Below are 54,081 nucleotides of genomic sequence, written 5' to 3' on the forward strand. Positions count from 1 at the left end.
AGGGCCGGATTGCGTTCCGTGACAACTTCGCGCCCTGCAAGACCGGGTGCGCGAATGATCACATCATTGCCTTGGCGTCGCAAAAGCTCGACTTTTGCCTGCTCCAACCGATCCTCCTCGCCCAGCACAAGCACCTCGTTCTGCGCATTCAGGGCTGACGCGGACAGGCGGATACTGTTTGGCAAGGCGGGCTCGGTGGCTTCGACGGTCACAAAATCGCCGGGCCGCAGACCGGGGGCCGGGGCCAGTGTGGCAAAGATCAGCCGCCCGGTTTGCCCGTCCCCGACATCGGCGCTTTCACGCGCGATCTGTCCCTTTGTGGTCAGGTTCACCCCGGTGGCATCCAGCCGCACAGTGACCGAGGTTGTGGCCAGCGCGCCGTCATCCCCAAGCAGGCGCGCATATTGCGCCGCCGACACGCGAAAGCTGACCTCTAGGTTGGTTGGATCGATCAGTCGTGCCAGTTTTTCATTCGCGGTCACAACGCCGCCACGCAGAACGCTGACATCAGCCAGCGTCCCGGCAAACTCTGCGCGAATCTCGGTTTCGGCCAACCGACGTTCGGCTTCGTTCAATGCGATCTCGCGGCGCGAAAGCGTGGCCTCGGCGGTTGATACGCGCGCTTCGGCTGTGATCACGGCTTGTCGCTTGGACAACACCACCTGCTGCGCTGCCGATGCAGCAAGGGCGGCTGTTTCCACGGCTGCCTCTGTGCCGACGCGACGCTGGACCAGATCTTTCTGACGGGTCAGCGCGGCTTCGCGCAGGTCGGCCTGCCGCCGCGCATTGGCCAGATCGTCGCGCGCCAGTTCAAGCGCCGCGGTGGCGTCGCGCAGCTCGGCTTCGGCCTGCGTCAGGTCGGTTTTGGCCAGATCAAGGGCGGCCTGAAAATCTGTCGGATCAATGCGCAACAACAGCTGTCCGGCCTGCACCCGTCCGCCATTTTCAAACCCCTCGGACAAGTCGACCACAGTGCCGCCTGCACGCGCGCGCAGATCGAGCGCCCTTCGCGATGCAAGCTCGCCATGGGCTGACATGATCGGGGTAAGTGTTTCGGGTGTGATCGTGACCAGGTTGGCGGAAAACACGCGCTCGCGGGCCGAAGGTTCGGCGCTGTCACGTTCGGCACGGGCTTTAAAGGCCGAGTTGACCATGCTGACGGCGATGGCCAGAAGGCCGATGGTGGCGGCCAAAAGGAAAAGCCCTGTTAGGCTTCGGCCCAGAAATCGCATGCTGTCACTCCGTCTTGCACTTCGCGCATCCTGACCGCCCCGTGAAACCGGGGCAAGAGGCGCATGGTCACAGGTTTGGCATGTCCCGACCTGCAAGTTTGTTACGCTTCATACGCGTTGGTGGATCATTTCCGTCGCTTGTGTTCGTCCAAACGGGGAAAAATTTCGACGAAGTTGCATGGCATGTGGCGGTAGTCCAACTGGTGAACCAAAATGTCGTCCCATGCGTCCTTGCACGCACCGGGGCTGCCGGGCAGGGCAAACAGATAGGTGCCATTGGCCACGCCGCCAGTGGCGCGGCTTTGCACCGCAGAGGTTCCGATCTTGTTCATCGAAATGATGGTGAACACCGTCGAAAATGCCTCGATTTCCTTTTCATAGACATCGCGATGCGCTTCGACCGAGACATCGCGCCCCGTCAGCCCCGTGCCGCCGGTGGAGATGACCACGTCAATGTCGGGGTCCAGCGACCAGGCGCGCAGTTGATCCGCGATGTCGCCGCGTTCATCGCGGACAATCATTCGGTCGGCAAGAATGTGGCCCGCGTCCTCTAGCCGGGCGACCAAAGTGTCGCCGGATCGGTCCTCGTCCAACCTGCGCGAGTCAGAGACCGTCAGCACGGCGATACGCACCGGAATGAAGTCACGGGTGGCGGCGGCGTCGGGCGTGATGTGGGACATGTGTTGATCCTAACTAAGTGAAATCCAGTTGGGCGTGGGGCCGAGGTTCCAAACCTGCGTCGTGCCGATGTGGCCGCGTGCACCCCAAGCGTCGTGGATATGACCGCACAGAAGCCACTTCGGTGACAAACGCTTCGCCGCATCCAGCACCGCATATGATCCCAAAGCCCCAAATTCAGAGTGCTGATCAGCCACGCCGTTTGGTGGCGAGTGAGAGATCAGGATATCGGCGTGCTCAATCGGGGATAGCATCGCATGCGCCTCGTTTTCGGTCAGGTCAAATGACTGCCACGGAATCGAAGGGGGTGGCGGAATGGCGCCGCCGATGCCTGCGATGGTCACGTCGTCAATCGTGATCGTTTCACCGTGCAAGATGGTCACGTCGCTGCCCGCAAAGGCGGCGCGCAGTTCGGTATCGGTTTCGTTGTTGCCGGGCACAAATACGGCCCGCGCGCCCCAATTGGCGAATGGGGCGACAAATTCAGCCAGCCCTTTGCGCTGATGGGCGTAATCACCCAAGCCAAGGATCAAGTCCGCGTCTTCAGCCGCCTTGAGCAAGTTTTTGGCCGCCAGCGTGCTAAGATGTAGGTCAGAAAAGGCGAGGATCTTCATTCCAAGTCTCGCAGCTTGGCCCGAATGGACAGAAGATCCGCCCAAGCCTCGCGTTTGGCGACAGGGTTGCGCAGAAGATAGGCCGGGTGCGTCATCGGCATGACGGGCTTGCCCCAACCCTGATCCCAGTTGCCACGCATCCGCAGGATGCCCTTGCGCCCCAACACCGTCTGACACGGCGTGTTGCCCATCAGGACCAGCAGGTCCGGCGCAACCAGTTGCACGTGGCGTTCCAGAAAGGGTGTCATCATCGCGATTTCGTCAGCGCTGGGGTCGCGGTTGTTGGGTGGGCGCCACGGCATGACGTTGGTGATATAGATCGCATCTTTCGACAGGGGGGCGTCGCGCCCCATGCCGATCGCGGCAAACATCTTGTCCAGAAGCTGCCCGGCGCGCCCGACGAAAGGCTTGCCCGCGATATCCTCGTCCCGGCCGGGTGCTTCGCCGATGATCATCACGCGGGCGGCGGGGTTGCCATCAGCGATCACCGTATTGCGCGCCCCGCGCTTCAACTCGCAGCCTTCGAAGGCCTCGATAGCGCTGCGCAATGCCTCCAGATCACCGGCCGCCGCCGCCGCCTGTTTTGCCAATGCGACATGGTCCGCTTGGGGTGCAGCAGTTTGTTTCGTCGGGGTCGCAGAAGCGGGGCTATCTGGCGACACTTTCACGGGTTTTGGCGGGGTTGGTTCCAGTGCATAGCGGTCGACTGGCTCATCCCCGATCGCGTCTACCGCGCCCAGTTCGATATACCACTCCAGAAGCGCCTTCGCGCTATGCCAGTCTTGTGCCGATTCCATGGGGTATAGCCTAAGTGCGCGCGCAAGGAAGGTAAACGATCTGTTGTGCCAATCAGACGCAGAAGGGATGGACGCGCCCGCCCCCCGATCCTATAAGCACCTAACCACAGGACGGAGGCCCAAATGACATTCCGCCAACGCCATCTTTTGGGGATCGAACAGCTTCACCCCGAAGAGATTAAAACCGTTCTTGATCTGGCCGACAGCTATGTGGATCTGAACCGCTCTGCGCAGAAACGATCTGACGCTCTGGCCGGGCTGACGCAGATCAACATGTTCTTCGAAAACTCCACCCGCACGCAGGCCTCCTTCGAGATTGCTGGCAAGCGTCTGGGTGCGGACGTGATGAACATGGCAATGCAGGCGTCGTCGATCAAAAAAGGCGAGACGCTGATTGATACGGCACTGACACTGAACGCGATGCACCCGGATTTGCTGGTGGTGCGTCACCCCCATTCGGGCGCGGTAAACCTGTTGGCCGAAAAGGTGAACTGCGCGGTTCTGAACGCAGGTGACGGCAAGCACGAACATCCCACGCAGGCGCTGTTGGATGCATTGACAATCCGGCGCGAGAAGGGGCGGCTGCATCGCCTGACCGTGGCCATATGCGGCGACATCGCCCACAGCCGAGTGGCGCGCTCCAACCTGATCCTGCTGGGCAAAATGGAAAACCGCGTGCGCCTTATCGGCCCACCAACGCTGATGCCGTCCCAAATCGACCAGTTCGGGGTCGAGGTCTATGACGACATGGAAGAGGGTCTGAAAGATGCCGATGTCGTGATGATGCTGCGTCTTCAGCGTGAACGGATGGACGGCGGCTTTATCCCGTCCGAACGTGAATACTATCACCGCTTCGGATTGGACGCTGAAAAGCTGGCCCATGCCAAGCCCGACGCTATCGTCATGCACCCCGGTCCGATGAACCGTGGGGTCGAGATTGACGGCACCATTGCAGACGACATCAACCGGTCGGTCATTCAGGAGCAAGTCGAAATGGGCGTCGCCGTGCGCATGGCCGCAATGGACCTTCTGGCCCGCAACCTGCGCGCCGACCGTGCCGCCAAGCCCGAGGGTGTCTATGTCTGAGCATGACTTCGAACTGGAACCCCGTTTGGAAAGCCAGACCGGCCCTGCGCTTGAGTCGGGCGAGCGGCTGATCGAAAGCTTCTCCGGCAACCTGACCACCTATGTGAAAGAGCACGTCTTGCTGGCTGCGCTGGGGTCCGTTCTGATGTCTGGCATCCTGATCTATATGGGCAATCCCCATGCCTGGACCGGTGTGGTCGGGGCCGTCGCCGCCATCGCCGTGCGCGGGGTCTATGTGGCGCGCGAACAGGTGGGGTTCACATGGTATCTGACAAACCGGCGGCTGATTGGACCGGGCAATCGAACCATCCTGCTGGGCAATATCGCCAAGGTGAACACCATATTCTCGGCCGCTCAGGTGGTGACGACGATGGGCGACAAATACATGATGAAATACCAGGCCGACACCAAGGCCACCCAAGCCGCGATTGACCGCGCGCGGGGCGTGATGGGGGACACTGTATGACAACGACTTTCACCAATGCGCGCCTGATTGATCCTGAGATGGACACGGACGCGCTGGGCAGTCTGACCATCGAAGACGGTGTGATCTCGGGTGTAAATGCGGGCGAGGATGGCACCGTGATCGACTGCGGCGGCAAATGCCTTGCGCCCGGTATCGTCGATATCGGCGTGAAAATCGGCGAACCCGGCGAACGTCACAAGGAAAGTTTCCGCAGTGCGGGGCTGGCGGCGGCAGCGGGGGGCGTCACGACGATGGTGATCCGGCCCGACACGACGCCAGCCGTCGACACGCCCGAAACGCTGGCCTTTGTCGCGCGTCGGGCAAGCCAGGTGGCGCCAGTGAACGTGCATTCCATGGCCGCACTGACCAAGGGCCGCGCAGGCCGCGAAATGGTCGAGATGGGGTTCATGCTGGACGCAGGCGCGGTGGCCTTCACCGATTGCGACCATGTCGTCACCGACAACAAGGTGTATTCCCGCGCGATGACCTATGCGCGCAGCCTGGGCGCGTTGATCATCGGCCACCCGCAAGACCCGAACATGTCGAAGGGGGCCGCCGTGACCTCGGGCAAGTTCGCCAGCTTGCGCGGCTTGCCAGCGGTCAGCCCGATGGCCGAACGGATGGGGCTGGAACGCGATTTGGCGCTGGTCGAGATGACCGGCGTCGCCTACCACGTCGACAACCTGTCCACAGCGCATGCGTTGCCAGCTTTGGAACGGGCCAAGGCGGCGGGGCTGGATGTGACCGCCGGGGTCAACATTCACCACCTGACGCTGAACGAGCTGGACGTGGGCGACTATCGCACCTTCTTCAAGGTCAAACCCCCGCTGCGGTCGGAAGATGACCGGCTGGCGATGGCCGATGCCGTGGCGACAGGTTTGATCGAGATTATCTCGTCCATGCACACCCCGCAGGACGAAGAAAGCAAACGCTTGCCGTTTGAAGAGGCCGCGTCGGGCGCAGTCGCGTTGGAAACCCTACTGCCCGCTGCTATGCGTCTGGTCCATGCCGGGTTGATTGACCTGCCGACGCTCTGGCGGGCCGTTTCGTTGAACCCCGCGCGCCGCTTTGGTCTGCCGGGCGGAGAACTGACACAAGGCGCGCCCGCAGATCTGGTTCTGTTCGACCCCGACGCCCCTTTCGTGCTGGACCGGTTCAAACTGAACTCGAAATCCAAGAACACGCCGTTTGACGGCACGCGGATGGAGGGGCGCGTGCTGGGCACATGGGTCGGTGGCGAACGCGTGTTCGGAGGTGACGATGCCTGAGCTGATCACCTCGCTGCCCGTGCTCGCGGTGGTCGCGGCCTTGGGTTACCTTCTCGGCTCGGTGCCCTTTGGCATCGTCATGGCGCGCCTGTTCGGGCTGGGCGATTTGCGCCAGATCGGGTCAGGCAACATCGGAGCGACGAACGTGCTGCGCACCGGGAACAAGCCTGCCGCCTTGCTGACGCTACTGGGGGATGCAGGCAAGGGGGCGGCAGCGGTGTTGATTGCGCGGGCGTTGTTTGCGGATGATGCGGCACAGATCGCAGGTTTCGCGGCTTTTCTGGGCCATTGCTTCCCCATCTTTCTGGGCTTCAAGGGCGGTAAAGGGGTCGCCACTTGGCTGGGCACGATGCTGGCGCTGGCATGGCCCGTCGGGCTGGCTGCCTGTGCCACATGGCTTGTGGTCGCCCTGCTGTTTCGCATTTCGTCGCTGGCGGCACTGGCTGCTGCAGCACTGTCTCCGATCTGGGCGATATTGCTGGGCCTTACGAGCTACGCAGTTCTGTCAATCGCACTTGCATTGTTGATTTTCATCCGCCATCGCGCGAACATCGAACGACTGATTGCCGGGGATGAACCCCGCATCGGGGGAAAAAAATAGCCCGGACAGGGGGACAGATATGAGCTTCATGGAGTCAATTCGGACGTGTTTTTCAAAATACGTCACGTTCCAAGGCCGCGCCCAGCGGTCGGAATTCTGGTGGTTCGTGCTGTTCGTGTTTGCGGGGCAGTTGCTGCTGGGCATGGTTGACAGCGTTCTGTTTGGCACGGTGACAACTTATGACGGCGGGTTCGAAGCCCAAACAAACACGCCGGTCCTGTCCGGTCTGTTCGGCCTAGCCACCTTCTTGCCGTCGATCTCGGTCGCTGTTCGTAGGTTGCATGACACCGATCGCAGTGGCTGGTGGTATTGGCTGTTCCTGATCCCCTTGGTCGGCTTCATCATCCTGGTCGTCTGGTTCGCCGGCAAAGGCACGCATGGCCCCAACCGGTTTGGCAATGACCCCCTTGGTGGGGAGGGCTACGGTGGTGACGGTGGTGGCGACGCAGATGGCGACTTTGCAGCCTCCTCAATTCCGCGCGTTCGCGACGAGGCTTAATCGATCCGAAAAACCTTGTCTCGCGATATCGCGCCCTGTGTCAAAACGAGGCGCGGTTTTGCGATGCCAAGGGCGTTTGCCAGCAGTTTTATCACGGCTTTCGTGGCCTTGCCGTCCTCGGGCACGGCCGTGACAGAGACGTAAAGCTGATCCCCGCGTGCATCGACCTGATTGCGCGCGGCTTTGGGTGTGACGCGGACCGCCAAAAGCGCGCCGGGATTTGCCAAATGGGACAGGTCACCTTTCTTCATGGCGCCATCCTGTCGGGCAGGGCTGGACGATGCAAGCGTGCTGGGTCACTCTGCCTGCAAAACAGGAGTGCGCGTGATGAACAAGACCGGCTTTTTCTGGGACGAAAAATGCTTTTGGCATTCGGGTGGGAATTATGCGGGCAAACTGCCGGTGGGTGGTTTGGTGCAGCCGCTGGCTGCCGGAGGGCTGCCTGAAAACCCGGAAACCAAGCGCCGGCTGAAAAACCTGATGGACGTGACCGGCTTGTTGGGCGCGCTGCGCACGCAATCGGCGGCCGAGGCTGATCGCGAGATGCTGGCGCGGGTGCATCCGGCGTCCTTTCTTGACGCCTTCAAGCGCGCCTCTGACACGGGTGGCGGCGAACTGGGTTTGCGCACCCCGTTTGGGCAGGGCGGATACGAGATTGCGACCCTATCGGTGGGGTTGTCCGTAGCCGCGCTAGAGGCCGTTCTAAAGGGCGATCTGGACAATGCCTATGCCTTGTCGCGCCCGCCCGGCCATCACTGCCTTCCCGAGTTTCCCAATGGGTTCTGCCTGCTTGCAAACCTCGCGATTGCGATCCGCAACGCGCAGGCGAAGGGGTTGGCCAAGCGGTTCGTGGTGTTGGATTGGGATGTGCATCATGGCAATGGCACTGAGGCGATCTTTATCGAAGACCCTGACGTTCTGACCATCTCGATCCATCAGGAACGGAACTATCCAACCGACACGGGGGATGTGGATGTCCGAGGGGAGGGCGCTGGGGCGGGCGCGAATATGAACATTCCACTGCCACCGGGGGCCGGGAATGCCACGTATCTTGAGGTGATGGAGCGTATCGTCGACCCTGCAATTCGCGCCCATGAACCCGATGTGATCGTGATTGCCTGCGGCTATGACGCGGCGGTGAACGATCCGCTGTCTTGTATGCTTGCGACCGCCGATACGTTTCGGCAGATGACACGCATGGTGATGGAACTGGCTGGCGATCTTTGCGACGGGCGTTTGATGATGGCCCATGAAGGCGGTTATTCCGAATCCTATGTGCCATTTTGCGGCCATGCTGTGTTGGAGGAGATGTCAGAGGCCGGCATTCATGCTGCCGACCCATTGGCCGAGAATTTCGCCGCGAGCCAGCCAAATGACAGAATGGTGCGCGTCTACTCGGACCTGATAACCGAGATGCGAGATTTTTTTAATGTTAAGTGACGTAACATCTTGACGCGCCACTCTCGACACCCGACATGTTCCCCACGCCTGCATTTTGCCAGATCAAGGACAAAACCATGCCCGACCGCAACCAAGCTGCGCTGGAATTCCTGCTGACGCGCCGCTCGCGACCTGCGAAAACGCTGACCGGACCCGCGCCTGACCGAGAGGCGCTTGAACCTATCCTGACCGCGGCTGCGCGCAGCCCGGATCACGGCAAACTCGAGCCGTGGCGGTTCATCGTGCTTGAACGCGGCGCGATGGGGCGGCTGGTGGAACTTGTCGGCGTCCGGGGTGAGGCATTGCATGAACCAGCTGAGCAGATCGCGAAAGCGCAGTCAGCCTTTGCCGACAGCCCTTTGGCGGTTGTGGTCGTATCCGCGCCCGTCGCAACCCCCAAGGTGCCACAGATCGAACAGGTCCTGTCCGCTGGCGCGGTTTGCTTGTCGCTTCTGAACGCCGCTCTGGCGTCGGGATGGGGTGCGAACTGGCTGTCGGGTTGGATCAGTCACGACCGGGTTTTTCTGAGCGAAGGGTTGGGGCTGCAAGACGACGAAACCGTTGCCGGCATCATCCACATCGGCACCGAAACAAGCCCACCGCCAGAGCGCCCGCGACCGGATCTGGCCACCATCACCGAATGGGTATCGACATGATCCTTGACGATTTCTTCCGCTCGGTCGGTCAAATGACTGACCCGCGGTTTCGTAATGTGCTGATGAAGGGGCTCGCCCTGACAGTTGGCTTGCTGGTTGGCGTCACGCTCGTGATGACATGGTTGGTGGGGTTCTTGGTGCCCGACACGCTTAGCTTGCCGTTCATTGGCGACGTGTCATGGGTGGACGGCTTGGCGTTGTGGGCGTCCGTTCTTGTGATGATCGTTCTGTCAGTGGTGCTGATGGTACCTGTAGCTGGTGCCTTCACAGGCATTTTTCTGGACGAGGTCGCAGACGCCGTCGAAGCCCGCCACTATCCCCAATTGCCACCTGCACCGGACGTTCCGATGCTGGAAACCGTTCGCGACAGTCTGGGGTTCTTTGGGGTGATCGTCGGTGTGAACTTGATCGCATTGATCCTGTTCTTCTTCGTCGGCCCCTTTGCACCGGTCCTTTTCTGGGTCGTGAACGGGTATTTGCTAGGTCGCGAATACTTTCAGATGGCCGCCATGCGCCGTGTTGGTCGCACCGAGGCCAACCGTTTGCGCGCGCGCCACAATCTACAGGTTTGGTTGGCAGGCACGCTGATGGCCATTCCGCTGTCGATCCCGCTGGTGAACCTGCTGATCCCTATTTTGGGGGCGGCGACCTTCACACATATGTTCCACCGCGTTTCAACGCGCGCAAACGGCGCGGGTGAGATCTGACCGCGAAAGGCTTTTCAACGGGTTTTCATCGGGCGCAAAAAAGAGCGCGCCACGGGGCGCGCTCTTTCCAGTTATGTTTGGCTCTGTCCGGGTGGGTTTCGCCTGAATGTCGGCGGAACCCTTAGTTGGATCTTGGCTTGGGTTTGCACCCCTCTGCACCGCATTCCCCGGTATCGCCGACATGTTCCGGCGGGCAAACTTGCCCTCCTTCACCGCCGATTTCGTGACACCCGTTGTCGCCACCCGCTTCTTCGCCAGGCTCACCGGTGTCGCCACCGGGTTCACCAGTGTCGCCGCCGCCATTGTCAGGCTTGGATGGATCCTTCTTCGACGGATCTTTCTTGCTTGGGTCCTTTTTGGGCGGTTTGTCGTCCTTGCCGATCACCTTCATGCCGTCGGTTTTGTCGCGGCTTTCCCTTTCTTCTGCCGATGCTGCGGTTGGCATGTTGCCAAGGACCTTCGCAAAGGCCGGGCATTCTTCGGTCGTCTGCTCAAGCACATAGACGAAATCCGGATGGCGCTGAATATACGACACCATACCCGGTGTCACGATCTCGCATTCGCAAAGATTGCTTGGCTCAAGCGAACTCTCAGCCGTTGCGATGGTGCAGCGGGTCTGCGCAGCGGCGGGCCCACCGGCAATGGCGAGCATTGCGCCAGATGATAGAAGTGCAACAAGTGCTGTGGTTTTGGAAATCATTTTTCTTACCCCCTCAAGTAAGGCGTTTAAATCTGACGAGGAGAGCAGGTTTGTCTTCCGCTTTCCTCACTAGATAGTTGGGGTGAAACTTTTCAAAATGCGAATTGCAAAATGCAAAGATGAGAAGGGAGGAGAAAAAACCGGCGCCAGAAATCTCATTAATACGCTGTTTATAAACGAATAAAATATGAATCGTTCATAGGTTGCGTCAGATCGCCGCGCCGCGCAGAAAAGCGCAGCCTAAGCGTGTGCTTCACGAATAAGGGTGTGGGCAAATGCCTGAAAAGCGCAGGATAAGCCGGACTGGACGAGGTGATCGTGCCTAGGTAGGCGAGTCGTATTGGTCGAACCAGTCCAGATCCTCGACGGAGATCCAGCCCGATACGATGATCCCAGCCACCACAGCCCATACGGCGGTGGTGATGATGGTGACGATCACCATCGTGCGACCCAATTTGAAATTCGCGGGCGCGCCGGCATGGGTGCCGGGCACGACCTCGCCTTCGTCGCCCTGTGTGCGCAGACGCACTGGCAGGGTGACGAACATAACAACGAACCAAATGACAACATAAAGAACGATGGCGGCGGTGATTGACATCAGGTCTGCTCCAGCTCGACAAGCGTGCCGTTGAAATCCTTGGGATGCAGAAACAGCACGGGCTTTCCGTGTGCGCCGATCTTGGGCTCTCCGGTCCCCAGCACGCGCGCGCCTTCCGCTTGCAGCTTGTCACGTGCCTTAAGGATGTCGTCCACCTCGTAGCAGATATGATGAATGCCGCCGGCGGGGTTCTTTTCCAGAAAACCAGCGATCGGGCTGGCATCCCCCAATGGATAAAGCAGTTCGATCTTGGTGTTTGGCAAGGTGATGAACACAACGGTGACGCCGTGGTCGGGTTCGTCCTGAGGCGCACCGACTTCGGCCCCCAACGTGTCGCGATACTGCGCCGCAGCTGCGTCAAGGTCCGGCACGGCAATGGCCACGTGATTCAGACGTCCGATCATGTCAATTCTCCCTATCTTGTGCTGGGCTGGTTATGCCGGGCTTCATCCACTTCGGCAAGCGCCGCGGTGCCGCATGGAAAAAAGTCACACTGCCGCTTGGCCGCTTAACGGATTGTTAGGCAGTTTTGACGCACCTTGGGACGTGAAAGGAGAGGCAGATGAGCGATGACCTCGAACAATTCATGATGACCCAGCCACCAAGTGCTGACCGTCCTTTGCAAGGACTGACCGTGCTTGTCGTCGAAGACAGCCGATTTGCGTCCGAGGCTATCCGGCTCTTGTGTCTACGATCAGGTGCGCGCATTCGGCGGGCCGACAGCCTGTGCGCGGCCCATCGTCACCTTCGGGTCTATCGTCCCTCCATCGTGATCGTCGATATGGGGTTGCCGGATGGTTCTGGCGCTGACCTGATTGGGGAACTTGCCAACGATGTCATTCGGGTGCCTGTCCTGTTGGGGATGAGCGGCGATGAAACCACACGCGATGCCGCTATGAGCGCAGGCGCCGACGGGTTTTTGGCCAAGCCGGTCGAAAGCCTGGCGGTGTTCCAGCAGTCGATCATGTCCGTCCTGCCCGCAGCAGAGGGCCCGGTCGCCCCGCGTGCCTTGCCGCAAGAAATGGTCGAACCCGATCAGATGGCCTTTCAGGATGACCTTTCCCATGTGGCCGAGCTCATGCGTAATGACGTCGATGGATCGACACAGGACTATGTGGCACAGTTTCTTGGCGGTCTGGCGCGTAGCGCGCACGACCCATCGCTGGAAGATGCGGCCCAATGTTTGGCGCGCGCGCGTGCTGAAGGGCGTGGAACAGGCTCTGACCTGGCCCGCGTAGCTGGGATGCTGCAAGAACGGCTGGCGGCGCGTCAGATGCTCTGAAGCGTTGCGCCACACGCCACCGTATTACCCCCGGTGGGGCATGAAATTGGCCGCGCGCTTCCTCATTTCCGCCCAAATTGACTGCCAGAAAAAGACCTGAGGACGGGGTGGTCTGAACGTTTTTAACGAGGAAGTAACGATGAAAAAGCTGATCAAGCGTTTTGCAGATGACGAGTTTGGTAATGCCGTGATCGACTGGACTGTTTTGGTTGCAGGTGCTGGCATGATGGCCGTGGCCGTTTTTCTTACAGTAGCCGAGCAAACTAAGCCCCGAGCCGATGCGACAACAGAAGTGATTGATCAACGTCCTTTGGCTGGCTAACCGCCGACCATAGCGCCGCCTGGACCCGCGGTGCAAACTTTCAAGCGCGCGTTTTTTCTAACGCGCGCTTGTTTTGTTATAGCAGGATGCTGGGCAGGCCATCCGAGATATCCAAACCGGGGAAGATCGTTTGCTCAAGTTCGGATTTGTCCAGACCGAATAGCCCCTGCATCGCAGATGCGGCATAAAGTCGGATATCCGCAGTCGGCATCAGATCCCGCCTTTGATAAAGGTCTGCTTCGTCCAAGCCGGGCCATGTGCCGTGCACGGTCTCGCCACGCAGTGCGCCGCCGGCCATAACCACCGCCCCGCCGGTTCCATGGTCTGTGCCCCTGCTGCCATTTTGCCGAACCGTGCGCCCAAATTCGGTCATCGCCATGACCGTGGTCTTGCCCCAGAGGTCACCCAGCTCTGACTTCAACGTCATGATCGCGGCTTGCAGCTTTCGCACAGAACCCGCGAAACTGCCCGCCTGCGAGACATGTGTGTCCCAACCGGTGATCGAGAAAGACGCGATGCGCGTGTCTTCTTGCATCATGTCGGCGGTAAACTTGGCGATGGCCTCTATTCCGCCCCTGCGATTGGCCGCTTGCACGGATTGCATCATCATCTGCTGCGGGTCGTCCGTGTCATCTGGGTCTTGCGAATTGTCCAATCGTTTTGCCAAATCTATGGCCTCGTGCAGGGATACGGAAAACAAGGGATCGGACTTGTGCATCCGTTCAAGCAGAACTTGCGTGGCTGGCGACAGGGTCAACGACGCCTCGGGCGACCAGCCCGTCGCTTGGGCTGTCCCATTCAGGATCAACAGGTCTTCGCGTCCTACCGCCAGAGCCGTTCGCAATTGAGCCTCTGGCATGGTCTGAACCAACCTGTTCAACCACCCATCCGAGATGCGACCATCCTTTCCGACGCCAGCTTCAAGGATGTCTTGCCCGTCGAAATGGCTGCGCTTGTCGCGGTAAGGCGTCGATACGGCGTGGGCAAAAGACAGCTCGCCTTGCGTCCAAAGCTGATGCAAGCCCTTTGCGGAGGGGTGAAGTTCGTAGAACCCGTCAAGCGGCAGGCCTTTCTTGTCGCCAATGATCGTCGGGCGCAGGCCGGCGAAAGCGGGGTCGCCAACCGGGCGCACAAGATCCAGACCATCCATGCCGCCGCGCAAGATGATCACGACCAAACGGTGATCTCCCGGCGTTGCCGCCAAGCTGATCGGCGTCATCAAGGGGCTGGCGGCCAGTGAGCAAGCCAGCGCACCAGCCCTTGCCAGAAACTGCCGACGGGTGGGGGGGCTTTGAACGGTCATGCGGGTCGTCCTTTCCATCAGCGCTTCTGAAACTCAGGCGAGGACAAGATCATCCCGACACCTTCTGTGCGGGTTTCAGCGGCCCGCGCGGCGAAAAGCGTGGTGTCCCCGGCAAGGCTGCCCAGTGCGGTCGTGACGAATTCGCGCGGGTCGGGTAGGGGGGTGGTCAGCACAGGCGGCGCAGTCATCGACCATTGTATGCGCGCCGCCAATCCTTGCGGTGTGATCCAGTTGCGTGCGTCTTCTGGCCAGCCATCGGGGCCACTTGGTCGTCCCCAGGCTTGCCCCATCAATTTCAGCGACCCAAGCAACATCAGGTTGCGTTCTTTCGGGGTTCGCGTTTCAAGCGCCTCGTGGGACACGTCCAATGCGCGCAGGCTGCTGGCGACGAAATCAAAGGGTTGTTTGACCTTCTGCAGATCGCGCGACCAGGCAGCCGGGTGGTCAAGCATCGCCTCATAAACAGTCACAAGATCGCCGTCACTTGCCAGAAAGGCCTGCTCAATTTGTGCGACCAGATCGGGGTCCGGGGTGTCTGCCACGAAATGCGTAGCGAGCTTCCGGGCAATATGGCGCGCCGTATCCGGGTGACGCGCCAGATCGTCGAGCGCTTCCATCACATCCTCGACCCGAGGTGTCGTTGTGCCATAGCTTTTGCCAAGCACGGTTTCCGCGCCCGGATTGCCCTTTTTGTGGTCAAAGCCAGCTTTTCCGGTCTTTTTGAGCGTGAAGCCTGCCAGCAGGTTGGCAAACGCGCGCACATCCGTTTGGGTATAGCCCCCCTCGACCCCCAATGTGTGGAGTTCGAGGATTTCGCGGCCAAGGTTTTCGTTCAGGCTTCGCTTGCCCTTCTGCGCCAGCTTGCTGTTTTCGCCGGCCGAGGCGAACTGGTCCAGATAATACAGCATCACGGGGTGCGTGCTTGACGCTTTCAGCATGTCGGCAAAACGGCCTGCGATATGAGGGCGGATTGCGTCCTCAGTAAAGGTCGTGCCGAGATACTCGAACTGGTTTCCCTTGCCGATGACTGTGAAATGATCAGACCAGAACCGCACAAGGCGTTCGCGAAAAGTGTCTTCGGCCATGCTGGCGCGACTGAGGCTGGCAAGGAACCATGCATTCCGTTTGCGCCGCATCTCGCGACGTTTGACCTGTAAAGCCTTCTGCGCCGCATCGAAGTCAGTCTTTCCTTTGTCCTTGGCCGCCCTTCGTGCCCTGCCAAGGCCGCGGATCTCAAGGATGTCGGGATAGGTTTCGACAAAGCCGGGGATGGGCAGCATTGCCGCCTGCGTATCTGCGCCGCGTAGCGCTTCCAGCATTCCAGTGGTGCTTTGAACTGGCGCGCTGCGCGGGCCAAGTCCAAATCCAAAACGAACCGCAGCGATTTCGGGATCGAAACTCATCCCAGGTCTCCTGCAAAAAAAACTTGCCCGCGTATCCTGCACGGGCAAGTCAATTATGAACAGGGGAATTTGTCCGACTTGGCGACGGAGCCTGCGATCAGTCTTGCGGGATGACCCGTAGGTGCAGTTCGCGTAGCTGTTCGTTCTGCGGTTCGCTGGGCGCGTTCATCATCAGGTCTTCGGCGCGCTGATTCATCGGGAACATCACCACTTCGCGGATGTTTTCCTGATCGGCCAGCAGCATCACGATGCGGTCCACCCCGGCAGCACAACCACCGTGCGGGGGCGCGCCGTATTGGAAGGCGTTTACCATGCCACCGAACCGCTTGCGCACCTCGTCTTCGCCGTAACCGGCCAGATCGAAGGCTTTGAACATGATCTCGGGCTTGTGGTTCCGGATCGCGCCGGACACCAGCTCATAGCCGTTACACGCAAGGTCATACTGATAGCCGCGCACAGCCAAGGGGTCGCCCTCCAGCGCCTCCATCCCGCCTTGTGGCATCGAAAAGGGGTTGTGGTCGAAGTCCAGCTTGCCGGTTTCGTCGTCCATCTGGAAGATCGGGAAATCCACGATCCATGCGAAGGCAAAGCGGTCCCGGTCCAGAAGGTTCAGTTCGTCGCCAATGACGTTGCGCGCGCGCCCTGCGACGGGCTCAAACGCTTTGGGCTTGCCGCCAAGGAAGAAGGCCGCGTCCCCAATGCCAAGACCCAGTTGCTGGCGGATCGCCTCGGTCCGTTCGGGACCGATATTCTTGGCCAGCGGACCGGCGGCCTCCATGCCGCCTTCGACTTCGCCGGACTTCAGCTTGGCCTGCGCGTCTTTGACCGGAATGCCCAGTTCCTGAGCAACCGCATCGGCGGTTTTTTCGCGCCAGAAGATGTAACCCATACCGGGCAGACCTTCTTGCTGCGCAAATTTGTTCATGCGGTCGCAGAACTTGCGCGACCCGCCCGTGGGGGCGGGAATGGCACGGATTTCGGTGCCCTCTTGCTCCAAGAGCTTGGCAAAGATTGCAAAACCCGAGCCGCGGAAATGGTCGGATACAACTTGCATCTTGATCGGGTTGCGCAGGTCCGGCTTGTCGGTGCCATACCACAGCGCCGCATCCTTATAGGAGATTTGCGGCCAGTCCTGATCGACTTTGCGACCGCCGCCGAATTCCTCGAACACGCCTTTCAGCACTGGTTGGATGGTGTCGAATACGTCCTGTTGAGTGACAAACGACATCTCCATATCCAACTGATAGAAGTCGGTAGGCGAGCGGTCGGCGCGCGGGTCTTCGTCGCGGAAACAAGGGGCGATCTGGAAGTATTTGTCGAAGCCCGCCACCATCATCAGCTGTTTGAACTGCTGCGGGGCTTGCGGCAGCGCATAGAACTTGCCGGGGTGCAGACGCGACGGCACAAGGAAATCGCGCGCGCCTTCAGGGCTTGAAGCCGTGATGATCGGCGTCTGATATTCGCGGAAATCCAATTCCCACATCCGCTTGCGCATCGAGGTAACGACATCCGACCGCAGCTTCATGTTTTTCTGCATCGCCTCGCGGCGCAGGTCGAGAAAACGGTATTTCAGGCGCGTCTCTTCCGGGTATTCCTGATCGCCAAAGACCATCAGCGGCAGCTCTTCCGAGGCGCCCAGAACTTCCAGATCGCGCACGAAGACTTCAATCTCGCCGGTTGGGATCTTGTCATTGATCAGGCTTTCGTCGCGCGCCTTCACGTTACCGTCGATGCGAATGCACCATTCGGACCGCACCTTTTCAAGGTCAGCAAAGACAGGGCTGTCGGGGTCGCACAAAACCTGCGTGATGCCATAATGGTCGCGCAAATCGACGAAAAGCACACCACCATGGTCGCGGATGCGATGGACCCAGCCAGACAGGCGGACGGTATCGCCGACGTTCGATTTGTTCAGTTCAGCACAGGTATGGCTGCGAAAAGCGTGCATTGGTTGCCCCCAAGAGCAGTTTATTTGTATCGCGCCGATACACCTGCCTTGAGGGGTAAAGTCAAGCCGAAGCGGTCGATTGGTCCCCATTTTGCGCCCGAGTGGTGATGATTTTCTTGGTCCGACAAGCCAGACGGGCTACAAATCAACAAGAAGAACGCGGCAAGTCGTGTGCCCTTTGGTGATTAATTCGTCCAGGGTTGGTGACATCAGGTCGTCATGAGCATGTAATTGGTTTTCGAACGGGCATTCGCAATGAACGCGCACACACAGGCATTGGATCCTGAAAAGGATCGCAGATACATCAAGCTGTTTCTGAGCCTTTTCTTCGCCCTTGTCTTGTTCGCTTATCGAGAGACGTGGCCGCTGGACCTCTCAGCACTGTATTTCGCGGCACGCTTCTATCACGATGGCCAGTTCGATCAGATTTTCCCGATTGGGACCGCGTTTTTGTGGGATCCCGACGCCTATCCCCGTGCGTGGCGGCTGTTGGCCGCGGGTGAAATCAGTCGCTTCGATAGCCCGACATTGTATCTGACCCCATTTGTCTACCCACCGATCTGGGCGGCTGTTTTGGCGCCAATGGCAGGCGTGCTCTCGTTCAAGCTTTTCTGGCTCGCATGGCTTTCGATCTATGCCGGGTGTTTTGTCTGGATGTTTTTTCTCAGCTACCGATTGGTCAGGCCAACACGCCTGTCGATGCCAGCATGGATCCTTATCCTGCTGCCCTTCGTGGTCTTTGGCGCCGCGCCACAATTGGCATTGAACCTTGGGCAACCTCAAATTCTTGTGGCGATGCTGACGCTACAAAGCTTTGTGTGGTTGTCAGAGGGCAAGCCGCGCCGCGCCGGTGCGATACTTGCGCTGGCGGCGGCGATCAAGCTCACACCCGCGCTGTTTGCCCTGATATTTCTGATGGAGCGCGACTGGAAAGCGCTGGGTTGGTTTGCTGCGGTTGGTGCTGCACTGGCGGGGGCTTCGGTCGCCGTCACGGGTTGGCCCTTGCACGATCAGTTTCTGCGTCAACTCGCGCTTTTGGATGGCCAGGTCTTGATTTCGCGTATCAACCTCAGTCTCAACGCGGTTCTGACCGGCGCTGGCAGTCTGTTCAATGGTGCGTCGAGCCAACTCCAACCCGATCCGGGGTTCATCGCAGAGCCCGCTTGGGTCAGCTGGGTGATGCGCTTGGCTCTCATCTTGTCCCCCATCGCGATATTCGTCACAACACGCGATCACGGCCGGCGTAAACGGACGTGGTTACGTATCATGATGGTGGCGATGATGACGCTGTTTCTCAGCCCGCTGGGGTGGCTGCACTATCTCGTTCTGCCGATCTTCCTGCTGCCGGGTCTGTTGGAATTCAGTGGGCGGAGGTGGGTGGTGCCACTGTTGGGTCTCGTCGGTGTGGGTCTGTCGTTACCAGTCTATTTTCTGCTCGCCCTGTATCCGTCCACGTTTCTTTTGCAGGTCGCGATGAATGTCGGCATTTGTGGCGCGATCGTTGCGGCTTTGGTTGCCACCAGTCGCGGTGCTGCGCGCAGGGGCAATGCGCCTTCTGTCAGGGTCTGAACCAGTGGCAATCTTGCTGCGGTTTGCGCCCTTCTTGGCGCAAATGTCCATGTGTCCCTGTCAAACCGGTTGCTGATACGCATTCGGGGCTTGCGCAAAGTGCCCCTATGTCTATAACCCACGACAATTTGCGCGCGGGCGAGAATCCTGCGTGCGTCAGTCTGCCGATGGGGGTCTTCATGCCGAAAAGAACCGATATCAACTCTATCATGATTATCGGCGCGGGGCCCATCATAATTGGGCAAGCCTGCGAGTTCGATTATTCTGGTGCACAGGCGTGCAAGGCGCTGCGCGAAGAAGGGTATCGGGTCATTTTGGTGAACTCGAATCCCGCGACGATCATGACCGATCCGGGGCTGGCGGACGCGACCTATATCGAACCGATCACCGCCGAGGTTGTCGCAAAGATCATCGAAAAAGAACGCCCCGACGCGCTGTTGCCCACGATGGGCGGACAGACTGGATTGAACACCGCATTGGAACTGGCCGATCTGGGTGTGTTGGAGAAATTCGACGTAGAACTGATCGGTGCCAAGCGCGAAGCCATCGAAATGGCGGAAGACCGCAAGCTTTTCCGCGAAGCTATGGACCGTTTGGGCATTGAAAACCCGCGTGCGACCATCGCCAATACGATGGAAGAATGCATGGCCGCGTTGGAAGACATTGGCCTTCCCGCGATCATTCGCCCGGCCTTCACCCTAGGTGGCACAGGCGGTGGCGTGGCGTATAACCGCAAAGAATACGAACATTTCTGCCGCTCTGGTCTGGATGCCAGCCCGGTCAGCCAGATCTTGATCGACGAAAGCCTGTTGGGTTGGAAAGAGTTCGAGATGGAGGTGGTGCGCGACACTGCTGACAACGCTATCATCGTCTGCTCGATCGAAAACGTGGACCCGATGGGGGTGCATACGGGGGATTCGATCACGATTGCCCCCGCGCTGACGCTGACCGACAAGGAATACCAGCTGATGCGCACGCACTCGATCAATGTGCTACGCGAGATTGGCGTCGAAACCGGCGGATCAAACGTGCAATGGGCCGTAAACCCCGAAGACGGCCGCATGGTGGTGATCGAGATGAACCCGCGTGTCAGCCGGTCGTCGGCGTTGGCATCAAAGGCCACCGGGTTCCCGATCGCCAAGATCGCCGCGAAGCTGGCGGTGGGCTATACGCTGGATGAACTGGACAACGATATCACCAAGGTGACGCCCGCCTCGTTCGAGCCGACCATCGACTATGTCGTCACCAAGATCCCGCGCTTCGCGTTCGAGAAGTTTCCCGGCTCGGAACCTCACCTGACCACCGCCATGAAGTCAGTGGGCGAGGTTATGTCCATCGGGCGCACAATCCACGAAAGCCTGCAAAAGGCCCTGGCGTCGATGGAAACCGATCTGACAGGGTTCGACGAGATCAAGATCGAAGACGCGCCGCAGCATGCAGCACTTGTCCGTGCAATCTCGAAACAAACGCCTGATCGTTTGCGCACCATCGCGCAAGCGATGCGCCATGGCATGTCAGATGCCGACATCCACGCCGTCACGGCATTCGACCCATGGTTCCTGGCCCGCATTCGCGAGATCATTGAGTGCGAAGAGCAGGTAAAGGTCCAAGGCCTGCCGACCGACGCGGACGGCCTGCGCAAGCTCAAGATGATGGGCTTCACCGATGCGCGTCTGGCGACCCTGACCGGCGAGAAAGAGGCCGAGGTGCGTTTGGCGCGCCGCAACGTCGGGGTGAATGCCGTCTTCAAACGCATCGACACCTGTGCGGCCGAGTTCGAGGCGCAAACCCCCTATATGTATTCGACCTACGAAGCCCCGATGATGGGCGAGGTGGAATGCGAAGCCCGCCCGTCTGACCGCAAAAAAGTGGTCATTCTAGGCGGCGGTCCAAACCGGATCGGGCAGGGGATCGAGTTCGATTACTGCTGTTGTCATGCCTGTTTCGCGCTGACCGAAGCTGGCTATGAAACCATCATGGTCAACTGCAACCCCGAAACCGTATCGACGGATTATGACACTTCGGACAGGCTGTATTTCGAACCGCTGACGTTTGAACATGTGATGGAAATCTTGCGCGTCGAGCTGGAAAACGGAACGTTGCATGGTGTGATCGTGCAGTTTGGCGGCCAGACGCCGCTGAAGCTGGCCAATGCGCTGGAGGCCGAGGGCATCCCGATCCTTGGCACCACGCCCGACGCCATCGACCTGGCCGAAGACCGCGAGCGCTTTCAGGCGCTGGTCAACCAACTTGGCCTCAAACAGCCCCATAACGGGATTGCCTCGACCGATGCGCAGGCGATGAAAATCGCCGAGGATATCGGGTTCCCGCTGGTGATCCGCCCGTCATACGTTCTGGGTGGTCGCGCGATGGAAATTGTGCGCGATTTGAAGCAGTTGGAGCGCTACATCGCCGAAGCAGTGGTTGTGTCCGGTGACAGCCCGGTTCTGCTGGATCACTACCTGTCCGGCGCCGTCGAGGTCGACGTGGACGCGCTGTGTGATGGCGAAAAGGTCCATGTGGCCGGCATCATGCAACATATCGAAGAGGCCGGCGTGCACTCGGGCGACAGTGCCTGTTCGCTGCCGCCCTATTCGCTGTCGCCTGAGATCATCACCGAGCTGCGCAAGCAGACCGAAGCGCTTGCCCTCGCCTTGAACGTGGTCGGCCTGATGAACGTGCAATTCGCCATCAAGGATAACGAGATTTATCTGATTGAGGTGAACCCACGTGCCTCGCGCACGGTGCCGTTCGTCGCCAAAGCGGTGCTTAGCCCGATCGCCTCGATCGCCGCGCGCCTGATGGCGGGCGAAAAGCTGGATGCGTTCGATTTGGTCAATCCCGAGATTGACACCTATGCGGTGAAAGAGGCCGTTTTGCCCTTCGCGCGCTTCCCCGGTGTCGACACCATTTTGGGACCGGAAATGCGCTCGACCGGAGAGGTCATGGGCACCGACAAGAGCTTTGATATGGCGTTTCTGAAAGCCCAACTTGGGGCCGGCACCATCCTGCCTTCGGACGGAACGGTGTTCTTGTCGATCAAGGACAGCGACAAAGGCGACCAACTGGCGGACACGGCGAAAATGTTGGTGGAGCTTGGCTTCTCGATCCTCGCAACATCCGGCACGGCCGCGTTCTTGGCGCAGCATGACGTTGCCGCCATCGTGGCGCCCAAGGCGTTCGAACCCGGGCGCACCATCATTGACATCATGAAGGATGGCGGTGTGGATTTGGTGATGAACACCACCGAAGGCGCGCAGTCGGTCGATGACAGCCGCCAGATGCGCAGCGTCGCGCTGATGGACAAGATCCCGTATTTCACCACCCTGACAGGCAGCCATGCGGCCGCACGGGCAATGAAGATGCGCCTTGAACGGCCGATCGAGGTCAAAGCGCTGCAAGACACCAGCGCCTGACACCAAAACGGAGAAAAGCAGAGCAGCGCGCCGCCACGCGCGCTTTTCCGCCTCTCCGTGCGTGATGTTTTGACGGGGAGCGTTCAACTTATGGTATCATGGTGGTGATCCAGCAGGAGAGCTCTATGAAAAACGTTGTCCCCATAATGATGATCGGCCTTCTGGCCGCATGCGAAACCGCGCCACCCTATACCCCACCCGCAACAGACCTGCCGCTGTTTGGTGGAGGCTACCGCGCCGACGGCGACCAATGCCGCCGCGTGGGCGAAAGCGCCGAAACGGTCGAGTATCTTGACCACACCGCCGACCTTGTGGCCTGCCCGGAAGACTACGAAGGGGTGGGCGTGTTCGTGACCGAAACCGGCGGGGTCGAGGTTGCACGGGTTGACGGCTGGGTGCTGTTTAGCGTGTCTACGGAAGGGTAGCGCACAAAGACGATCCTGTGCGTCAGGTCACTTGCGCGACAGCGAGTCCCAGAACTACGAGCAATGCCCCTAAAACAGGGTAAGTCAGCTTGTAGTGCTTTTGGTGGAAAGCCCATCCGGCTTTGCCCATACCGGGACCGGTTGAAATGGCATCAAGTAACGCCGCAGGGCGCAACAGCATATACACGGCCATATAACCGCCAATGCCATAGATTATTGCTTGCATCAGATGTGGCATCATCATTCCACTAACTTGCCGATGGGTTCCATACAGATGGGCGCTTCTAGCGCGCAGGATTGGCGGTTTTAGGGCAATTTGCCGTTAGGCGATACGCCCCCACAGATCATATTCCCCTGCCTCATCCACTTCGACGCTGACAATCTCACCTACCGTCAGTCCTTCGGTGCCCTCGTCGATGAACAAGTTCCCGTCGATCTCAGGGGCGTCGGCTTTGGTGCGGCAGGTGGCGATGCCGTCCTCATCAATATCGTCGATGATCACGTCCATGACCTGACCCACCTTGGCGGCCAGTTTGGCTTCGGAAATCGCTTGTGCCTTCTGCATGAACCGGTCCCAGCGGTCTTGTTTGATCTCGGCGGGCACGTGGTCGGGCAGGTCGTTTGACCGGGCACCATCGACATTTTCGTATTGAAAACAGCCGACGCGATCCAGTTGCGCCTCGTCCATCCAGTCCAGCAGGGTCTGGAATTCAGCCTCGGTTTCGCCGGGATAGCCGACGATGAAGGTCGAGCGCAGGGTGATATCGGGGCAGGTCGCGCGCCACGCCGCGATCTCGTCCAGTGTTTTCGACGCGGCCGCCGGGCGGGCCATGCGTTTCAGAACGTCGGGGTGGGCGTGCTGGAACGGGATATCCAGATAGGGCAGGATCAGCCCGTCTGCCATCAGCGGGATCAACTGGCGCACATGCGGATAGGGGTAGACATAATGCAGCCGCACCCACAGGTCGCGCCCGGCCCCAAGCGCGCCAAGATCGTGCGCCAGATCGGTGATATGTGCGCGGTGGCCCCGATCTTCGGCGTGTTTGATGTCGACCCCATAGGCCGAGGTGTCTTGGCTGATCACCAGCAGCTCTTTCACGCCAGCCTCGACCAGCTTTTCCGCTTCGCGGATCACCGCATGTGCGGGGCGGCTTGCGAGCTTGCCGCGCATGTCGGGGATGATGCAGAACTTGCACTTGTGATTGCAGCCCTCGGAAATCTTCAGATAGCTGTAATGGCGCGGGGTCAGCGACACGCCGGTCGCTGGCAGCAGGTCCACGAACGGGTCGGGCGAGGGCGGCACGGCGCCGTGCACGGCGTCCAAAACCTGTTCATACTGGTGCGGGCCGGTGACGGCCAGCACGCTGGGATGGGTGCCGCGGATGTAATCCTCTTCCGCGCCCAGACAGCCGGTGACAATGACGCGGCCGTTTTCGTTCAACGCCTCGCCAATCGCCTCAAGGCTTTCCGCCTTGGCAGAATCCAGAAACCCGCAGGTGTTCACGATCACCGCATCCGCGCCGGTGTAGTCCGGGCTGATGGCATAGCCTTCGGCGCGCAGCCGGGTCAGGATGCGTTCGCTATCCACAAGCGCCTTGGGGCAGCCAAGGCTGACCATGCCGATGGTGGGCTGGCCGTCGCGCCGTGGCTCGGAAAACCGGGCTTTCGGGGCAAGATCGGGGCGCAGGTTGGGTGGGTTCACTGGATCTGTCATGGCGCGCATATAGCTTGCATGGCAGGTCTTGGAAAGCACAACCGCGCTTTGTCGTAGCGCAGCAAAAAAGCGCGCCGGGTTGGGCGCGCTTTCGAAGTTCTGGGTGGGTTACCGCTTACCGCTTGCGATCACGCCGCGAGGACATCGGCTGGAACGCCACGCCCACATGCGCCTCGCAATAGGGTTTGCCCTGCTGCACGGGCAGGCCGCAGAACCAAAACTCCTCGGTCGCGGGGTCACCGATGGGCCATTTGCAGGTCCGCTCGGTCAGCTCCATCAGATGCAGCTTCTTTGCGCCCTTCTCGACCTCGCGCACCGAGGCGAGCGCTTCTGGGCTGATCTCGTTCGCAGATGGCTGTGGCGGCAGGGGTTGGCCGGCCGGGATGATCTGCTTACGCGCCGGGATCGGCTTTACGTCGGCTGCGGGTTTCGCAGTCGATTCAGCCTCTTTCTTGGGCGCGGCTTTCTTAGGCGCCGGTTTGGGTTTGGCGGCTGCTTTGGGCGCGGGCTTTTCCTTGGCGGGTGTTTTCGCACCACCCCCGGAACGGTTTGACAGCCCCAAACGGTGCACCTTGCCAATCACGGCGTTGCGGGTGACGCCACCAAGTTCCTTGGCGATGACCGAGGCAGATTGCCCCTCGCCCCACATCTTTTTCAGGATTTCAACGCGTTCGTCGGTCCAGGACATATTTCTTCCCGTTTTTTTGGGGGTGGCTGCCGGGTAATCCCAGAAAGCCCAGTGAATTCACAAGCGGCTATTCTAGTCATAGGCGCGCGGGATACAAGCGCAGATGCAGCATCAGTGCGACCGGCGCCCCTCGCGCCAGACAAGAAGCGCAGCGCCCGCTACGATGATGCCCGCCCCAATCAGGCCGGTGGCGACCGGCACGACGGCGAAGGCCACGAAGTCATACAGCCCGGCGAAGACAAGCGTGGCATAGGAAAAGGGCACGGCAAAGCTTGCTTCTGCACGTTTCATGGACTGGATGAAGCACGCCTGCGCCAAAGCCATCATCAACCCAAGCGCCACCAGCGCCGCCCATTGCGCCGCGGTCGGCGGTGTCCACACCCAGATCACAGTCAAAGTCGCGACGGTCAGGCCAATGCCGTTGTTGATCCACAGGATCTGCAAGGGTGCTTCGTGCCCGGTCAGGCGCTTGATCAAGGTGATCTCAAGCCCCATGACGGCAGCGGCGGCCATCGCCAAAAGGGCTGCGGGGTGGAAGCTGCCCGCGCCGGGCTGGATCAGGATGACGGCGCCAGACAGAGCAATCGCAGCAGCGATCCATCGCCACGGTCCCACACGTTCACCAAGAAGAGGGATCGCCAGCAGCATGGCGAAGACCGGGTTAAGAAAACTGATCGCGGTGGCATCCGCCAGCGGGATAAACGTCACCGCGGCGAACAGAAGCGATATTCCAGTCCACCCCGCCACCGATCGCGCGACATGCAACGGCAGGTTCGGGGCTCGGATCTTTGGCCGGGTGATGGCGACCACCGTGCTGATGGCAAGAAAGGCGAACATGAACCGCCCGTGGCTGATCTGAAGCGGATGAAGTGGCGCCCCCAGCACATCGCGCCCCACGAGCTTTGCCATCAAAGTCGTGCCCGCAATCAGCGACGAAGCCAGCAGCATGAAACCAGCAGCGGCAAGGGGGGTGTGGCGTGTCTCCATGACACGGCATTAGCCCCTGGCGCGCGACTTGAAAAGGCTGGACAGCCCGCCCGCCATCCCGTAAGCCCACCGCATGATCAAACGCCAGCATATCGCCGCGACCCGACGCCGACGCATCCGCGCCTGACGTCCCGTCCTGTTTGATCCCGCGCGTTTGCGCAAAACTCTTCTGAAAATGTTGACTTGAAGTCTGCCATACGGCACCCAAGGGCTTCTTTTATAAAGGATACCGGCATGATCCCGTCGCTTCTTCCGACCTATAACCGTGTCGATCTTGCGTTTGAGCAAGGTCAGGGCAGCTGGCTGTTCACGGCAGGTGGCGAACGATATCTGGATTTGGCAGCCGGGATCGCGGTAAACGCGTTGGGCCATGCCAACCCCGACCTGGTCGAGGTGCTGACCCGGCAAGCGGCGAGGCTTTGGCATGTCTCGAACCTTTATACGATCCCGCAGCAACAGCAGTTGGCGGATATGCTGGTCGATGCGAGCTTTGCCGATACGGTGTTTTTCACAAATTCCGGCACCGAGGCTTGTGAGTTGGCGGTGAAAATGGCGCGCAAATACTGGCATGACAAAGGTCAGGAGGGGCGCACTCGGATCATCGGCTTTGAAGGCTCATTCCATGGCCGCTCTTCCGCAGGGATCGCGGCGGCGGGTGGCGACAAGCTTACCAAAGGGTTCGGCCCGCTGCTGCCCGGGTTTACGCATCTGCCTTTCGGTGATCTGGACGGGCTGACCAACGCGCTGTCCGAAGGTGACGTGGCGGCCGTGATCATCGAGCCCGTGCAGGGCGAGGGTGGCATCCGGCCCGTCGCAGACGATGACCTGAAAGCAATCCGTGCGGCGTGTGATGCTGCCGGTGCGCTTTTGATTTTTGACGAAGTTCAATGTGGCATGGGGCGCACGGGCAAGCTTTTTGCCCATGAATGGTCGGGTGTGTCGCCCGACATCATGATGGTGGCGAAAGGTATCGGCGGGGGCTTTCCGCTGGGTGCGGTTCTGGCCACCGAAGACGCGGCAAGCGGCATGGTTGCAGGCACACACGGGTCGACCTATGGCGGCAACCCGCTGGCCTGTGCCGTCGGGGCTAAAGTGGTCGAGATCATCAATGACCCGGCTTTTCTTGAAGATGTGCGTCGGAAATCCGGCCTGCTGCGCCAAAAGCTGGAAGGGCTTGTCGCGTCGCATCCAGACGTGTTCGACGCTGTGCGCGGTTCGGGCCTGATGCTGGGGCTAGTGTGCAAGGCGCCGAATACAGATGTCTTGACCGCGTGTTACGACGCCGGGGTGTTGTGCGTGCCTGCCGCCGACAATGTGTTGCGTGTGTTGCCCGCCCTCACGATCGAGGATGACGACCTGAATGAGGCGCTCGCCCGCCTTGAAACCGCCGCCAAGACCATAGAGGGGCAGGGCACATGAGACATTTTCTGGATATCAACAAGACCGACACTGCTGACTTGAAAGGCATGATTGCACAGGCGCGTGCGATGAAAGACGCCCGCGCCGGTTTGCCCAAGGGCACTCTGGATGAAGGCATGCCTCTGGCCGATCATCTGGTCGCACTGATCTTTGAAAAACCCTCGACCCGGACCCGTGTCAGCTTTGACGTGGGTGTGCGCCAGATGGGGGGGCAGACGATGACCTTATCGGGGTCTGAAATGCAGCTTGGCCACGGAGAGACGATTGCCGATACGGCCCGTGTGCTCAGCCGCTATGTCGACATGATCATGATCCGCACCTTTGAGGAAGCGACCCTTCTGGAGCTTGCCGAATTTGCCGATGTGCCAGTGATCAACGGGCTGACGAACCGGTCGCACCCTTGCCAGATCATGGCCGACATCCAGACCTTCGAGGAACATCGCGGCTCGATCGCGGGCAAAAAGGTGGTGTGGACCGGTGATGGCAACAACGTCTGCGCGTCGTTCATTCATGCCGCCGGGCAGTTCGGTTTCGATTTGACCTTCACCGGTCCAGAAGTGCTGGACCCCGAGCAGGTCTTTGTCGAAGAAGCGCGTGCCAAAGGGGCAAAGATCGAGATCGTGCGTGACCCGATGGAGGCCGTGGACGGGGCCGACCTGGTTGTCGCAGACACGTGGGTCTCGATGCATGATGCGCCATCCGCGCGCGAACGGCGCCACAACCTGCTGCGCCCCTACAAGGTGGATGCGGCGTTGATGGCAGGGGCCAAAGCAGACGCGTTGTTCATGCATTGCCTGCCCGCGCACCGGGAAGAAGAAGTCGCCAGTGCCGTGATGGACGGCACGCAATCAGTGATTTTTGACGAGGCCGAAAACCGCCTGCATGCACAAAAGGCTGTGATGCGGTGGTGCTTGGAAAAGTAGCACCCGTTCGGGCGCATTGCCTATGCTTAGGGCGCTGGGATCAGGCCACGATCGTGTTCAGCAGATAGAAGATAACCGCTGACATCAGGGCTGCCGCGGGCACGGTGATCACCCATGCCGCGACGATGGTCATGAAATGCGAGCGGCGCACCAGCTTGCGGCGACGGCGTTCTTCTGGTGCGATCCGTTTGACCTGCGGGCGCGCGGCCGAGGTGCGGCGCAGGCGGCGCTCCATGTGAAATTCGCGGTAGAACCCGACGCCAAAGACGCCGCCAACCGCAATGTGGGTGGAGCTGACGGGCAGGCCCAGCCAACTGGCGATGATCACGGTGATCGCGGCTGACAGCGCGACGCAATAGGCGCGCATCGGGTTCAGTTTGGTGATCTGGCTGCCCACCATGCGGATCAGTTTCGGGCCAAACAGAACAAGGCCAAAGCTGATACCGAATGCACCGATCACCATGACCCATGTGGGAATGGACACTTTGGCTGCGAAATCGCCGAAGCTTTCGACGTGCACGATGGCGGCCAGCGGCCCCACCGCGTTGGCCACGTCATTCGCGCCATGGGCAAATGACAAAAGGGCAGCCGAAAAGATCAGCGGCAAACCAAACAGGGTCTTGAGCGACTTTGTCCGGTTCTCCAACCCTTGCGCCTGACGTGCAATCAAGGGGGCCGAGACCACATAAAAGATCGCAGCCACGGCGGCACCGATCAAAAGCGCTGTGCCAAGGTCAATCTTGATGATCCGCTTGAGCCCCTTGAGCGCAAGGTAGGCACCAAAGGCGCCGGCCATGATGGCAATCAGAACTGGCACCCATCGTTTGGCGGCCGCAATCTTGTCGTCCTGATAGATGATCTGGTGTTTGATGAAGGCAAGAAACAGGGCCGCGATGGCGCCTCCCAGAACCGGTGAAATGATCCATGATGCCGCGATCGTGCCCATCGTCGGCCAATTGACGGCGGCAAACCCCGCCGCAGCGATCCCGGCCCCCATCACGCCCCCCACCACAGAATGGGTGGTCGATACCGGCGCGCCGATCCATGTGGCTAGGTTGACCCACAGAGCTGACGAAATCAGCGCCGCCATCATGGCCCAGATGAACGTGCGCGGCTGGGCAAACCCGGATGGATCAATGATCCCTTTCGAAATGGTTGAAACCACGTCCCCGCCAGCCAACAAGGCCCCGGCGCTTTCAAAGATGACGGCAATGATGATTGCCCCGGTCATGGTCAACGCATTTGCCCCAACCGCGGGGCCCATGTTGTTGGCCACGTCGTTGGCGCCAATGTTCAGAGCCATGTAAGCGCCGAACGCGGCGGCGGTGACAACGATCAAAGAGGTCGGGTTCTGGCCAAAGAAAACAGCCGCACCAAGTGCAGCGACAACGATGAAGGCAAGCGCAACACCCATGCCTACCAAGGGGCGCGCGACATATTGCGCTGCGTATTCGACCTGGCTGATCCGGTTAAGGTCCTTGTCCAGTGTCTTCCACTGGCTGCCGATCTTTTCCTTGGCCATCGATCGCTCCCCTTGATTTCAGGCTGTCAAAGGCCACGCCGCGGCCTCGCGTTTTCGCGCATGCGCTAGCGTGTCAGGGAAGCAATTGCAACAGATTCGGACCGTCCAGTTTCAATGGAAAACCGGGCGTGGCCTAAAACGCGCGAAGCAGGTCCTTTAGGCCTTTTTCATTCACCATCCGGGCAGCGTCTTCGGGCGCCACCCATTTGCGTGAGCGTTCGTCTGCTTCGGGGAATTCATCTGCAAGCGTTTCGACTTCAAGCGGAAAAACCGTGGCTTCACATCGTGCGATGCCACCGCAATCCATTTCTTTGTCAAATTCGAATGCGCCCACGGGGCCGCGATCCAGTTTGCCCTTTGCGACACCGGCTTCTTCCCAAGCTTCTTGCTGGGCGGCCTCGGCTGCATTTTTGCCGTCCATTGGCCAGCCTTTGGGCAGGATCCAGCGCCCGGTGCCGCGGGATGTGACCAAAAGAACTTCTTTGCCGTCGCCCGTGCCGCGATAGCACAAGGCAGCGACTTGAACCCGTTTGGGGCGTTGGATCATAGGGGACACAACCTCGTCCCAGGCTTGCTTTAGGAGTGAAGACATAATCGGACCTGCGCGTTTCTTGTTTGTGCTCGTGTTCTTATCGTTAGTCCTTAAAATAGGGGATTTTATGGGGAAATTGCAAGTAAATCGCCCGTGATGGCGCGCGCAAGCAGTTCCCCGCGCCCTTTCTAACCCTTTCGGGGCTTGGCGCGCAGCGTCGGATCCTCTTGGGTCGGATCCTCGGGCCAGGGGTGTTTGGGATAGCGTCCACGCATGTCCTTGCGCACATCGGCATAGCTCGACGCCCAGAAGCCGGGGATGTCTGTCGTGGTCTGAACAGGGCGCCGCGCCGGAGACAACAGCGTGACCCGAAGCGGTGTCTTTCCGATCATGGGATGACGGGTCGTGCCGAACATTTCCTGCAAGCGAAGGCTGATTTCGGGACCATCACCGGAATAGTCGATGGGGATTTTACGACCCATAGGCGTGGTGAAATGCGCGGGCGCGCCCTGATCCAGCCGCGTCATCTGCGCCCAGTCAAGTCGTGCGCGCAGGGCGTCGAGCAATTCGAACCGCTTCCAGTCGGCGCTGGTCTTCACACCAGAGAGGTGAGGCAAAAGCCAATCCTCAAGCGTGTCCATCAGAGCACCGTCGGACATGTCGGGCAAGTCGTCACCGCCTGCGCGCAATAGTTCAACCCGCGCAATGAACCGGCGCGCGGCGTTCGAAGGACGCAGCCCAAGCTCGCGCACCCCGTCCAGCATTGCGTGCGCGATCGCTTCAGTAGGGGCGTCTTTCCACATCCGGTCATCCAGCACCAAAGCGCCAAACCGCTCTTGTCGCCGGGCGATGACCCTACCGTCACGCTTGGACCAAGCGCAGTGGTCGATCCAAGTGATCTGATCGGCAAACAACTCGTGCAGCTCGCCTTCGCTGATCTGGATGGCTTGGCGAATGCGGGCTTCGCGCGGGTTTCCATCGGTGTCGGTGACGACGATCAGACGCGCGCCGGCAAGGGGGTCGCCTTCGTCCATCACGGCCCCTTTGCCGCCGGACAAAACGAAACGCGGCGTGTCACCGGGGCGCCGCAGCCCCACGCGGTCAGGATAGGCCAGCGCGGCCATTTGGGCTTCGCTGAGCGTGGTATTCTTTGGCGGAACAAGTTTGCGAAGGCGTCGGGCCTCAGAGCGGATGCGTTCTATCGCGCCTCGGTTTGGCGTGATGGCGCGGCGCGCCTCGAACGATTTCGGGTCGCGGATGGCTTCAAGCCTTAGGGAAAGATCACGGGGCGCGTGACGGGGCAGTGGATCACGCTCGCCCCACAGTGCAGCAAGATCGGCGGCATCGGGGCCGGCGGTTGCCAGCATGTGCCCGAGGCGCGGGTGCATCGGCAGGCGGGCCAGCGTCTGGCCGTGCGGGGTAATCCGACCATCTCCATCCAGTGCGCCGAGCGCTTGCAGCAACGATTGCGCCTCGGCCAGCACGCCTGAGTTCGGGGGCGTCAGAAAGGCTAGATCTGACCCATCGGGTGAGCCCCATTGCGCAAGCTCAAGCGCCAGAGGGGCAAGGTCGGCGGTTTCAATCTCGGCGGGTGGGAAGGGGGGCAGACCGCCCTCTTCGCCTTTGGTCCAGAGCCGATAGCATATGCCCGGTGCGACGCGGCCAGCGCGGCCCCGGCGTTGCGTAGCCTCGGCCTTTGACACGCGTTCGGTGACCAGCCGTGACATGCCTGACCCTGGGTCGAACCGGGCGCGGCGCGACTGGCCCGCGTCGACCACAACGCGAATGTCCTGAATGGTCAGCGATGTTTCAGCGATCGAGGTTGCCAGCACTATTTTTCGCCCCGATGTGGCCGGTGCAATCGCGGCGCGCTGGGCCGCGAAATCCATCGCGCCGAACAGCGGATGAAGGTGGCAATCAGAGGGCAGATGTGGGCGCAGCGCGGCTTCCGTCCGTCGGATTTCGCCTTCGCCGGGTAGGAACACCAACACGCCGCCCTCGGTCTGCGTCAGTGCTTCGCGAACCAGGTCTGCGGTCGCGTCAGGCAACCGTGCGGTCTTTGGCAAGGGCGTGGACAAGTGGCGTGTTTCGACAGGAAACGCGCGCCCATCCGAGCGCACGATGGGTGCGTTGTCCAAAAGCTGAGCGACCGGGTCCGCGTCCAGCGTGGCGGACATGACGACCAGCTTCAGATCCTCACGCAGAGCCTGCATCGCCTCCCACGTCAGGGCAAGGCCAAGGTCCGCATTCAGCGAACGTTCGTGGAATTCGTCAAAGATCACCGCACCGACCCCGTCCAGCGACGGGTCGGATTGCAGCATCCGAGTCAGGATGCCCTCGGTGACGACCTCGATCCGGGTGGCTTTGCTGGTTTTGGCCTCGCCGCGAATGCGATAGCCAACAGTTTCCCCCACCCGTTCGCCCAAGGTTTGCGCCATCCGCTCGGCGGCAGCGCGGGCGGCCAGACGGCGGGGCTCCAACATGATCAACTTGCCTGCAAAGGCCTTCGCCTCAAGCATGGCTAGCGGCACGACCGTGGTTTTCCCGGCCCCCGGCGGGGCCATCAGCACGGCGCGGCCCGCTTGGTGCAGGGCAGCCATCAGGTCGGGCAGGGCGTCGTGTATGGGCAGTGTGTCGTGCATCCCCCCTTATCGGGCGTGACGCGTCTTTGGTCCAGACGTCAGCGGAGTGTTAGCGCTGGACCTCTGGACAGAGGCCGTCTTGCGCGCCATGACTGTGCGAAAGTTGGAGGCGACATGGACATTCAGGATCTGGCAAAACGCGTGACCGCGGGCGAACGGCGGGCTTTGGCGCGGGCAATCACTCTGGTGGAAAGTGGACGGTCGGACCATCGCAAACAAGCGGGTGAATTGCTGGATTTGTTGGCGGGGGCGGGCCGTCAGGCGCTGCGGATCGGTCTGTCCGGCACACCGGGTGTGGGCAAATCCACCTTCATCGAAGCGTTCGGGATGTTCCTGATTGAAAAGGGTCTAAAGGTTGCCGTTCTGGCCGTTGACCCCAGTTCAGCCCGGTCGGGCGGGTCGATCCTTGGGGACAAAACGCGGATGGAAAGCCTGAGCCGCGAGAAGAACGCGTTTATCCGCCCCTCGCCATCGCAATCCCAGCTGGGCGGTGTGGCGCGACGCACCCGCGAAGCTGTGGCCCTGTGCGAAGCCGCCGGGTTTGATATTGTGTTGATCGAAACCGTCGGCGTTGGCCAGTCTGAAACGATGGTGGCAGAAATGTCCGACCTGTTTCTGCTGCTGCTCGCCCCCGCTGGTGGAGACGAGCTTCAGGGTGTAAAGCGCGGGATCATGGAAATCGCGGACCTGATCTTGGTGAACAAGGCGGATGGCGATCTGAAACCAACGGCGATGCGGACCTGCGCCGACTATGCGGGCGCGCTGCGCCTGTTGCGCAAGCGCGTCTATGACCCTGAGGGGTTTCCCAAAGCCATGATGGTGTCGGCGGTGACGCAAGATGGATTGCCAGAAGCATGGGACGCGATGCGCGAGCTTGTGGATTGGCGGCGCGCCGAGGGACATTGGGACAAACGCCGCGCCCAACAAGCCCGCCACTGGTTCGAAGAGGACGTGCGCCTTGGCCTTTTGTCGGTGCTCGAACGCCCTGAAACGCGCACGCGCCTCAACACACTTGGCGCGCAAGTCGCGGGTGGGGAAATCTCGGCCGCCCGCGCGGCCGAAGAGTTGATCGACCATTTGCAGAACCCGGCTTCCGCCTGACGGGTAGGCGCGTTGCCTGTGGGACTGAAGGGGTTGATGGGCGCTAACATCTGGGCTAGCGTCCCTGAACGAACATGAAGGAGAGATGTGGGATGCGACTACTCAGGACCCGATACAGCCACTAGACGCTGGTCCTGTTGGGCTTTCGTTGGCCCCGTCCATCCTTTTTCTTTCCAAGCGCACGGAGCGCACGCATGTTTCGTTTCTTTGAAAACCTCGTTGATCCATTTGCCCCGCATGACACAGGCACGCCGCCCAATACGCTGTGGGCATATTACAAGTCGCAGTTCGGTCCGTTTCGTAAGTGGATGATCTGGATGGCGCTGACCGGCATATTGGTCGCGCTGATCGAGACAGGCGTAATTTTCTATACCGGGCGGGTCGTCGATATGATGAACCAGTCCGCGCCAGAGAGCTTCTGGCGCATGCATGGGATCGAGCTTCTGGCCGCGGCGGTGTTCATCATCTTCCTCAGACCGCTCGCCATCACCTTGAACCGGTTCTTTCTGGAGCAAACCCTTGCGGGCAATATGCAGGAACAAGTGCGCTGGCGGGCGCATCGTCACATGCTGGGTCAGTCGTTGGGGTTTTTCCAAAACGATTTCGCAGGACGCTTGTCCAACCGCGTGATGCAGCTTGGCCCGGCGGTCGAAGACAGCACCTATATGTTCTTTGAAGGCATCTTCTACGCCACCACCTATGTGCTCAGCGCGATGGTGATCCTTGGCCAAGTCGACGTGCGGCTGGCGCTGCCGCTTGGCATCTGGCTGGTGTTTTACGTGCTCTACGTCCGATATATCGCCAAACGCGTATCGGTGGCGTCCGAGAAATGGTCTGACGCGCGGTCGCTGGTTACAGGGCGGATCGTGGACGCCTATGCCAATATCGAAAGCGTGAAACTGTTTTCGCAAGGGGCGGGGGAAGAACGCTATGCCCTGTCGTCGCTGAAACGCCTGCGGCTGCGGTTTCAACGCTTTCTGCGGCTGATGACCGAACTCAGCTTCGGTCTAAACCTACTGAACGGCCTTCTGATTGCCGGTGTGTTGGGGTCTGCTGTCTGGCTTTGGTCGCAGGGCGAAGTCTCGGTCGGAGAGGTCGCTGCGGCCTCGGCATTGGTGGTGCGTCTGAACGGCATGTCCGGGTGGATCATGTGGGTCACAATCCGGCTGTTTGAACATATGGGTGTGATCCGGGAAGGGTTGCGCTCGATCTCGGTCGCGCACGAGCTGACAGATGTTCCCGATGCCAAAGACCTTGTGATGACCGAGGGCCAGATCGAATTCGATGGCCTGACACATCACTATGGAAAAGGGTCCGGCGGGTTGGAGGACGTGTCGCTGAGAGTGCGCCCCGGCGAAAAAGTTGGGCTGGTTGGACGGTCAGGTGCGGGCAAATCCAGCCTTGTGAATCTGTTGCTGCGGTTTCGCGACCCGGAAGGCGGGCGCATTCTGATCGACGGTCAGGATGTGCGGCTGGTGACGCAAGACAGTCTGCGCGCGCAGATCGGGATGGTCACACAGGACAGCAGCCTGTTGCATCGGTCGGTGCGCGCGAACCTTCTTTACGGGCGCGCGGAGGCGACCGAGGACCAGATGATCGCCGCTGCCCGCCGCGCCGAAGCGCACGATTTCATTCAGCTGCTGGAAGATCCCAAGGGGCGCACCGGATACGACGCGCATGTGGGCGAACGCGGCGTGAAGTTGTCGGGTGGACAACGCCAGCGGGTCGCCATTGCGCGGGTCATGCTTAAAGACGCACCGATCCTTGTGCTGGACGAGGCGACCTCGGCATTGGACAGCGAAGTTGAAGCCGCGATCCAGAAAACCCTCTATGGCATGATGCAAGGTAAGACCGTCATCGCCATCGCCCACCGCCTGTCCACCATCGCGCAGATGGACCGGATTGTGGTGCTGGACGAAGGCCGCATCATTGAAGAGGGAAGTCATGATGAGCTTTTGGCAATGGGCGGCACCTACTCTGGGCTGTGGAACCGGCAGTCGGGCGGTTTTTTGGCCGAGGAATAGCGGATCGCAGCGCGCAGAAAAATCCCGTGTCGCGGTTCTTAGACTCACTTGACGTCCCATCCGATTGGGTCTATCCACCGCGGACGGAATTTGGGGCGCTGCCACTGCGGCGCCCGTTTGTATTGACCGGCTGGACGTGAGCGGCGCGAGGGCGCGCAGAACACCTCACCAATCTGGCCCGAGAGAGCAAGGAAGAAACCATGTCGCGCGTTTGCGAATTGACCGGAAAAGGCCCGATGACTGGCAACAATGTCAGCCACGCCAAAAACAGAACCCGCCGCCGGTTTCTGCCCAACCTGAACGATGTGACGCTTCAGTCCGAAGCACTGGGTCGCGCGTTCAAATTGCGTATTTCAGCAGCAGCCCTGCGCACGGTAGATCACCGTGGCGGATTGGACGCTTTCCTGGCCAAGGCAAAAGGCCCTGAGCTGTCGGACAACGCGCTGAAAATCAAAAAAGAAATCGCAAAGGCTCAGGCCACCGCCTAAGCCCCTCGCGTCCCGGATTGACCGGTTTTTGACCGCCCGAGCCTTGCCGCTTCGGGCGGTTTTCGCATGGCTGGGGCCTGTTACCTTTTGTCGCTTGTGCTGGTCGGAAAAGCAGCATAGCTCTTGATGGATGATCCGTGCGTTCGCAGCATATGTTTTGGCGCTTCTGCTGACCGTGACCAGCTTTTCGCTGGCGCAAGCCCGTGGCAGCAGCCCCGATGTCGGCGCTGCGATCGAAATGGTGATCTGCACAGGCGTCGGAATGACGACCCTGTCCGTCGGCCCGGATGGCGAACCCATCGAATCGGTGCATCTGTGCCCGGATGGCGCGCAGATTTTCGCCGCTGAGTTTAGTGTTCCCACCTTCGACAGACCCGAATTGCGGATCGTCTCTCATATCGTCCCGATGCAGGTTCTGGCCCATGTCGGGCGCACCGAACTGACGCCTTCAGCCCGTGGTCCCCCGGCGCTGGTCTGATCCACTTCACCTCAGACCACTTCTTTTTTCGGACCAAAGGATACTGAAATGTCCCCTATGAAAACCATTCTGGCCGCTGGTGCGGCTGCCCTGTTCGCCTTGCCCGCTTTCGCAGAAGGCATGATCATGATCGAGGACGCCTATGCACGTGCCTCTGGCCCCAAGGCCATGGCCGGTGCTGCCTTCTTCCAGATCATGAACCACGGCACTGAAGACGACCGGCTTGTCGCTGCCAAGTCGGATGTCGCCAAACGGGTCGAGCTGCATACGCACAAAGAAAACGCCGAGGGCGTCATGCAGATGATGGAAGTCGAAGAAGGCTTCCCGGTTGCAGCCGGCGGCATGCATGCGCTCCAACGCGGTGGCGACCACGTGATGTTCATGGGCCTGAACCAACCTTTCGAAGACGGATCAACCATCAGCGTCACGCTCGTGTTTGAAAAGTCAGGCGAGATGACCGTCGAGATCCCCGTCGATCTGAACCGCAACCCGATGATGGGCGACGGCATGCAGAACGGCAAGATGGACCATAGCAATATGGGCAATGGTCAGATGAACCAAGGCGCGGCCAAAACCAACTAAGGGTTGGGCGTGGGGCGGGCGGTGAATGCGTCCCCGGCCCACCCCATGCCCGTCTGGGGCTTCGTCACCCCGGTTGACCGCACCGCGTTGGTGCGGTCACACCACGATCTGGGATCAAGCGCGTAACATGCTGTCCACCCATTCGGGGACCAAATGGGTCGCAGGACCGAACCGTGCGTCATCGAAGGTGCCTGCTTGCGACGAGGGTTCCAGGTTCAACTCCAATGTCTCGACACCCATGGCGCGCGCTTCGGACACGAAGCTGGCCGCCGGGTAGACGTTCCCAGAGGTGCCGATCGCCACGAACAGATCCGCCTGTGTCAGCGCCTGATCAATGACCTCCATGTTATAGGGCATTTCGCCGAACCACACGATATCCGGGCGGGTTGCTGCAGTGTGACAGGACGGGCAGGTCGCGGTCGGAGACATTTCAGCTGGCGCCGCCCACCGATGATCGCACGCGGCGCAAAGCGCACCCAAAAGCGAGCCATGCATGTGAATGACGCCCCGCGCGCCGGCGCGTTCATGCAGGTCATCAACGTTTTGCGTAACAAGGGTGACGCGCCCCGCGTGCAGGGTTTGAAGTCGTGCCAATGCGATGTGTGCCGCGTTCGGGTGGGCCTGCAGGCAATTGGCTCGGCGGGCATTATAGAAATCGTGGACCAGCGCCGGGTTGCGGGCGAAGCCCTCGGGTGTGGCGACGTCGTTCAGGTCATATTTGGTCCACAGCCCATCCTTGTCGCGAAACGTGCCCAAGCCACTTTCGGCCGATATCCCGGCACCCGTCAGTATGACGATCTGGCTCACTTGAACCCCCCATAAATATCGAGTGCCTTTTGAAGCAGGTCCAGAAGGGCAGCGACCTTCAGAGGGTCCTCGGCGGTGATTTCGCGTTCTGCGGCGAAGGCGGCCACGCGGAGATCTCCGTTGGCCACGGCCTCTACATCCGACCAGTCGAAGGCAAGGCGCACGGGCGCCAACGGCATCTCGCCGGTTTGCAACGCCGCCCGACCGCCTGCCACCGTCAGCGAAAAAGGGGTGCCGTTCAGGTCGATCTGGGCGCGGATGTCGTCAAGCGGCCCGGCGGCGCGTTCAATCGCGCCGGCCAGAATGACCGCATGATGGGCGATGCCTTCGGGATCAGACGGAGCCATTGGCACAGGCAGCACGCGCCCGAACCGGGCCAATTCAAACAAGATCGCCCGTGTCGAAAGCCCCTTGTCGGTCAGGGTGTAGATCCGTTCGGACTTGCGGATCAGTCCTGCGTCGCAAAGTTCGACCAGACGCGCGGACAGGATGTTGGACGCGATACCGGGCAGCCCGGTCTTGATCTGACCAAAGCTGGCAGGACCCGCATGCAATTCACGCAAGATATGCAGCCCCCACCTGTTGCCAAGCAGATCAAGCGACAGCGATATCGGGCAGGACATGGAGTAAGGTTTAGCACGAGACATGGCGCGCTTGTGACGGTGACAGCAGGCGTTTGCAAGGGGTGGTTCGGGCAATTGGCGAAGGTGCGCCCGTCTTCGCCTCCTTTGGTTGACTTGACCGCGGATCGCAACGCATGAGACGTTTAGGGATGGTCTTGAAACGCCCCATTGTTCCCATGCCACACGACATCAGGGACCGTCTTGATAGCGCCGGGTTGCGTGCGGCGTATGACGCGCGCCCTCCGTATCAGCGCAACGACTATCTTAGCTGGATCGCCCGCGCCAAACGGCCTGAGACACGCGAAAAACGGGTGGCTCAGATGCTGGAGGAACTGAAAGGGGGGCAGCTATATATGAAGATGCAGTGGCGGCGCGGCGATGGTCCCTGACGGGCGGGCGCGGACCGGGGATTTCCGGGTGACGTGCCGTGTCTGGCATCTTATGAAAGAGGCATGACACAAAGCATCCTTTTCGTTTGCCTGGGCAACATATGCCGCTCGCCGTCCGCCGAAGCGGTTTTTCGCACAATGGCGCACGGAAACCCCGCGCTTGATGTGAGAGTCGACAGCGCCGGGACGTCGGACTGGCATGTGGGCGAACCGCCCTACGGTCCCATGCAACACGCAGCAAAGGCGCGCGGCTATGACCTGTCGGCGTTGCGCGCGCGCCAGTTTGAACAGGCAGATTTCGACCGGTTTGAGCTGATCATCTGCATGGACGACAATAACCTTCGCGAGATCGAACGCCTGCGCCCGACAGGATCGAACACGCGGGTCGTCGCCTTCACGGAATTCGCGCCAAAATCCGGTCTGGATCACGTGCCAGACCCTTACTATACGCGCAATTTCGACGAAACGCTTGATCTGGTCGAGGCAGCTTCCGAAGGGCTTATCGACATGCTGACGGTCTGATCAGCGCGTGCAGTATTGCCCGACGACCTTCCCGAACTTCTTGTATTTTTTCCAGAATTTTTCGTCCGTGCCACGGTCGGATTGCCGTGTAACCTGACTGCGATGGGGTTCCGAAAAGAACTTGGCGACCTTCGATTGCTCAGAATTGGTCAGCATCGCTTCGGCAACATTCTGAATGCAATTGCAAAGCGACCGCGTCGCGTTCGGTCGGTCGGCGCGCAAACAGGCACGCTCGATGGAACCGCCGGCGAAAGCAGCCTGCGCGGGCATAAGGGTAGACGCAAATGCAAAGGCGAGAAGCAGTCGTTTCATCTCTTGTCCTCGTTAAAAAGCTGCCTCGATGGCGACGGGTCTTAGCGCCCATCTCACGAACAGAATACAGTGACTTCACGCGGGATGCAATTTCCGTAAGCGCTCAAAGCTTCGTGATCGTGACCTTGGGCAGAAGGTCATACACATCCGCGGGGCGGCACAGGTCGGTGGCGGCGCTCATTACAGCGGCACTTGCCGCCGCTACCCCAAGGCGCAATGCATCCGACCAGTCGCCACCCGTCGCGCGTGTCATGGTGAAGGCACCGACAAAACTGTCGCCCGCACCGACCTTGCTGACCACAGGCACCTCTGGTGTCACCGCGTGAAGCGTCAGCCCTTTTGTCGCCAGGACTGAACCCTTCGGGCCAAGCGCCAACACCACCGTGGCGGCTTTCCGGCTGGCCACCAGAGCGCGCGCAAAGTCTGCGACCGCGTCGATCGACGCCAAAGGATGGCCGGCCAGAACCTCGCTCTCCGCACCGTCCAGTCGCAACACATCGGGCACTGCTTTCGTATTGTCCCAGAGCGATTCCAACGCGGGGCCAGATGTGTCCAGCGTGAGCCAAGCACCCTTCGATTGGGTCAATTGGGTCAGTTGCGCCGGAAGATCGTTGGGCAAACCCGGCGGTTGCGAACCCGACAACACGACATGCATGCCGGGGCGAACGGCACGGTTCAGCTCGTTGATCAGCTCGTCACTGGTATCGTCATCCCAGCTCGGGCCCGGCATGACGAACCTGTATTGCGTCTTGGCCGCGCGGTCAGAGACCGCAAGCGACAGGCGGGTTTCACCGGGCAGCAGAAAAGGCAAGGCAGGCACACCTTCGGCCTCAAGCAAGGCGGCGAGCTGTTGCCCCCGAAAGCCAGCCAGTGCAACAAACGCCGTCGCATCCCCACCCAAACGCCGAATGGCGCGCGCCACATTGGTGCCCCCCCCGCCGGGGTCCAGCACCGGCGCACTGCACCGCAGCTTGTCCTCAGGTCTTACGGCATCGACGCTGGTCGACATGTCCAATGCCGGGTTCAATGTGATCGTCAGGATGTTGGGCATAGGGTCGCCTTGCGCTTTGGTGGCGCTAACGTAGCCGCCAATAGCTGCTTCGGCAATGGCGCCTAAAAACCTGCGGGCACAAGCGACGACACGAAGGAGCCGTTTGTGCCCGCGTCAATGGTTTTGAAGGCAGATCAGGCGGCGCGGGCCTTGATGGTTTTTGCAACCACGTCCTGTGCGATGGCGGCAGGGCTGACGCCTTGCTTTTCCGCTTCGGTCAGGATCGCTTCCATTGTCTCATCCAGCGCGACGAGCTTCTTGGCAACCCAAGCAACGCGGCCTTCGATTTTCAGTACCTCGGTGGCGACGTTAATGATGCCACCCCCATTGGCCACGAAATCGGGCGCATACAGAATGCCGCGCTTCGCCAGAAGGTCGGCGTCTGCATGCGTGGCCAACTGGTTGTTTGCCCCGCCGGCCACGGCCTTCACACGCAATTGCGGGATCGTGTCCGCGTTCAAGATGCCACCGATAGCGCAGGGCGCGAAGATGTCGGCGGCCACAGCATAGATGTCGTCCAACCCAACAGCCTTCGCGCCGAAGGTCGTTTGCGCTTTGGCAACACGGTCCGCGTCAATGTCGGTGACGATCAGGCTTGCACCGGCTTCGGTCAGCAACCCGCACAGATTCCAACCTACATTGCCCAAGCCCTGAACTGAAACGGTGCGGCCGGTCAGGTCTGCGTCACCAAACTGATGCAACGCGACGCGACAGATCGCGTTGAAAATGCCCCGCGCGGTGATGGGCGACGGATCGCCCGAAGCAAACGCCCCATCCGCCAGTCCAGCAACATAGCGCGCTTCCTTTGCAAGCTCGGCCATATCCGAGGGGCTCATGCCCATATCCTCAGCGGTCCAATACCGGCCCTCGCAAGCATCAACCGCGCGTCCGAAAGCGTGCAAAAGCGCAGGCGTCTTCAAGGTTGCGGGATCGCCCATGATCACGGCTTTGCCCCCGCCCAGGCGCAGACCCGCGGCGGCGTTCTTGTATGTCATCCCTTCGGACAGGCGCAGCGCATCGGTCAGGGCTGCCTCTTCGCTGTCATATGGGCGCATCCGCAGACCACCAGCGGCGGGGCCAAGTGTGGTCGAGTGAATGGCGATAAAGCCGATCAAACCGCTGTCGGCGTCTTCGACACGGTACACTTCTTCATGGGTGGCGGAAGCCACTGGGGTGATGTTCATGATGTCCTCCCATCGTTTCGCGCGACTTTACTCTGGGTCAATGTCGAATAATCACCTATTTTCGGCGTGTCTTCATCAAGAATTAGTGATAAAACTAAGTCGCGAGATGATATGCGAGAGAAATCTTATGGACTCCACCGACCGCCGCATCATTGCCGCCCTACAAAAGAACGGCCGCCAAAAGCTTGGTGACCTTGCCGAGACCGTCGGCCTGTCGCCCACCCCCTGCGCCCGCCGGGTTGCCGCGTTGGAGGATGCGGGCGTCATCACTGGCTATGGCGCGCGGGTCGATCAAGCCAAGCTGGGCTTGCCTGTGTCGGTGTTTATCTCGGTCGAACTGGAAAGCCAAAACCGCGATGCGCTGACCCGTTTCGAACAGGCGGTGTCGCGGATGGATGAGGTGATGGAATGCCACCTGATGACTGGCAACCGTGACATCCTTCTGCGCGTTGTCGTCGCCGATCTGACCGCGTTCGACCGTTTCATGGAGGACCGTCTGATGCGGGTCGCCGGGATCAGCCGCATGCGGTCCAGCTTCACGCTCAGGACGATGGTGCGAAGGAACGTGCTGCCGGTGGGGTAACGCCGCTTGATTCGCTTGACTGCCCTGCATTTCCCCCTCATATCCCGCACATGACTGACCTTAAACACATCCGCAATTTCTCGATCGTCGCGCATATCGACCACGGGAAATCCACGCTTGCTGACCGACTGATTCAGGAAACGAACACCGTTTCTTTGCGGGACATGAAAGAGCAGATGCTCGACAGTATGGATATTGAGCGGGAGCGCGGGATTACCATCAAGGCCAACACGGTTCGGATCAACTACACCGCGGATGATGGCGAGACATATGTCCTGAACCTGATCGACACCCCGGGCCACGTTGATTTCGCCTATGAGGTCAGCCGCTCAATGCGTGCTGTCGAAGGCTCGCTGCTGGTTGTGGACTCGACCCAAGGGGTCGAGGCGCAGACGCTGGCCAATGTGTATCAGGCCATCGACGCGGATCATGAGATTGTGCCGATCCTGAACAAGATCGACTTGCCCGCATCCGATTGTGACCGCGTGGCGGAGCAGATCGAGGATGTGATCGGCATCGACGCCTCGGGCGCCATTCAAGTGTCGGCCAAAACCGGACAGGGCATCCACGAAACGCTCGAGGCGATTGTGCAGCATCTGCCGGCACCCAAAGGCGACGCCGACGCGCCGCTGAAGGCGATGCTGGTGGACAGCTGGTATGATGCCTATCTTGGCGTGATCGTCCTGATCCGCGTGATCGACGGCAAGCTGAAAAAGGGCGAGCGTATTCGCATGATCTCGACCAACGCCGTTTATCCGGTGGATCGGATCGGCGTGTTCACCCCCCAGATGGTCCCGATTGACGAGCTGGGGCCGGGCGAAATCGGCTTCCTGACCGCCTCGATCAAGCAGGTGCGGGATACGCGGGTGGGTGACACGATCACGCATGAGAAGAAGGGCACCACCGATGCGCTGCCGGGCTTCAAACCTGCGCAACCCGTTGTGTTCTGTGGCCTGTTCCCCGTGGATGCGGCGGAGTTTGAAGACCTGCGCGACAGCATCGAAAAGCTTGCGCTGAACGACGCGTCGTTTAGTTACGAGATGGAGACCTCGGCCGCGCTGGGCTTTGGGTTCCGCTGTGGCTTCCTTGGTCTGCTGCATCTGGAGGTGATCCGCGACCGGATTGAACGCGAATATGACATCGAGCTGATCACCACCGCGCCCAGCGTGATCTATCACATCTTCATGCGCGACGGCACGCAGTTCGAACTGCACAACCCCGCCGACATGCCAGACTTGTCAACGGTCGATCACTTGGAGGAGCCGCGCATCAAGGCGACGATCCTTGTGCCCGACGAATACCTGGGCGACGTGCTGAAACTGTGTCAGGACCGCCGGGGCATCCAGCTGGACCTGACCTATGCCGGGTCGCGCGCGATGGTTGTCTATGACCTCCCGCTCAATGAAGTTGTGTTCGACTTCTATGATCGCCTGAAATCCGTAACAAAGGGTTACGCATCGTTTGACTATCAGATGCTGGGCTATCGCGAGGACAATCTGGTCAAGATGTCGATCCTTGTGAACGACGAACCCGTCGACGCGCTGTCCACCATGGTTCACCGTGACCGTGCCGAAATGCGTGGCCGCGCGATGGTTGAGAAGCTGAAAGACCTGATCCCCCGCCACATGTTCAAAATCCCGATCCAGGCGGCGATTGGCGGCAAGGTCATCGCGCGCGAGACGCTGTCTGCCCTGCGCAAAGACGTGACCGCGAAATGCTATGGCGGCGACGCGACCCGGAAGAAAAAACTGCTGGAGAAGCAGAAGGCCGGTAAGAAGAAAATGCGCCAGTTCGGGAAAGTGGACATCCCGCAGGAAGCGTTCATCTCTGCGTTGAAAATGGATAATTGAGAACGAAAACGGCCGCGTCAGCGGCCTTTTTCGTTCAGTGCGCGGCAGCGAATTGCAAAGCAAATCGCGTGCGCACCCCGTGGCGGCTCTTTCGGTGCCGTGGCCCCACGCGCCAAAACCATCAGCGCCCCAATCGGAGCGCTGATCCGCGTGCCGTCCCCTTCAAAGACCGTCACGTCCGGTCGATAGACCGGACAACGCCCGACCCTCCCCACAGGAGGGCGTTCCGCCCACCCAGGATCAGGCTAGTGTAAGAACTCTAATTTCATCGGGGTGCTCAATTAAAGCTGACTAATAGTGCTTGGAACCATTTGTCAGCTAATAGTTGAAATTGTAGGTTGAGATATAGGTTGAAATGAGTTTGGATTTAGGAGAGTTAAGTGGCTGAAATTGATAGGCATTTCAAGATTACAGAAACTCGTGATCAGGATATCGTAATATTTGAAGAGCAATATAAGTCTCTTCGCAAAGAAATCCTCGAAAGGCAGCAACGCCGCTTCTATATCGTTGCAGGTGCCGCCCTAGGTATTCCAAGTGTTTCTGGTCTGAAGATCAGCGGAGTAATGGAAGGCGCATTTATGTATGTGGTTCCGTTGGTTGTAGTGGCGATGTCATTTTTGTTTCTTATTGAAGTTAACGGCATCGCACGCGCTGGGGATTTCATTGATTCCAGAATCGAGAACCAGTTCAAAGGCGTTGCCGGTTGGGAGCACTATCTTAAGGATTTGAGAAAAGCGGAGCGGCTGAATCCACCGATAGTTCAAGCGGCAAACGCTAGTTTCATACTGCTGATGGCAGTTTACTTCCTCTTTTCCGTTCTTGTGTCATCTTGGAGACTTCTATTTTTCAACTCGGGCGAAGCCGCCACATTCATTGACGCGGTTCAAACCAAGAGCGCAATCTGGGCTATGCTGTATCTTGTTCTATGTTTGTGCGGTTTTTTCGCTTGGCTATTTGGAATGAAACCATATCTGAGGTTCTCTGCAGAAGAGCACAAACCCGACCCTGCAAATAGAATGGCAGACTAATGGACTAGGTCTACTTTCCCCTCTGACACAGCCCCCAAACTCCCTCCTTCCCTCCACGCCCATTCCCCCCTATAGCTCCCTCACCAAACCCCGGAGCCCGATATGACCTGCCCCCTCTGCGCCTCAGACGCCCCTCTTTCTTCCTTCCCCGTCCCCGGCGGACCCGAGGGCGCGTCCGTGGATATTTGCGCCACCTGCACCGCTCAGATCGACGGCACACCTGACGCGAACCACTGGCGGGGGCTTGCGTCCTCGATGTGGTCCGAGGATGTGGCGGTTCAGGTCCTCTCGGTTCGGATGTTGAAGCGGATTGACGCGCCTTGGGCGCAGGATTTGCTGGATCAGGTGTATCTGGACGAGGACACGCAGGCGTGGGTCGACAATCAGGCCGCCGCGTCCCAGCACAAGGATGCCAACGGGGCGGTGCTGAACCAAGGCGACAACGTGGTGTTGATCAAGGACCTGCCCGTGAAGGGCGCGGGGTTCACGGCGAAACGCGGCACTCCGGTGCGGGGGATCAGCCTTGTGGCGGACAACCCCGAGCATATCGAGGGCCGCGTTGAAGGGCAGCGCATTGTCATTCTGACGCAGTTCGTGAAGAAGAAGTAGGCAGGGCAGGGTCTGTCGGCTATGTCGCCCGGCAAGGAGGCCCCTGATGCGTTCACCGCTTTTCAAGATCGTCATGACATTTTACGGGATCATCGGGTCCACGCTGGCCTCGGTTCTGGTTGTGGTCGCGCTGGTCAACGGCGTGTCCGGCCTGTGGCCTTTGCTGGGCGCGGCGGGCGTCGGGTTCGTGGTCGGGCTGCCAGTGAGCTACTTTGTCGCAAAGGCAATGATCGGCGACTGATCCAGATCAAAGAGGCGCGGGCGTGCCGGGTCCACAACACGTGCGTATTCGCGAATGTATCGAAGGAGAATGCCATGTTCCGTCTCGCCGCCGTCATCTATATCCTGCTCGGCGCAACGCTCGCCGGGATTTTCATCGTCGCGGCCCTGACTGTGGGAATGGATACCGCCCAGCCGATCATCTATGCCGCCGTCGCGGGTTTTGCCGTGGCATTGCCGGTTTCGTGGATCGTGGCCAAGCAGATCAACGGCTGAACGGTCGATTTGAGGTTGAAACGAGGCGTGCGCCGGGGGTAAGGCTTCGGCGTGCGGTCCCTTAGCTCAACTGGATAGAGCAGCTGACTTCTAATCAGCAGGTTGAGGGTTCGAGTCCTTCAGGGATCGCCATCTTCTGCCGACAAACAAGAACCAATCGTGGGAACGGGTTTCGAAAGCTTGCCTGCGCAAGACTGTTGCCGTGATCCTTGGGGTCCGACTGGTAGAAGCGGACCATCGCAAAAGCAGGGAGGCTTTGGCGGCTTTGGTCAGCGGCTGTGCAGGAACGGATAGGTCAGGAAATAATACCAGCGATACAGCCAGTTCCTGTCCTGTAGGTCTTCGCGCGTGGTTTCGCAGATCTCTTCAACGCAGGGCTCGGCATTCGACGCGTATGTATCGGGCATCCCGCAGGACGTGAGGGCAGCACAGAAACTCAACAGCACAAGGGATCTGCGCAACCTACTTCTCCAACGCCGTGACGGCCTGATCGCGCACGATGGCCAGGCAGGCCTCGTAGCTGTCCGTCAGGCTATTCTCTAAAAGGTTACCCAATTCAATGGGCCGGTCGGCAGCGGCACAGGGGTCTTCCGGCACGATGCTTTGTGCACAGGCCGAGGTGAATGCGACGGCACACCCCAGAATGGCGGGGCGCAAGAAACGTGGAAAATCTGTCTTGATCATGTGAGCGTTTCCAGTGTGTTCAGGTTCTGCTCGAACTGAGAAATCATGGCCATCTGGCGATCAAGCTCGGTTTTCAGAGCCTGCTTCGCCACAGGGTTTTCATCATAGATCGGAAGAATTTCCCGCAGCGCCAGCGCCCTTGAAACCGCATGGGTTTTGAACGTGGTCAGCTTGGCAAGATCAGCCTTGGCCACCGGTGCTGCCTGACTTTTCTGTGCGGTCTTCACAAGCGTGTCCGAAAGCATCAGGTCAAAGCGCGTGTCCTTGCTGTCAGTCTTGACAGAGGCCAGCACCCGCTCAAGCGACCAGCGGCGGATCAGATAGTTCTTATGTTCCAGGATCAGCTTCGAGGCGACTTGTTGCCCGCTATGGCTGCCAATGATGCCGCCGACAATCGCGCCACCTGCGATCAGGGCGGGGTCGGTGTCGATGATAAGACCGATCAGAGCACCACGTAGCGCACCCCCGACCATCCCTTGCTGGCGGGCCTGCACGGTCAGCTTCTCGTATTCGTCGCTGCGGGATTCAATCAGGTCTTGAACGGTGCTGGCGCTTGCATAGTCGATCGACGCGAATTGTGCGGGCTGGACGTCGGGTGCGGCTGTTTCAGTGACCTGCACCGGCGTGTCCTGCGCAGCGGCTTGTCCGTCATCTTCCATGTCTGGTTTCACGCAGCCAGACACAACAAAAGCGGCACAAAGCGCCATCCCCAAATGAGAGTTCTGAATTATTTTCATCCGCGAAGGCGCCCCAAAGCAATACAAATCAAGAAACAGCCTTTGCTGTTGGTCAATTCATACTGGCCTGAGCGAAACTGACAACCCTTTTGGGTCTGTTTTGATGCCAAAAAGGGCTGCTGCTCTCCTTTCTGGTGAATTCGGCGCCCAAATTTGCGCCGCACGCTGAAAAAACCAATCCACTTGCCGCACGAACGCATGCTTGGGTTGAGTAGGCACGTTCGTCGTGAGGGAGAGTGTGGGGCACCATATTCTTGATATGCGAGTTTTGTCCCCCACTATTTGGCAACACAGCCGCAAAAACCAAAGACCGGCAGGCGGCTATCCTTGACAAGTGGACTATCCCTGAAGTTGATCAAGGTGAGCAGGTGTTTTTTAGTAAGTTTAGGTTTTTCCATGCAAGCGATTCAGTCACCAAGTTTGCGGCTACCGGTGTTCTCGGTCTTCCTGTTTGCGGGCGGGCTGTTTGTGACAACGTCCATCGTGGCGTCGAACATGATTTGGCCCGCCAGCGATGACCTTGGGTTTATGGATGTGCCGGAACTGGCCGCCTATGAACAGGCCCCTGTCGCGCCTACTCCCCCTGTCAAAGCCCCGAACCTTGTGAACGAAGGTGAGACGCCCGTAGGCGGCGACGTGCAATCGCTGGACACGGCGGCCATTGCAGACATTGCTCAGGACGCCCCATCAAATCCCGCCGAAGCTGCCGCCTTACCCGGTCCTGTCCCAGCTGCGTTGCTGGCTTTCGCGGCTGAGCCTGTCACCCTTCCTTCCGGTGATGCCTTTGAGCCCGGGATGATCGCTGGTCAGCCTACGGTGGAACGGGGCGTTTCCGCAGCGTTGGTCGTGGCCGGTTTGGAAGGCTCCGCCACCCTGAACACAGCAGAGTTGTTCCCTGTGCCAGCGCAGCCTTTGCAACTGACGGCGCCGGCCAACAGCCCGGTCAAATGGCAACAACTTGTGGACCACGACCGCGTTTTGGCGGTCACTCAAACCGTTACCGCGCCGGCTGAAGAAAGGGCCATTCAAACAACATTGCTGGATGTTCTGCCGCACACCAGCCCGGCGCCCAATGCGCTGGTTTTGCCTGATTTCCGTGTCGCCTCTCTGTCGCGTGAAGCGATGCTGTTGCCTCCGCGCAACCTGCCGCGCGTTGCTGTTGAGCAAGAGCCGCCCGTCCAGCCGAAGATCATGGGCAACGCGCCTCAACCACTGGGCCTTCAAGGGGCCAAGGCTGACCTTGTGCAACCACCAGCCGCGATGACAAGCGTTGCGGCGTTGCCCAATGCGCCAGTGTTATCGCCGGTCGAGGTTGATGTCCGTCCAATCGACACGCCACCCACTGCAGATCTTGCCGCGGCCAGAGCAATGGAACCCGCCCCTGTTGAGGTCGCGGAGAGTGCCCTGAAAGTGCTTAATGCGCCGCACCAGTCCCCCCGCCCACCAGTGCGCCCGCGCCGCATGGCGCAGAAGGACGTGTCACCAAGCCCGGTGCCGCCAAGCGCGCAACCCACGCCAGCCGCCGCACCCTTGCCTGCGAACACCAAAGCAGCTGCCACCGCAGTCGCCGCGCGGTCCGGGTCACGTGTGGCCGTCATTGGTGTGTTTCAGACCCGAAATGAAAGCTGGGCTTTGCTACAGCTTGCGGATGGCAGGATCGTGAAGGCCGCAAAAGGTATGGACCTGTCCGCATTCAAGGTCACGCGCGTTGATGCCAACAAGATCTGGATCAGGAACGGCAACTCTGAAAAAGGTTTGCGCACGGGTGACGTCTTTCAGGTGAACTAGCCGCACCTGTAATCATCAAACCAACCCGTCGAGAACACCCCGAAGAACTGAGCTGGCCGCCGACGTGGGGATCAGTCGTCTGGCTGAACCTCAAACAGCGTGAACCGCCCCTGCTGGTCGATTTTGCGCAAGGTTGGGTTGGCAGGCCATGCCTCGGCCGGTGGATCCATAAGCAGCAGATGCGTGAACTTGTCTGGCCAATCGGCCCAAAACGCGGCGCTGTTGGCGGTTGCCGACCGAATGACACCGCCGGACGGGTCAAGAACCCGGCGCCGGTCGATGGACATGCCGGCGGGGTGCGCCGCCGTCGACCATTCAGGCTTCAGTCGAAGGGAATGGACACCTTGAAACAACGTCGGGACAAAGCTTTCGGCCATCGGAACTGCGTAGGCCTGCGCATGCCAAAGCCGCGTATCCCGCTCGTTCCCGGCGGAGCGAATAGGCAATATCCGTGATCCGGCGGGAACCTTTTCAAGCACCCGCTCAAGCGTGATGATATCGCGACTGTAATCGGCAGCATTCAGGTAAAACTCGCCCCCGCGAAGGATCAATGCGACACTGATCGCGATCGTGATGGCGCGTGCTGCACCCTGATGCACGTGTTGCCAGCGTGTCGCCGCGATGAGCAGTATCATCAAGACAAACGGAAACCTGATTTGGACAAGCGCCACGCCGTTGATCGATGAAGGAATGAAGACACTCAGCAGCAGGACGGCAACAAGTGGCCCCTTCATCTGGCGCGCAAAGTGCAGATGAGGCGAGTCACGTCGCACCCCGAAATAGAACGTCAACAGGAGCACCCCAAAGACCAACGCACCGATCGCCGTCAAGCCAGTGGCGCCGTTACCACTCGCCGTGCCAAGTGGCGAAATCAACGCATAGTAGCGATCCACGAAGGAGCCGAAATCGGAGGCCGTCGCCGCTGGGTTGGGTGGTGCGGTGATGATGACGTAGGCCAGTAGGGCTGCGGGAATGAGGAATGGGATCCCCAAAGAGATATTGCCAAGAAGTGCCTTGGGCCAAGCTTTGCCAGCTTCAAACACCCGCTGCAGTTCGCGCCCCAGTGCAGCCACGGCCAGAAGCACGAACGCAAAAAGGTGCATCCAGAACAACAGCAAGCTAAGCGGAATGAACACCGCGATGCGCAGCCAGTTCGAACGCGCCTCTAACGACAGCCACAGGGCAAGCCCATAAATGGCGAACGGCACCGTGAAGATGAAATTCTGAAACCCCCAAAAGAACGTCGCATTGTAGACAAGCAGACCGCTTGCCAAAGGCCAGATCGACCACTTTCCGTGCACCACACGCGCAAGAACCATGGCCGATCCCACCAGGTTCACCGCATAGGTGATAAAGACGAAATGCGAGAACGCGACCGCGCCGAACGGATGCCCGGTGATGCTCCAGAGCAGATCAACGGCAGAGTTCGGCGTCAGGTCGAGGGAATAGTCGAAATACTGGCTCAGCGCGCTTTGAGGATTTGCCGCAATGAAATGGCGGGCAATGTGATTGGGCAAGTCCACCAGCGGCAGATAGGGGTTTGCCAGAATGGGCAAAGTGACAGCGGCGACAACCAACAGATAGGCCAGCAAAACACGAGACATCGTCATGGCGCGTCGTCGGCCTTGATTATTTCGTCGATGATGAATTGCGGGCGGCGCTTCGTTTCAAGATAAATCTTGCCGATATATTCGCCGATGATCCCAAGCGCGATCAACTGAACCCCGCCAAGCATAAAGGTTGGAACCGTGATCGAGGTCCAGCCGGGGATTGTCCCGCCACGCCACCAGGCGAAGATCGAATAACATGCCAGAAAGAAGGATGTCATTGCGACGATTGTCCCGATCCAGGTGACATAGCGCAAAGGTCGGGTGGAGAAGGAGGTCACGCCCTCGACCGCAAGCTGAAGCATTTTGGACAACGGGTATTTCGTCTCACCGGCGAAGCGTTCGGATCGGTCGTATTCCACGATCTCGGTCTGATAACCGATGTTCTTGACCAACCCGCGCAAGAACAGATTGACCTCGCCGAACTCGCGCAATGTTGCAATTGCCTTGCTGCTCATCAAGCGATAGTCGGCATGGTCGGGCACGATGTCGATGCCCATACCCTGCAAAATGTCGTAATACAGCCGCGCAGTGCGCCGTTTGAAAACCGTGTCGGTGTCGCGCGATGATCGGACACCGAATACGACCTGTGCGCCGCGGTTATGGGCATCAAGCATCTTTGGGATCGCATCGGGGTCGTCTTGCAGATCGGCGTCAAGGCTGATGATAACGTCGGCCTCGGCGGTCATCAGGCCGGCCAAAAGCGCCGCTTGGTGGCCGTGATTGCGCGAAAGGCGAATGCCGGTGACGTTGTGCGTGGCCGTGGCCTCGGAAATCTTCTGCCACGTATCATCGGTCGATCCATCGTCAACCAAAACAATCGTCGAAGGGCTGCGAATGGCGTCCGCGGCAACCAATTGGTCGTCGATCTCGGCCAACTTGCGCAACAGTTCTGGCAGGCTGAGGCCTTCATTGTAACACGGCACCACGAAGGCAAGCGAGGGTGCGGCGGCAGAAGAGGTGTTCATGTCAATTCTTTCGCTCTGAAAACAACAGGAATTTCATTCCTAGAAAAACAATAGCGCTGTAGGTCACAATACCAAAAAACTGAGCAATATTGAATGACAGCCCGGCAGCGATCAAGCCGAAGGTGATCCCCAGGTTCGACGAAAACGCCACCGCGACCAGTGCGGCAAAGATCATGGGTGCAACGGCCGACCGCGTGGTGTCGCCAAAGGTCCAGTATTTGTTGCCGAAATAGCTCAGCGTCAGCCCCGCGCCATAACCGATCACGTTCGAGACGATGACGCCAAGTCCGAAGGCATTATGCGCCAGGTAAATCAGCGCCCCACCGACCAGTGTATTCAATACACCAATCGCGGAATAGCGCGACAACTGGCGGCCTAGGCATTTCAGCCCGGACATTCAGCCACACACATGTATTGCGCGCCAAGCCCGCACCAGCGCAATCGTTTTTCCAATGGGCGCAGCGCTTTCAGCTTTGCGGGAAAAAAGATGTGATAGTCGATCTTCACATCCTTCCAACCAGCCTGACGAACGGTCTTGCGCATCTCGCCAGTCTTGATCAGGCGGGCATTCACATCGAAGGGGCAAGTGTTGACCGCATGCACCGTCAGGGGGTTGCGCGGATTGTGTTCAAACACCACCAATTTGCCGCCGGGTCGCGTCACCCGCCTGATTTCTTCAAACCAGTGGACATGTTCGTTCTGCGGGATGTGGTGAAAGACACAGGCCGTGAAGA

Annotated in this window: 59 protein-coding genes and 1 tRNA gene (2 of these 60 cut by a window edge); 30 read left to right on the top strand and 30 right to left on the bottom strand. The window is 59.8% G+C overall.

Annotated features, from left to right (window positions below; translation table 11 throughout):
• The 4 genes from ACXYMP_RS04200 to ACXYMP_RS04215 all read right to left on the bottom strand — a co-directional run.
• On the bottom strand, positions 1-1,232 hold the 5' portion of the coding sequence (locus tag ACXYMP_RS04200) for an efflux RND transporter periplasmic adaptor subunit (protein WP_458904526.1). The gene continues 235 nt to the left of window position 1, outside the view; 1,232 of the gene's 1,467 nt are visible here — the first part of the coding sequence; its start codon is at positions 1,230-1,232; its stop codon lies beyond the left edge, outside the window.
• 125 nt (positions 1,233-1,357) lie between these two features.
• On the bottom strand, positions 1,358-1,912 hold the full coding sequence (gene moaB / locus ACXYMP_RS04205; RefSeq protein WP_458904528.1) for a molybdenum cofactor biosynthesis protein B: 555 nt from the start codon (positions 1,910-1,912) through the stop codon (positions 1,358-1,360).
• Between the two features lie 9 nt (positions 1,913-1,921).
• Positions 1,922-2,524 (bottom strand): metallophosphoesterase family protein, encoded by a 603-nt coding sequence (locus tag ACXYMP_RS04210; RefSeq protein ID WP_458904530.1) that lies wholly within the window; start codon positions 2,522-2,524, stop codon positions 1,922-1,924.
• Positions 2,521-3,321, bottom strand: coding sequence for a uracil-DNA glycosylase (locus ACXYMP_RS04215; protein ID WP_298568374.1), 801 nt, complete (start codon positions 3,319-3,321; stop codon positions 2,521-2,523). Before ACXYMP_RS04215 ends, ACXYMP_RS04210 begins: the two co-directional genes overlap by 4 nt.
• A 123-nt stretch (positions 3,322-3,444) precedes the next feature.
• Between ACXYMP_RS04215 and ACXYMP_RS04220 the strand changes: the two genes are divergently transcribed.
• The 5 genes from ACXYMP_RS04220 to ACXYMP_RS04240 are packed head-to-tail and all read left to right on the top strand — an operon-like array spanning position 3,445 to position 7,241.
• Entirely contained in the window at positions 3,445-4,407 is a 963-nt protein-coding gene (locus ACXYMP_RS04220) for an aspartate carbamoyltransferase catalytic subunit (RefSeq protein ID WP_298568372.1), read from the top strand.
• Positions 4,400-4,873 carry a hypothetical protein gene (locus tag ACXYMP_RS04225; RefSeq protein ID WP_298568369.1) on the top strand — a complete coding sequence of 158 codons (474 nt, stop codon included), beginning with the start codon at positions 4,400-4,402 and terminating at the stop codon, positions 4,871-4,873. The genes ACXYMP_RS04220 and ACXYMP_RS04225 overlap by 8 nt, the downstream gene beginning before the upstream one ends.
• Entirely contained in the window at positions 4,870-6,141 is a 1,272-nt protein-coding gene (gene pyrC, locus ACXYMP_RS04230; RefSeq protein WP_458904533.1) for a dihydroorotase, read from the top strand. Before ACXYMP_RS04225 ends, pyrC begins: the two co-directional genes overlap by 4 nt.
• Entirely contained in the window at positions 6,134-6,742 is a 609-nt protein-coding gene (gene plsY / locus ACXYMP_RS04235) for a glycerol-3-phosphate 1-O-acyltransferase PlsY (RefSeq protein WP_458904535.1), read from the top strand. The genes pyrC and plsY overlap by 8 nt, the downstream gene beginning before the upstream one ends.
• Positions 6,743-6,761: 19 nt before the next feature.
• On the top strand, positions 6,762-7,241 hold the full coding sequence (locus ACXYMP_RS04240; protein WP_298568360.1) for a DUF805 domain-containing protein: 480 nt from the start codon (positions 6,762-6,764) through the stop codon (positions 7,239-7,241).
• On the opposite strand, the gene ACXYMP_RS04245 is transcribed toward ACXYMP_RS04240, so the two are convergent.
• Complete coding sequence (locus tag ACXYMP_RS04245; RefSeq protein ID WP_458904538.1) at positions 7,238-7,492, bottom strand: DUF167 domain-containing protein; 255 nt, start codon at positions 7,490-7,492, stop codon at positions 7,238-7,240. The genes ACXYMP_RS04240 and ACXYMP_RS04245 overlap by 4 nt on opposite strands.
• Before the next feature lie 76 nt (positions 7,493-7,568).
• Between ACXYMP_RS04245 and ACXYMP_RS04250 the strand changes: the two genes are divergently transcribed.
• From ACXYMP_RS04250 to ACXYMP_RS04260, 3 genes are all read left to right on the top strand, one after another.
• Positions 7,569-8,681 carry a class II histone deacetylase gene (locus ACXYMP_RS04250; RefSeq protein WP_298568354.1) on the top strand — a complete coding sequence of 371 codons (1,113 nt, stop codon included), beginning with the start codon at positions 7,569-7,571 and terminating at the stop codon, positions 8,679-8,681.
• Positions 8,682-8,758: 77 nt separating this feature from the next.
• Positions 8,759-9,337: a nitroreductase family protein gene (locus tag ACXYMP_RS04255; protein ID WP_298568351.1), complete on the top strand. Its 579-nt coding sequence runs from the start codon at positions 8,759-8,761 to the stop codon at positions 9,335-9,337.
• Positions 9,334-10,044: an EI24 domain-containing protein gene (locus tag ACXYMP_RS04260; protein WP_298568348.1), complete on the top strand. Its 711-nt coding sequence runs from the start codon at positions 9,334-9,336 to the stop codon at positions 10,042-10,044. The genes ACXYMP_RS04255 and ACXYMP_RS04260 overlap by 4 nt, the downstream gene beginning before the upstream one ends.
• A 121-nt stretch (positions 10,045-10,165) precedes the next feature.
• On the opposite strand, the gene ACXYMP_RS04265 is transcribed toward ACXYMP_RS04260, so the two are convergent.
• From ACXYMP_RS04265 to mce, 3 genes are all read right to left on the bottom strand, one after another.
• Positions 10,166-10,744, bottom strand: a complete 579-nt coding sequence (locus ACXYMP_RS04265; protein ID WP_298568346.1) for a hypothetical protein — start codon at positions 10,742-10,744, stop codon at positions 10,166-10,168.
• Between the two features lie 322 nt (positions 10,745-11,066).
• Positions 11,067-11,342, bottom strand: coding sequence for a DUF1467 family protein (locus ACXYMP_RS04270; RefSeq protein WP_298568343.1), 276 nt, complete (start codon positions 11,340-11,342; stop codon positions 11,067-11,069).
• A complete protein-coding gene (gene mce, locus ACXYMP_RS04275) occupies positions 11,342-11,746 on the bottom strand; it encodes a methylmalonyl-CoA epimerase (RefSeq protein ID WP_298568340.1) in 405 nt (134 codons plus the stop codon). The genes ACXYMP_RS04270 and mce overlap by 1 nt, the downstream gene beginning before the upstream one ends.
• Before the next feature lie 158 nt (positions 11,747-11,904).
• Between mce and ACXYMP_RS04280 the strand changes: the two genes are divergently transcribed.
• Both ACXYMP_RS04280 and ACXYMP_RS04285 read left to right on the top strand, forming a co-directional pair.
• Entirely contained in the window at positions 11,905-12,624 is a 720-nt protein-coding gene (locus ACXYMP_RS04280; protein ID WP_298568338.1) for a response regulator, read from the top strand.
• Between the two features lie 139 nt (positions 12,625-12,763).
• Positions 12,764-12,946 (top strand): hypothetical protein, encoded by a 183-nt coding sequence (locus tag ACXYMP_RS04285; protein ID WP_298568336.1) that lies wholly within the window; start codon positions 12,764-12,766, stop codon positions 12,944-12,946.
• Between the two features lie 76 nt (positions 12,947-13,022).
• Here ACXYMP_RS04285 and ACXYMP_RS04290 read toward each other — a convergent pair whose 3' ends face one another.
• From ACXYMP_RS04290 to aspS, 3 genes are all read right to left on the bottom strand, one after another.
• Positions 13,023-14,249, bottom strand: a complete 1,227-nt coding sequence (locus ACXYMP_RS04290) for a DUF1501 domain-containing protein (RefSeq protein ID WP_458904543.1) — start codon at positions 14,247-14,249, stop codon at positions 13,023-13,025.
• A 17-nt stretch (positions 14,250-14,266) separates the two neighbouring features.
• Positions 14,267-15,652 (bottom strand): DUF1800 domain-containing protein, encoded by a 1,386-nt coding sequence (locus ACXYMP_RS04295; RefSeq protein WP_458904545.1) that lies wholly within the window; start codon positions 15,650-15,652, stop codon positions 14,267-14,269.
• A 97-nt stretch (positions 15,653-15,749) separates the two neighbouring features.
• A complete protein-coding gene (gene aspS / locus ACXYMP_RS04300) occupies positions 15,750-17,600 on the bottom strand; it encodes an aspartate--tRNA ligase (protein ID WP_298568328.1) in 1,851 nt (616 codons plus the stop codon).
• A gap of 255 nt (positions 17,601-17,855) precedes the next feature.
• Here aspS and ACXYMP_RS04305 point away from each other — a divergent pair, with 255 nt between their 5' ends.
• The 3 genes from ACXYMP_RS04305 to ACXYMP_RS04315 all read left to right on the top strand — a co-directional run bounded on the left by ACXYMP_RS04305 (position 17,856) and on the right by ACXYMP_RS04315 (position 23,010).
• The gene (locus ACXYMP_RS04305; protein ID WP_458904547.1) at positions 17,856-19,169 is read left to right on the top strand and encodes a glycosyltransferase family 87 protein; all 1,314 of its coding nucleotides are present in this window, start codon (positions 17,856-17,858) and stop codon (positions 19,167-19,169) included.
• A gap of 179 nt (positions 19,170-19,348) precedes the next feature.
• Positions 19,349-22,585 carry a carbamoyl-phosphate synthase large subunit gene (gene carB, locus ACXYMP_RS04310; protein WP_458904549.1) on the top strand — a complete coding sequence of 1,079 codons (3,237 nt, stop codon included), beginning with the start codon at positions 19,349-19,351 and terminating at the stop codon, positions 22,583-22,585.
• Positions 22,586-22,710: 125 nt separating this feature from the next.
• The gene (locus ACXYMP_RS04315) at positions 22,711-23,010 is read left to right on the top strand and encodes a hypothetical protein (RefSeq protein ID WP_458904551.1); all 300 of its coding nucleotides are present in this window, start codon (positions 22,711-22,713) and stop codon (positions 23,008-23,010) included.
• A 22-nt stretch (positions 23,011-23,032) separates the two neighbouring features.
• Here ACXYMP_RS04315 and ACXYMP_RS04320 read toward each other — a convergent pair whose 3' ends face one another.
• From ACXYMP_RS04320 to ACXYMP_RS04335, 4 genes are all read right to left on the bottom strand, one after another.
• Positions 23,033-23,254 carry a hypothetical protein gene (locus ACXYMP_RS04320; RefSeq protein WP_458904553.1) on the bottom strand — a complete coding sequence of 74 codons (222 nt, stop codon included), beginning with the start codon at positions 23,252-23,254 and terminating at the stop codon, positions 23,033-23,035.
• A gap of 78 nt (positions 23,255-23,332) precedes the next feature.
• Positions 23,333-24,724: a 30S ribosomal protein S12 methylthiotransferase RimO gene (gene rimO / locus ACXYMP_RS04325; RefSeq protein WP_458904555.1), complete on the bottom strand. Its 1,392-nt coding sequence runs from the start codon at positions 24,722-24,724 to the stop codon at positions 23,333-23,335.
• Between the two features lie 115 nt (positions 24,725-24,839).
• Positions 24,840-25,412, bottom strand: a complete 573-nt coding sequence (locus ACXYMP_RS04330) for a GcrA family cell cycle regulator (protein ID WP_298568309.1) — start codon at positions 25,410-25,412, stop codon at positions 24,840-24,842.
• 111 nt (positions 25,413-25,523) lie between these two features.
• Positions 25,524-26,399, bottom strand: coding sequence for a DMT family transporter (locus ACXYMP_RS04335; protein ID WP_458904558.1), 876 nt, complete (start codon positions 26,397-26,399; stop codon positions 25,524-25,526).
• Between the two features lie 234 nt (positions 26,400-26,633).
• Between ACXYMP_RS04335 and ACXYMP_RS04340 the strand changes: the two genes are divergently transcribed.
• Both ACXYMP_RS04340 and argF read left to right on the top strand, forming a co-directional pair.
• Positions 26,634-27,818, top strand: a complete 1,185-nt coding sequence (locus ACXYMP_RS04340) for an acetylornithine transaminase (protein WP_458904560.1) — start codon at positions 26,634-26,636, stop codon at positions 27,816-27,818.
• A complete protein-coding gene (gene argF, locus ACXYMP_RS04345; RefSeq protein WP_298568302.1) occupies positions 27,815-28,741 on the top strand; it encodes an ornithine carbamoyltransferase in 927 nt (308 codons plus the stop codon). The genes ACXYMP_RS04340 and argF overlap by 4 nt, the downstream gene beginning before the upstream one ends.
• A 40-nt stretch (positions 28,742-28,781) precedes the next feature.
• Here the strand turns inward: argF and ACXYMP_RS04350 are convergent, their stop codons facing one another.
• The 3 genes from ACXYMP_RS04350 to hrpB form a co-directional block, all read right to left on the bottom strand.
• Entirely contained in the window at positions 28,782-30,263 is a 1,482-nt protein-coding gene (locus tag ACXYMP_RS04350; RefSeq protein ID WP_298568299.1) for an inorganic phosphate transporter, read from the bottom strand.
• Positions 30,264-30,396: 133 nt separating this feature from the next.
• Positions 30,397-30,855, bottom strand: coding sequence for an NUDIX hydrolase (locus tag ACXYMP_RS04355; protein WP_298568296.1), 459 nt, complete (start codon positions 30,853-30,855; stop codon positions 30,397-30,399).
• Positions 30,856-30,983: 128 nt separating this feature from the next.
• The gene (hrpB, locus tag ACXYMP_RS04360) at positions 30,984-33,437 is read right to left on the bottom strand and encodes an ATP-dependent helicase HrpB (RefSeq protein ID WP_458904563.1); all 2,454 of its coding nucleotides are present in this window, start codon (positions 33,435-33,437) and stop codon (positions 30,984-30,986) included.
• Positions 33,438-33,551: 114 nt separating this feature from the next.
• Between hrpB and meaB the strand changes: the two genes are divergently transcribed.
• The 5 genes from meaB (at position 33,552) to ACXYMP_RS04385 (ending at position 38,110) form a co-directional block, all read left to right on the top strand.
• Positions 33,552-34,538, top strand: a complete 987-nt coding sequence (gene meaB / locus ACXYMP_RS04365) for a methylmalonyl Co-A mutase-associated GTPase MeaB (protein ID WP_458904565.1) — start codon at positions 33,552-33,554, stop codon at positions 34,536-34,538.
• Between the two features lie 194 nt (positions 34,539-34,732).
• The gene (locus ACXYMP_RS04370; RefSeq protein WP_458904567.1) at positions 34,733-36,562 is read left to right on the top strand and encodes an ABC transporter ATP-binding protein; all 1,830 of its coding nucleotides are present in this window, start codon (positions 34,733-34,735) and stop codon (positions 36,560-36,562) included.
• A gap of 200 nt (positions 36,563-36,762) precedes the next feature.
• On the top strand, positions 36,763-37,050 hold the full coding sequence (rpmB, locus tag ACXYMP_RS04375) for a 50S ribosomal protein L28 (RefSeq protein ID WP_298568286.1): 288 nt from the start codon (positions 36,763-36,765) through the stop codon (positions 37,048-37,050).
• Positions 37,051-37,180: 130 nt separating this feature from the next.
• Positions 37,181-37,528, top strand: a complete 348-nt coding sequence (locus ACXYMP_RS04380; protein WP_298568283.1) for a hypothetical protein — start codon at positions 37,181-37,183, stop codon at positions 37,526-37,528.
• Between the two features lie 48 nt (positions 37,529-37,576).
• A complete protein-coding gene (locus tag ACXYMP_RS04385) occupies positions 37,577-38,110 on the top strand; it encodes a copper chaperone PCu(A)C (protein WP_298568280.1) in 534 nt (177 codons plus the stop codon).
• A gap of 114 nt (positions 38,111-38,224) precedes the next feature.
• Here ACXYMP_RS04385 and ACXYMP_RS04390 read toward each other — a convergent pair whose 3' ends face one another.
• On the bottom strand, positions 38,225-38,917 hold the full coding sequence (locus ACXYMP_RS04390; protein ID WP_458904570.1) for an NAD-dependent deacylase: 693 nt from the start codon (positions 38,915-38,917) through the stop codon (positions 38,225-38,227).
• Positions 38,914-39,540 (bottom strand): winged helix-turn-helix transcriptional regulator, encoded by a 627-nt coding sequence (locus ACXYMP_RS04395; RefSeq protein WP_458904572.1) that lies wholly within the window; start codon positions 39,538-39,540, stop codon positions 38,914-38,916. The genes ACXYMP_RS04390 and ACXYMP_RS04395 overlap by 4 nt, the downstream gene beginning before the upstream one ends.
• 176 nt (positions 39,541-39,716) lie before the next feature.
• Between ACXYMP_RS04395 and ACXYMP_RS04400 the strand changes: the two genes are divergently transcribed.
• Together ACXYMP_RS04400 and ACXYMP_RS04405 are read left to right on the top strand one after the other, a co-directional pair.
• Entirely contained in the window at positions 39,717-39,929 is a 213-nt protein-coding gene (locus ACXYMP_RS04400) for a YdeI/OmpD-associated family protein (protein WP_458904574.1), read from the top strand.
• A 63-nt stretch (positions 39,930-39,992) separates the two neighbouring features.
• Positions 39,993-40,451: a low molecular weight protein-tyrosine-phosphatase gene (locus ACXYMP_RS04405; RefSeq protein WP_458904576.1), complete on the top strand. Its 459-nt coding sequence runs from the start codon at positions 39,993-39,995 to the stop codon at positions 40,449-40,451.
• Here the strand turns inward: ACXYMP_RS04405 and ACXYMP_RS04410 are convergent, their stop codons facing one another.
• From ACXYMP_RS04410 to ACXYMP_RS04420, 3 genes are all read right to left on the bottom strand, one after another.
• On the bottom strand, positions 40,452-40,763 hold the full coding sequence (locus ACXYMP_RS04410) for a hypothetical protein (protein ID WP_298568265.1): 312 nt from the start codon (positions 40,761-40,763) through the stop codon (positions 40,452-40,454).
• Between the two features lie 103 nt (positions 40,764-40,866).
• The gene (locus ACXYMP_RS04415; protein ID WP_298568262.1) at positions 40,867-41,814 is read right to left on the bottom strand and encodes a 1-phosphofructokinase family hexose kinase; all 948 of its coding nucleotides are present in this window, start codon (positions 41,812-41,814) and stop codon (positions 40,867-40,869) included.
• A 134-nt stretch (positions 41,815-41,948) separates the two neighbouring features.
• Positions 41,949-42,998, bottom strand: coding sequence for a Glu/Leu/Phe/Val family dehydrogenase (locus ACXYMP_RS04420; RefSeq protein ID WP_458904579.1), 1,050 nt, complete (start codon positions 42,996-42,998; stop codon positions 41,949-41,951).
• 127 nt (positions 42,999-43,125) lie between these two features.
• Here ACXYMP_RS04420 and ACXYMP_RS04425 point away from each other — a divergent pair, with 127 nt between their 5' ends.
• The 7 genes from ACXYMP_RS04425 (at position 43,126) to ACXYMP_RS04455 (ending at position 47,695) form a co-directional block, all read left to right on the top strand.
• Positions 43,126-43,581 carry an Lrp/AsnC family transcriptional regulator gene (locus ACXYMP_RS04425; RefSeq protein ID WP_458904581.1) on the top strand — a complete coding sequence of 152 codons (456 nt, stop codon included), beginning with the start codon at positions 43,126-43,128 and terminating at the stop codon, positions 43,579-43,581.
• A gap of 50 nt (positions 43,582-43,631) precedes the next feature.
• Complete coding sequence (gene lepA / locus ACXYMP_RS04430; protein WP_458904583.1) at positions 43,632-45,431, top strand: translation elongation factor 4; 1,800 nt, start codon at positions 43,632-43,634, stop codon at positions 45,429-45,431.
• 380 nt (positions 45,432-45,811) lie between these two features.
• Positions 45,812-46,459 carry a hypothetical protein gene (locus tag ACXYMP_RS04435; RefSeq protein ID WP_458904585.1) on the top strand — a complete coding sequence of 216 codons (648 nt, stop codon included), beginning with the start codon at positions 45,812-45,814 and terminating at the stop codon, positions 46,457-46,459.
• A 102-nt stretch (positions 46,460-46,561) separates the two neighbouring features.
• The gene (locus ACXYMP_RS04440) at positions 46,562-47,068 is read left to right on the top strand and encodes a PhnA domain-containing protein (protein ID WP_458904587.1); all 507 of its coding nucleotides are present in this window, start codon (positions 46,562-46,564) and stop codon (positions 47,066-47,068) included.
• 46 nt (positions 47,069-47,114) lie between these two features.
• Complete coding sequence (locus ACXYMP_RS04445) at positions 47,115-47,309, top strand: CTP synthetase (RefSeq protein WP_242114757.1); 195 nt, start codon at positions 47,115-47,117, stop codon at positions 47,307-47,309.
• 74 nt (positions 47,310-47,383) lie between these two features.
• Positions 47,384-47,563: a CTP synthetase gene (locus ACXYMP_RS04450; RefSeq protein ID WP_298568241.1), complete on the top strand. Its 180-nt coding sequence runs from the start codon at positions 47,384-47,386 to the stop codon at positions 47,561-47,563.
• A 55-nt stretch (positions 47,564-47,618) separates the two neighbouring features.
• Positions 47,619-47,695 (top strand) — tRNA-Arg (locus ACXYMP_RS04455).
• A 137-nt stretch (positions 47,696-47,832) separates the two neighbouring features.
• Here ACXYMP_RS04455 and ACXYMP_RS04460 read toward each other — a convergent pair.
• Genes ACXYMP_RS04460 through ACXYMP_RS04470 form a run of 3 tightly spaced genes read right to left on the bottom strand, consistent with a single transcriptional unit; the run spans position 47,833 to position 48,906 of the window.
• Positions 47,833-47,970 (bottom strand): hypothetical protein, encoded by a 138-nt coding sequence (locus ACXYMP_RS04460; protein WP_458904590.1) that lies wholly within the window; start codon positions 47,968-47,970, stop codon positions 47,833-47,835.
• 55 nt (positions 47,971-48,025) lie between these two features.
• Positions 48,026-48,247 (bottom strand): hypothetical protein, encoded by a 222-nt coding sequence (locus tag ACXYMP_RS04465; RefSeq protein WP_298568235.1) that lies wholly within the window; start codon positions 48,245-48,247, stop codon positions 48,026-48,028.
• On the bottom strand, positions 48,244-48,906 hold the full coding sequence (locus ACXYMP_RS04470; RefSeq protein WP_458904592.1) for a hypothetical protein: 663 nt from the start codon (positions 48,904-48,906) through the stop codon (positions 48,244-48,246). Before ACXYMP_RS04470 ends, ACXYMP_RS04465 begins: the two co-directional genes overlap by 4 nt.
• A gap of 474 nt (positions 48,907-49,380) precedes the next feature.
• Here ACXYMP_RS04470 and ACXYMP_RS04475 point away from each other — a divergent pair, with 474 nt between their 5' ends.
• The gene (locus ACXYMP_RS04475; RefSeq protein ID WP_458904594.1) at positions 49,381-50,772 is read left to right on the top strand and encodes a hypothetical protein; all 1,392 of its coding nucleotides are present in this window, start codon (positions 49,381-49,383) and stop codon (positions 50,770-50,772) included.
• A 71-nt stretch (positions 50,773-50,843) separates the two neighbouring features.
• Here ACXYMP_RS04475 and ACXYMP_RS04480 read toward each other — a convergent pair whose 3' ends face one another.
• The 4 genes in view from ACXYMP_RS04480 to ACXYMP_RS04495 are tightly spaced (at most 1 nt apart) and all read right to left on the bottom strand, a layout consistent with a single transcriptional unit that may run on beyond the window.
• Entirely contained in the window at positions 50,844-52,382 is a 1,539-nt protein-coding gene (locus ACXYMP_RS04480; RefSeq protein WP_298568226.1) for a hypothetical protein, read from the bottom strand.
• Positions 52,379-53,347 carry a glycosyltransferase family 2 protein gene (locus ACXYMP_RS04485; RefSeq protein ID WP_298568223.1) on the bottom strand — a complete coding sequence of 323 codons (969 nt, stop codon included), beginning with the start codon at positions 53,345-53,347 and terminating at the stop codon, positions 52,379-52,381. The genes ACXYMP_RS04480 and ACXYMP_RS04485 overlap by 4 nt, the downstream gene beginning before the upstream one ends.
• A 1-nt stretch (position 53,348) precedes the next feature.
• Positions 53,349-53,744 (bottom strand): GtrA family protein, encoded by a 396-nt coding sequence (locus ACXYMP_RS04490; RefSeq protein WP_458904597.1) that lies wholly within the window; start codon positions 53,742-53,744, stop codon positions 53,349-53,351.
• Positions 53,732-54,081, bottom strand: the 3' portion of a protein-coding gene (locus ACXYMP_RS04495) for a class I SAM-dependent methyltransferase (RefSeq protein ID WP_458904599.1). The gene runs 349 nt beyond the window's last position; the window shows 350 of its 699 coding nt (coding positions 350-699); its start codon lies off the right edge, out of view; it ends in the stop codon at positions 53,732-53,734. The genes ACXYMP_RS04490 and ACXYMP_RS04495 overlap by 13 nt, the downstream gene beginning before the upstream one ends.

It is taken from the genome of Aliiroseovarius sp. CAU 1755, assembly GCF_054482655.1.

What these genes read in the sequence shown, in the direction of transcription:
- moaB (WP_458904528.1), bottom strand. Translation starts at nt 1,912, where the DNA reads ATGTCCCACATCACGCCCGACGCCGCCGCCACCCGTGACTTCATTCCG.
- ACXYMP_RS04210 (WP_458904530.1), bottom strand. Translation starts at nt 2,524, where the DNA reads ATGAAGATCCTCGCCTTTTCTGACCTACATCTTAGCACGCTGGCGGCC.
- ACXYMP_RS04215 (WP_298568374.1), bottom strand. Translation starts at nt 3,321, where the DNA reads ATGGAATCGGCACAAGACTGGCATAGCGCGAAGGCGCTTCTGGAGTGG.
- ACXYMP_RS04220 (WP_298568372.1), top strand. Translation starts at nt 3,445, where the DNA reads ATGACATTCCGCCAACGCCATCTTTTGGGGATCGAACAGCTTCACCCC.
- ACXYMP_RS04225 (WP_298568369.1), top strand. Translation starts at nt 4,400, where the DNA reads ATGTCTGAGCATGACTTCGAACTGGAACCCCGTTTGGAAAGCCAGACC.
- pyrC (WP_458904533.1), top strand. Translation starts at nt 4,870, where the DNA reads ATGACAACGACTTTCACCAATGCGCGCCTGATTGATCCTGAGATGGAC.
- plsY (WP_458904535.1), top strand. Translation starts at nt 6,134, where the DNA reads ATGCCTGAGCTGATCACCTCGCTGCCCGTGCTCGCGGTGGTCGCGGCC.
- ACXYMP_RS04240 (WP_298568360.1), top strand. Translation starts at nt 6,762, where the DNA reads ATGAGCTTCATGGAGTCAATTCGGACGTGTTTTTCAAAATACGTCACG.
- ACXYMP_RS04245 (WP_458904538.1), bottom strand. Translation starts at nt 7,492, where the DNA reads ATGAAGAAAGGTGACCTGTCCCATTTGGCAAATCCCGGCGCGCTTTTG.
- ACXYMP_RS04250 (WP_298568354.1), top strand. Translation starts at nt 7,569, where the DNA reads ATGAACAAGACCGGCTTTTTCTGGGACGAAAAATGCTTTTGGCATTCG.
- ACXYMP_RS04255 (WP_298568351.1), top strand. Translation starts at nt 8,759, where the DNA reads ATGCCCGACCGCAACCAAGCTGCGCTGGAATTCCTGCTGACGCGCCGC.
- ACXYMP_RS04260 (WP_298568348.1), top strand. Translation starts at nt 9,334, where the DNA reads ATGATCCTTGACGATTTCTTCCGCTCGGTCGGTCAAATGACTGACCCG.
- ACXYMP_RS04265 (WP_298568346.1), bottom strand. Translation starts at nt 10,744, where the DNA reads ATGATTTCCAAAACCACAGCACTTGTTGCACTTCTATCATCTGGCGCA.
- ACXYMP_RS04270 (WP_298568343.1), bottom strand. Translation starts at nt 11,342, where the DNA reads ATGTCAATCACCGCCGCCATCGTTCTTTATGTTGTCATTTGGTTCGTT.
- mce (WP_298568340.1), bottom strand. Translation starts at nt 11,746, where the DNA reads ATGATCGGACGTCTGAATCACGTGGCCATTGCCGTGCCGGACCTTGAC.
- ACXYMP_RS04280 (WP_298568338.1), top strand. Translation starts at nt 11,905, where the DNA reads ATGAGCGATGACCTCGAACAATTCATGATGACCCAGCCACCAAGTGCT.
- ACXYMP_RS04285 (WP_298568336.1), top strand. Translation starts at nt 12,764, where the DNA reads ATGAAAAAGCTGATCAAGCGTTTTGCAGATGACGAGTTTGGTAATGCC.
- ACXYMP_RS04290 (WP_458904543.1), bottom strand. Translation starts at nt 14,249, where the DNA reads ATGACCGTTCAAAGCCCCCCCACCCGTCGGCAGTTTCTGGCAAGGGCT.
- ACXYMP_RS04295 (WP_458904545.1), bottom strand. Translation starts at nt 15,652, where the DNA reads ATGAGTTTCGATCCCGAAATCGCTGCGGTTCGTTTTGGATTTGGACTT.
- aspS (WP_298568328.1), bottom strand. Translation starts at nt 17,600, where the DNA reads ATGCACGCTTTTCGCAGCCATACCTGTGCTGAACTGAACAAATCGAAC.
- ACXYMP_RS04305 (WP_458904547.1), top strand. Translation starts at nt 17,856, where the DNA reads ATGAACGCGCACACACAGGCATTGGATCCTGAAAAGGATCGCAGATAC.
- carB (WP_458904549.1), top strand. Translation starts at nt 19,349, where the DNA reads ATGCCGAAAAGAACCGATATCAACTCTATCATGATTATCGGCGCGGGG.
- ACXYMP_RS04315 (WP_458904551.1), top strand. Translation starts at nt 22,711, where the DNA reads ATGAAAAACGTTGTCCCCATAATGATGATCGGCCTTCTGGCCGCATGC.
- ACXYMP_RS04320 (WP_458904553.1), bottom strand. Translation starts at nt 23,254, where the DNA reads ATGATGATGCCACATCTGATGCAAGCAATAATCTATGGCATTGGCGGT.
- rimO (WP_458904555.1), bottom strand. Translation starts at nt 24,724, where the DNA reads ATGACAGATCCAGTGAACCCACCCAACCTGCGCCCCGATCTTGCCCCG.
- ACXYMP_RS04330 (WP_298568309.1), bottom strand. Translation starts at nt 25,412, where the DNA reads ATGTCCTGGACCGACGAACGCGTTGAAATCCTGAAAAAGATGTGGGGC.
- ACXYMP_RS04335 (WP_458904558.1), bottom strand. Translation starts at nt 26,399, where the DNA reads ATGGAGACACGCCACACCCCCCTTGCCGCTGCTGGTTTCATGCTGCTG.
- ACXYMP_RS04340 (WP_458904560.1), top strand. Translation starts at nt 26,634, where the DNA reads ATGATCCCGTCGCTTCTTCCGACCTATAACCGTGTCGATCTTGCGTTT.
- argF (WP_298568302.1), top strand. Translation starts at nt 27,815, where the DNA reads ATGAGACATTTTCTGGATATCAACAAGACCGACACTGCTGACTTGAAA.
- ACXYMP_RS04350 (WP_298568299.1), bottom strand. Translation starts at nt 30,263, where the DNA reads ATGGCCAAGGAAAAGATCGGCAGCCAGTGGAAGACACTGGACAAGGAC.
- ACXYMP_RS04355 (WP_298568296.1), bottom strand. Translation starts at nt 30,855, where the DNA reads ATGTCTTCACTCCTAAAGCAAGCCTGGGACGAGGTTGTGTCCCCTATG.
- hrpB (WP_458904563.1), bottom strand. Translation starts at nt 33,437, where the DNA reads ATGCACGACACACTGCCCATACACGACGCCCTGCCCGACCTGATGGCT.
- meaB (WP_458904565.1), top strand. Translation starts at nt 33,552, where the DNA reads ATGGACATTCAGGATCTGGCAAAACGCGTGACCGCGGGCGAACGGCGG.
- ACXYMP_RS04370 (WP_458904567.1), top strand. Translation starts at nt 34,733, where the DNA reads ATGTTTCGTTTCTTTGAAAACCTCGTTGATCCATTTGCCCCGCATGAC.
- rpmB (WP_298568286.1), top strand. Translation starts at nt 36,763, where the DNA reads ATGTCGCGCGTTTGCGAATTGACCGGAAAAGGCCCGATGACTGGCAAC.
- ACXYMP_RS04380 (WP_298568283.1), top strand. Translation starts at nt 37,181, where the DNA reads ATGATCCGTGCGTTCGCAGCATATGTTTTGGCGCTTCTGCTGACCGTG.
- ACXYMP_RS04385 (WP_298568280.1), top strand. Translation starts at nt 37,577, where the DNA reads ATGTCCCCTATGAAAACCATTCTGGCCGCTGGTGCGGCTGCCCTGTTC.
- ACXYMP_RS04395 (WP_458904572.1), bottom strand. Translation starts at nt 39,540, where the DNA reads ATGTCCTGCCCGATATCGCTGTCGCTTGATCTGCTTGGCAACAGGTGG.
- ACXYMP_RS04400 (WP_458904574.1), top strand. Translation starts at nt 39,717, where the DNA reads ATGCCACACGACATCAGGGACCGTCTTGATAGCGCCGGGTTGCGTGCG.
- ACXYMP_RS04405 (WP_458904576.1), top strand. Translation starts at nt 39,993, where the DNA reads ATGACACAAAGCATCCTTTTCGTTTGCCTGGGCAACATATGCCGCTCG.
- ACXYMP_RS04410 (WP_298568265.1), bottom strand. Translation starts at nt 40,763, where the DNA reads ATGAAACGACTGCTTCTCGCCTTTGCATTTGCGTCTACCCTTATGCCC.
- ACXYMP_RS04415 (WP_298568262.1), bottom strand. Translation starts at nt 41,814, where the DNA reads ATGCCCAACATCCTGACGATCACATTGAACCCGGCATTGGACATGTCG.
- ACXYMP_RS04420 (WP_458904579.1), bottom strand. Translation starts at nt 42,998, where the DNA reads ATGAACATCACCCCAGTGGCTTCCGCCACCCATGAAGAAGTGTACCGT.
- ACXYMP_RS04425 (WP_458904581.1), top strand. Translation starts at nt 43,126, where the DNA reads ATGGACTCCACCGACCGCCGCATCATTGCCGCCCTACAAAAGAACGGC.
- lepA (WP_458904583.1), top strand. Translation starts at nt 43,632, where the DNA reads ATGACTGACCTTAAACACATCCGCAATTTCTCGATCGTCGCGCATATC.
- ACXYMP_RS04440 (WP_458904587.1), top strand. Translation starts at nt 46,562, where the DNA reads ATGACCTGCCCCCTCTGCGCCTCAGACGCCCCTCTTTCTTCCTTCCCC.
- ACXYMP_RS04445 (WP_242114757.1), top strand. Translation starts at nt 47,115, where the DNA reads ATGCGTTCACCGCTTTTCAAGATCGTCATGACATTTTACGGGATCATC.
- ACXYMP_RS04450 (WP_298568241.1), top strand. Translation starts at nt 47,384, where the DNA reads ATGTTCCGTCTCGCCGCCGTCATCTATATCCTGCTCGGCGCAACGCTC.
- ACXYMP_RS04460 (WP_458904590.1), bottom strand. Translation starts at nt 47,970, where the DNA reads ATGCCCGATACATACGCGTCGAATGCCGAGCCCTGCGTTGAAGAGATC.
- ACXYMP_RS04465 (WP_298568235.1), bottom strand. Translation starts at nt 48,247, where the DNA reads ATGATCAAGACAGATTTTCCACGTTTCTTGCGCCCCGCCATTCTGGGG.
- ACXYMP_RS04470 (WP_458904592.1), bottom strand. Translation starts at nt 48,906, where the DNA reads ATGGAAGATGACGGACAAGCCGCTGCGCAGGACACGCCGGTGCAGGTC.
- ACXYMP_RS04475 (WP_458904594.1), top strand. Translation starts at nt 49,381, where the DNA reads ATGCAAGCGATTCAGTCACCAAGTTTGCGGCTACCGGTGTTCTCGGTC.
- ACXYMP_RS04480 (WP_298568226.1), bottom strand. Translation starts at nt 52,382, where the DNA reads ATGACGATGTCTCGTGTTTTGCTGGCCTATCTGTTGGTTGTCGCCGCT.
- ACXYMP_RS04485 (WP_298568223.1), bottom strand. Translation starts at nt 53,347, where the DNA reads ATGAACACCTCTTCTGCCGCCGCACCCTCGCTTGCCTTCGTGGTGCCG.
- ACXYMP_RS04490 (WP_458904597.1), bottom strand. Translation starts at nt 53,744, where the DNA reads ATGTCCGGGCTGAAATGCCTAGGCCGCCAGTTGTCGCGCTATTCCGCG.